Origin of the sequence: Saccharopolyspora ipomoeae, assembly GCF_029952525.1 — a bacterium.
Taxonomy (GTDB): Bacteria; Actinomycetota; Actinomycetes; order Mycobacteriales; family Pseudonocardiaceae; genus Saccharopolyspora; species Saccharopolyspora ipomoeae.
This window is the reverse complement of the sequence record NZ_JASAOF010000029.1, coordinates 1-56,833: the sequence shown is the minus strand read 5'-3', so window position 1 is coordinate 56,833 and position 56,833 is coordinate 1. Positions and strand designations below refer to the sequence as shown.

53 protein-coding genes and 1 tRNA gene (1 of these 54 cut by a window edge) are annotated in these 56,833 nt (G+C 71.1%); 27 read left to right on the top strand and 27 right to left on the bottom strand.

Annotation, left to right across the window (positions count from 1 at the left end; genetic code table 11):
- Positions 1–4, bottom strand: partial view of a Sp36 family protein gene (gene sp36, locus QFW96_RS27710; RefSeq protein WP_132623662.1) — the 5' end (the start) only. Its footprint begins 155 nt before the window's first position; only the first 4 of its 159 coding nucleotides appear in the window; the start codon lies at positions 2–4; its stop codon lies beyond the left edge, outside the window.
- Positions 5–122: 118 nt separating this feature from the next.
- Between sp36 and bagA the strand changes: the two genes are divergently transcribed.
- Together bagA and bagB are read left to right on the top strand one after the other, a co-directional pair.
- A complete protein-coding gene (gene bagA, locus QFW96_RS27705) occupies positions 123–1,124 on the top strand; it encodes an ATPase BagA (RefSeq protein WP_281458688.1) in 1,002 nt (333 codons plus the stop codon).
- Entirely contained in the window at positions 1,121–2,260 is a 1,140-nt protein-coding gene (gene bagB / locus QFW96_RS27700; protein WP_281458687.1) for an ATPase BagB, read from the top strand. The genes bagA and bagB overlap by 4 nt, the downstream gene beginning before the upstream one ends.
- Before the next feature lie 65 nt (positions 2,261–2,325).
- On the opposite strand, the gene QFW96_RS27695 is transcribed toward bagB, so the two are convergent.
- On the bottom strand, positions 2,326–2,625 hold the full coding sequence (locus QFW96_RS27695) for a WhiB family transcriptional regulator (protein ID WP_093422866.1): 300 nt from the start codon (positions 2,623–2,625) through the stop codon (positions 2,326–2,328).
- 425 nt (positions 2,626–3,050) lie between these two features.
- Between QFW96_RS27695 and QFW96_RS27690 the strand changes: the two genes are divergently transcribed.
- Both QFW96_RS27690 and QFW96_RS27685 read left to right on the top strand, forming a co-directional pair.
- Positions 3,051–5,294 carry a transglycosylase domain-containing protein gene (locus QFW96_RS27690; protein ID WP_425524806.1) on the top strand — a complete coding sequence of 748 codons (2,244 nt, stop codon included), beginning with the start codon at positions 3,051–3,053 and terminating at the stop codon, positions 5,292–5,294.
- Between the two features lie 42 nt (positions 5,295–5,336).
- Positions 5,337–6,122, top strand: a complete 786-nt coding sequence (locus QFW96_RS27685; protein ID WP_281458685.1) for a siderophore-interacting protein — start codon at positions 5,337–5,339, stop codon at positions 6,120–6,122.
- A 35-nt stretch (positions 6,123–6,157) separates the two neighbouring features.
- On the opposite strand, the gene QFW96_RS27680 is transcribed toward QFW96_RS27685, so the two are convergent.
- Positions 6,158–6,628: a GatB/YqeY domain-containing protein gene (locus QFW96_RS27680; protein ID WP_281458684.1), complete on the bottom strand. Its 471-nt coding sequence runs from the start codon at positions 6,626–6,628 to the stop codon at positions 6,158–6,160.
- Positions 6,629–6,697: 69 nt separating this feature from the next.
- On the opposite strand from QFW96_RS27680, the gene QFW96_RS27675 reads away from it, so the two are divergent.
- The 5 genes from QFW96_RS27675 (at position 6,698) to QFW96_RS27655 (ending at position 9,651) form a co-directional block, all read left to right on the top strand.
- Positions 6,698–7,660, top strand: a complete 963-nt coding sequence (locus QFW96_RS27675; protein WP_281458683.1) for a metallophosphoesterase — start codon at positions 6,698–6,700, stop codon at positions 7,658–7,660.
- 50 nt (positions 7,661–7,710) lie between these two features.
- Positions 7,711–7,784 (top strand) — tRNA-Pro (locus tag QFW96_RS27670).
- A gap of 792 nt (positions 7,785–8,576) precedes the next feature.
- Positions 8,577–8,903, top strand: coding sequence for a pentapeptide repeat-containing protein (locus QFW96_RS27665; RefSeq protein WP_281458682.1), 327 nt, complete (start codon positions 8,577–8,579; stop codon positions 8,901–8,903).
- Positions 8,904–9,001: 98 nt separating this feature from the next.
- On the top strand, positions 9,002–9,184 hold the full coding sequence (locus tag QFW96_RS27660; protein ID WP_281458681.1) for a cold-shock protein: 183 nt from the start codon (positions 9,002–9,004) through the stop codon (positions 9,182–9,184).
- A gap of 281 nt (positions 9,185–9,465) precedes the next feature.
- The gene (locus QFW96_RS27655) at positions 9,466–9,651 is read left to right on the top strand and encodes a hypothetical protein (RefSeq protein WP_281458680.1); all 186 of its coding nucleotides are present in this window, start codon (positions 9,466–9,468) and stop codon (positions 9,649–9,651) included.
- 71 nt (positions 9,652–9,722) lie between these two features.
- On the opposite strand, the gene QFW96_RS27650 is transcribed toward QFW96_RS27655, so the two are convergent.
- Together QFW96_RS27650 and QFW96_RS27645 are read right to left on the bottom strand one after the other, a co-directional pair.
- Positions 9,723–10,316 carry a GrpB family protein gene (locus QFW96_RS27650; RefSeq protein WP_281458679.1) on the bottom strand — a complete coding sequence of 198 codons (594 nt, stop codon included), beginning with the start codon at positions 10,314–10,316 and terminating at the stop codon, positions 9,723–9,725.
- Positions 10,317–10,397: 81 nt separating this feature from the next.
- Positions 10,398–10,565, bottom strand: coding sequence for a hypothetical protein (locus QFW96_RS27645; RefSeq protein ID WP_281458678.1), 168 nt, complete (start codon positions 10,563–10,565; stop codon positions 10,398–10,400).
- 654 nt (positions 10,566–11,219) lie between these two features.
- Between QFW96_RS27645 and QFW96_RS27640 the strand changes: the two genes are divergently transcribed.
- Positions 11,220–12,326 (top strand): alpha/beta hydrolase, encoded by a 1,107-nt coding sequence (locus tag QFW96_RS27640; RefSeq protein ID WP_281458677.1) that lies wholly within the window; start codon positions 11,220–11,222, stop codon positions 12,324–12,326.
- A gap of 13 nt (positions 12,327–12,339) precedes the next feature.
- Here QFW96_RS27640 and QFW96_RS27635 read toward each other — a convergent pair whose 3' ends face one another.
- Complete coding sequence (locus tag QFW96_RS27635) at positions 12,340–12,915, bottom strand: TetR/AcrR family transcriptional regulator (protein WP_281458676.1); 576 nt, start codon at positions 12,913–12,915, stop codon at positions 12,340–12,342.
- Positions 12,916–13,041: 126 nt separating this feature from the next.
- Entirely contained in the window at positions 13,042–13,290 is a 249-nt protein-coding gene (locus QFW96_RS27630; protein WP_281458675.1) for a hypothetical protein, read from the bottom strand.
- A gap of 141 nt (positions 13,291–13,431) precedes the next feature.
- On the opposite strand from QFW96_RS27630, the gene QFW96_RS27625 reads away from it, so the two are divergent.
- Positions 13,432–13,890 carry a TspO/MBR family protein gene (locus QFW96_RS27625; RefSeq protein WP_281458674.1) on the top strand — a complete coding sequence of 153 codons (459 nt, stop codon included), beginning with the start codon at positions 13,432–13,434 and terminating at the stop codon, positions 13,888–13,890.
- A 63-nt stretch (positions 13,891–13,953) separates the two neighbouring features.
- Here QFW96_RS27625 and QFW96_RS27620 read toward each other — a convergent pair whose 3' ends face one another.
- The gene (locus QFW96_RS27620) at positions 13,954–14,865 is read right to left on the bottom strand and encodes an EamA family transporter (protein ID WP_281458673.1); all 912 of its coding nucleotides are present in this window, start codon (positions 14,863–14,865) and stop codon (positions 13,954–13,956) included.
- 159 nt (positions 14,866–15,024) lie between these two features.
- Here QFW96_RS27620 and QFW96_RS27615 point away from each other — a divergent pair, with 159 nt between their 5' ends.
- On the top strand, positions 15,025–15,558 hold the full coding sequence (locus tag QFW96_RS27615) for a CGNR zinc finger domain-containing protein (protein WP_281458672.1): 534 nt from the start codon (positions 15,025–15,027) through the stop codon (positions 15,556–15,558).
- A gap of 46 nt (positions 15,559–15,604) precedes the next feature.
- On the top strand, positions 15,605–17,437 hold the full coding sequence (locus QFW96_RS27610; protein ID WP_281458671.1) for a S9 family peptidase: 1,833 nt from the start codon (positions 15,605–15,607) through the stop codon (positions 17,435–17,437).
- 98 nt (positions 17,438–17,535) lie between these two features.
- Here QFW96_RS27610 and QFW96_RS27605 read toward each other — a convergent pair whose 3' ends face one another.
- A complete protein-coding gene (locus QFW96_RS27605) occupies positions 17,536–19,359 on the bottom strand; it encodes an ABC transporter ATP-binding protein (RefSeq protein WP_281458670.1) in 1,824 nt (607 codons plus the stop codon).
- Between the two features lie 433 nt (positions 19,360–19,792).
- Between QFW96_RS27605 and QFW96_RS27600 the strand changes: the two genes are divergently transcribed.
- Positions 19,793–20,851, top strand: coding sequence for an NADH:flavin oxidoreductase/NADH oxidase (locus QFW96_RS27600; RefSeq protein WP_281458669.1), 1,059 nt, complete (start codon positions 19,793–19,795; stop codon positions 20,849–20,851).
- Positions 20,852–20,911: 60 nt separating this feature from the next.
- Here the strand turns inward: QFW96_RS27600 and QFW96_RS27595 are convergent, their stop codons facing one another.
- Both QFW96_RS27595 and QFW96_RS27590 read right to left on the bottom strand, forming a co-directional pair.
- Positions 20,912–21,454 (bottom strand): Dps family protein, encoded by a 543-nt coding sequence (locus QFW96_RS27595; protein ID WP_281458668.1) that lies wholly within the window; start codon positions 21,452–21,454, stop codon positions 20,912–20,914.
- 78 nt (positions 21,455–21,532) lie between these two features.
- On the bottom strand, positions 21,533–22,090 hold the full coding sequence (locus tag QFW96_RS27590) for an NADPH-dependent FMN reductase (RefSeq protein WP_281458667.1): 558 nt from the start codon (positions 22,088–22,090) through the stop codon (positions 21,533–21,535).
- A gap of 161 nt (positions 22,091–22,251) precedes the next feature.
- On the opposite strand from QFW96_RS27590, the gene QFW96_RS27585 reads away from it, so the two are divergent.
- Complete coding sequence (locus QFW96_RS27585) at positions 22,252–23,319, top strand: alpha/beta hydrolase (protein ID WP_281458666.1); 1,068 nt, start codon at positions 22,252–22,254, stop codon at positions 23,317–23,319.
- Between the two features lie 87 nt (positions 23,320–23,406).
- Here QFW96_RS27585 and QFW96_RS27580 read toward each other — a convergent pair whose 3' ends face one another.
- Both QFW96_RS27580 and QFW96_RS27575 read right to left on the bottom strand, forming a co-directional pair.
- Positions 23,407–25,866: a helix-turn-helix transcriptional regulator gene (locus QFW96_RS27580; protein WP_281458665.1), complete on the bottom strand. Its 2,460-nt coding sequence runs from the start codon at positions 25,864–25,866 to the stop codon at positions 23,407–23,409.
- Positions 25,867–26,014: 148 nt separating this feature from the next.
- Entirely contained in the window at positions 26,015–27,370 is a 1,356-nt protein-coding gene (locus QFW96_RS27575; RefSeq protein ID WP_281458664.1) for an Hsp70 family protein, read from the bottom strand.
- 297 nt (positions 27,371–27,667) lie between these two features.
- On the opposite strand from QFW96_RS27575, the gene QFW96_RS27570 reads away from it, so the two are divergent.
- From QFW96_RS27570 to QFW96_RS27560, 3 genes are all read left to right on the top strand, one after another.
- Positions 27,668–29,593, top strand: a complete 1,926-nt coding sequence (locus QFW96_RS27570) for an IniB N-terminal domain-containing protein (protein WP_281458663.1) — start codon at positions 27,668–27,670, stop codon at positions 29,591–29,593.
- Between the two features lie 174 nt (positions 29,594–29,767).
- Positions 29,768–31,579, top strand: coding sequence for a dynamin family protein (locus tag QFW96_RS27565; protein ID WP_281458662.1), 1,812 nt, complete (start codon positions 29,768–29,770; stop codon positions 31,577–31,579).
- On the top strand, positions 31,576–33,720 hold the full coding sequence (locus QFW96_RS27560) for a dynamin family protein (RefSeq protein WP_281458661.1): 2,145 nt from the start codon (positions 31,576–31,578) through the stop codon (positions 33,718–33,720). The genes QFW96_RS27565 and QFW96_RS27560 overlap by 4 nt, the downstream gene beginning before the upstream one ends.
- Positions 33,721–33,800: 80 nt before the next feature.
- Here the strand turns inward: QFW96_RS27560 and QFW96_RS27555 are convergent, their stop codons facing one another.
- The 5 genes from QFW96_RS27555 to QFW96_RS27535 all read right to left on the bottom strand — a co-directional run bounded on the left by QFW96_RS27555 (position 33,801) and on the right by QFW96_RS27535 (position 38,315).
- Positions 33,801–35,303: a gluconokinase gene (locus QFW96_RS27555; protein WP_281458660.1), complete on the bottom strand. Its 1,503-nt coding sequence runs from the start codon at positions 35,301–35,303 to the stop codon at positions 33,801–33,803.
- Positions 35,304–35,359: 56 nt separating this feature from the next.
- The gene (locus QFW96_RS27550) at positions 35,360–35,719 is read right to left on the bottom strand and encodes a Uma2 family endonuclease (RefSeq protein ID WP_281458659.1); all 360 of its coding nucleotides are present in this window, start codon (positions 35,717–35,719) and stop codon (positions 35,360–35,362) included.
- On the bottom strand, positions 35,716–35,916 hold the full coding sequence (locus QFW96_RS27545; protein ID WP_281458658.1) for a hypothetical protein: 201 nt from the start codon (positions 35,914–35,916) through the stop codon (positions 35,716–35,718). Before QFW96_RS27545 ends, QFW96_RS27550 begins: the two co-directional genes overlap by 4 nt.
- A 66-nt stretch (positions 35,917–35,982) precedes the next feature.
- Complete coding sequence (locus QFW96_RS27540; RefSeq protein WP_281458657.1) at positions 35,983–37,050, bottom strand: aspartate-semialdehyde dehydrogenase; 1,068 nt, start codon at positions 37,048–37,050, stop codon at positions 35,983–35,985.
- Complete coding sequence (locus tag QFW96_RS27535) at positions 37,050–38,315, bottom strand: aspartate kinase (RefSeq protein WP_281458656.1); 1,266 nt, start codon at positions 38,313–38,315, stop codon at positions 37,050–37,052. Before QFW96_RS27535 ends, QFW96_RS27540 begins: the two co-directional genes overlap by 1 nt.
- A 404-nt stretch (positions 38,316–38,719) precedes the next feature.
- Between QFW96_RS27535 and QFW96_RS27530 the strand changes: the two genes are divergently transcribed.
- From QFW96_RS27530 to QFW96_RS27510, 5 genes are all read left to right on the top strand, one after another.
- Positions 38,720–39,832: a mannosyltransferase family protein gene (locus QFW96_RS27530; RefSeq protein ID WP_281458655.1), complete on the top strand. Its 1,113-nt coding sequence runs from the start codon at positions 38,720–38,722 to the stop codon at positions 39,830–39,832.
- 28 nt (positions 39,833–39,860) lie between these two features.
- Positions 39,861–40,451, top strand: coding sequence for a nitroreductase family protein (locus tag QFW96_RS27525; RefSeq protein WP_281458702.1), 591 nt, complete (start codon positions 39,861–39,863; stop codon positions 40,449–40,451).
- Positions 40,452–40,582: 131 nt separating this feature from the next.
- Positions 40,583–40,915 (top strand): PadR family transcriptional regulator, encoded by a 333-nt coding sequence (locus tag QFW96_RS27520; RefSeq protein WP_281458654.1) that lies wholly within the window; start codon positions 40,583–40,585, stop codon positions 40,913–40,915.
- Positions 40,912–41,535 (top strand): permease prefix domain 1-containing protein, encoded by a 624-nt coding sequence (locus QFW96_RS27515; RefSeq protein WP_281458653.1) that lies wholly within the window; start codon positions 40,912–40,914, stop codon positions 41,533–41,535. The genes QFW96_RS27520 and QFW96_RS27515 overlap by 4 nt, the downstream gene beginning before the upstream one ends.
- Positions 41,536–41,749: 214 nt before the next feature.
- On the top strand, positions 41,750–42,844 hold the full coding sequence (locus tag QFW96_RS27510) for an aminotransferase class V-fold PLP-dependent enzyme (protein ID WP_281458652.1): 1,095 nt from the start codon (positions 41,750–41,752) through the stop codon (positions 42,842–42,844).
- Between the two features lie 11 nt (positions 42,845–42,855).
- Here QFW96_RS27510 and QFW96_RS27505 read toward each other — a convergent pair whose 3' ends face one another.
- Both QFW96_RS27505 and QFW96_RS27500 read right to left on the bottom strand, forming a co-directional pair.
- Positions 42,856–44,658: an FUSC family protein gene (locus QFW96_RS27505; RefSeq protein ID WP_281458651.1), complete on the bottom strand. Its 1,803-nt coding sequence runs from the start codon at positions 44,656–44,658 to the stop codon at positions 42,856–42,858.
- Positions 44,659–45,037: 379 nt separating this feature from the next.
- On the bottom strand, positions 45,038–45,388 hold the full coding sequence (locus QFW96_RS27500) for a hypothetical protein (protein ID WP_281458650.1): 351 nt from the start codon (positions 45,386–45,388) through the stop codon (positions 45,038–45,040).
- Between the two features lie 252 nt (positions 45,389–45,640).
- Between QFW96_RS27500 and leuA the strand changes: the two genes are divergently transcribed.
- The gene (gene leuA / locus QFW96_RS27495) at positions 45,641–47,434 is read left to right on the top strand and encodes a 2-isopropylmalate synthase (protein ID WP_281458649.1); all 1,794 of its coding nucleotides are present in this window, start codon (positions 45,641–45,643) and stop codon (positions 47,432–47,434) included.
- Positions 47,435–47,486: 52 nt separating this feature from the next.
- On the opposite strand, the gene QFW96_RS27490 is transcribed toward leuA, so the two are convergent.
- Positions 47,487–48,119: a DedA family protein gene (locus tag QFW96_RS27490; RefSeq protein ID WP_281458648.1), complete on the bottom strand. Its 633-nt coding sequence runs from the start codon at positions 48,117–48,119 to the stop codon at positions 47,487–47,489.
- A 544-nt stretch (positions 48,120–48,663) separates the two neighbouring features.
- Here QFW96_RS27490 and QFW96_RS27485 point away from each other — a divergent pair.
- On the top strand, positions 48,664–48,873 hold the full coding sequence (locus tag QFW96_RS27485) for a hypothetical protein (protein ID WP_281458647.1): 210 nt from the start codon (positions 48,664–48,666) through the stop codon (positions 48,871–48,873).
- Positions 48,870–50,528, top strand: a complete 1,659-nt coding sequence (locus tag QFW96_RS27480) for a hypothetical protein (protein WP_281458646.1) — start codon at positions 48,870–48,872, stop codon at positions 50,526–50,528. Before QFW96_RS27485 ends, QFW96_RS27480 begins: the two co-directional genes overlap by 4 nt.
- On the opposite strand, the gene QFW96_RS27475 is transcribed toward QFW96_RS27480, so the two are convergent.
- On the bottom strand, positions 50,518–51,462 hold the full coding sequence (locus QFW96_RS27475; protein WP_281458645.1) for a LysR family transcriptional regulator: 945 nt from the start codon (positions 51,460–51,462) through the stop codon (positions 50,518–50,520). The two genes, QFW96_RS27480 and QFW96_RS27475, sit on opposite strands and share 11 nt — an antisense overlap.
- 72 nt (positions 51,463–51,534) lie before the next feature.
- On the opposite strand from QFW96_RS27475, the gene QFW96_RS27470 reads away from it, so the two are divergent.
- On the top strand, positions 51,535–52,434 hold the full coding sequence (locus tag QFW96_RS27470; RefSeq protein WP_281458644.1) for an EamA family transporter: 900 nt from the start codon (positions 51,535–51,537) through the stop codon (positions 52,432–52,434).
- Positions 52,435–52,439: 5 nt separating this feature from the next.
- On the opposite strand, the gene QFW96_RS27465 is transcribed toward QFW96_RS27470, so the two are convergent.
- The 5 genes from QFW96_RS27465 to QFW96_RS27445 all read right to left on the bottom strand — a co-directional run bounded on the left by QFW96_RS27465 (position 52,440) and on the right by QFW96_RS27445 (position 56,778).
- Positions 52,440–52,619, bottom strand: coding sequence for a hypothetical protein (locus QFW96_RS27465; RefSeq protein ID WP_281458643.1), 180 nt, complete (start codon positions 52,617–52,619; stop codon positions 52,440–52,442).
- A gap of 78 nt (positions 52,620–52,697) precedes the next feature.
- Positions 52,698–53,747, bottom strand: a complete 1,050-nt coding sequence (locus QFW96_RS27460) for an ABC transporter ATP-binding protein (RefSeq protein ID WP_281458642.1) — start codon at positions 53,745–53,747, stop codon at positions 52,698–52,700.
- A gap of 73 nt (positions 53,748–53,820) precedes the next feature.
- Positions 53,821–54,816 (bottom strand): ABC transporter ATP-binding protein, encoded by a 996-nt coding sequence (locus QFW96_RS27455; protein ID WP_281458641.1) that lies wholly within the window; start codon positions 54,814–54,816, stop codon positions 53,821–53,823.
- 12 nt (positions 54,817–54,828) lie between these two features.
- Positions 54,829–55,761, bottom strand: coding sequence for an ABC transporter permease (locus QFW96_RS27450; RefSeq protein WP_281458640.1), 933 nt, complete (start codon positions 55,759–55,761; stop codon positions 54,829–54,831).
- Between the two features lie 6 nt (positions 55,762–55,767).
- Positions 55,768–56,778, bottom strand: coding sequence for an ABC transporter permease (locus QFW96_RS27445; protein WP_281458639.1), 1,011 nt, complete (start codon positions 56,776–56,778; stop codon positions 55,768–55,770).
- Positions 56,779–56,833 lie beyond the last annotated feature (55 nt).

Here is a 56,833-nt window from a genome sequence, read left to right as displayed (position 1 = left end):
GCATGGTGGGGAGCCTAATTGCTCCGGTGGTCGTCGTCGTGGGTGGCGGGTGCCTCCGTCGCGGGACGACCGCGATCACAAGTGCGCAGACATTTCCGGAAACGGGGACTTACGCTGATCGCGTGACCTCATGGGACGGGGAGCTCAACCAGGCGCGGTTGCACGTGGTCAGCGGCAAGGGCGGGACCGGCAAGACGACGGTCGCCGCCGCGCTCGCGCTGGCCCTGGCCACCGGGGGCAAGAAGGTGCTGCTCATCGAGGTCGAGGGGCGGCAGGGGATCGCCCAGCTCTTCGACAGCGCGCCGCTGCCCTACTCCGAGGAGTGGATCGCCGCGGCGCCGGGCGGAGGGGAGCTGCGAGCGCTGGCCATCGACGCCGAGCCCGCGCTGCTCGAATACCTGTCGATGTTCTACAACCTCGGCTTCGCCGGGCGGACCCTGCGCAAGATGGGCGCCATCGAGTTCGCCACCACGCTCGCGCCAGGGCTCCGGGACGTGCTGTTCACCGGCAAGATCAAGGAGTGCGTCGGCCGCACCGACGAGCGCGGCCGCCACGTCTACGACGCCGTCGTCGTCGACGCCCCGCCCACCGGCCGAGTCGTGAAGTTCCTCGACGTCACCCGCGCGATGGCCGACCTCGCCAAGGTCGGGCCGATCCGCGACCACAGCGACGGCGTCGTGCGCCTGGTGCACTCCAGCGACACCGTCGTCCACCTCGTCACGCTCCTCGAAGAGCTCCCGGTCCGCGAAACCCTCGAAGCCGTCGAAGAGCTCGACGCCGCCGACCTGCGCCCCGGCGCCGTCGTGCTCAACCGCGTCCGGCCCGGGCGGCTGCCCGCGCGCTCCGTCGCCTCCGCCGCCGACGGCCGCGTCGACGCCGACCGGGTGCGCACCGGCCTCGAATCCGCTGGTCTGACCGTCGACGACAGCACGCTCGACGGGCTCCTCCACGAAACCGTCGAGCACGCCATCAGGCACCGGGCCGAGGACGCCGCCCGCGACCAGCTCGCCGCCACCGACCTGCCGGCCGTGTCGCTGCCCGACCTCACCGCCGGCATCGACGTCGCCGAGCTCTACGAGCTCGCCGAGATCTTCACCGAACACGGCATCCGGAGCCCCCGATGAGCGAACCGCAGCGGCCCGCGCAGGTCGACGTCGACGCGCTGCTGGACGACCCCGACACGCACGTCGTCGTCTGCTGCGGCTCCGGCGGCGTCGGCAAGACCACGACCGCCGCCGCGCTCGCCCTGCGAGCCGCCGAACGCGGCCGCAAGACCGTCGTGCTCACCATCGATCCCGCCCGGCGGCTCGCCCAGGCCCTGGGCCTGCGGGAACTCGGCAACACGCCCAAGCAGGTGCGGCTGGAGGGCTTCGAACCCGCGGGCGACCTGAACGCGATGATGCTGGACATGCGCCGCACCTTCGACGACATGGTGCAGATGCACGCCGGCCCCGAACGGGCCGAGCAGATCCTGAACAACCCCTTCTACCAGACCATCTCGACCTCGTTCTCCGGAACGCAGGAGTACATGGCGATGGAGAAGCTGGGGCAGCTCGCGGCCTCCGGCGAGTGGGACCTCATCGTCGTCGACACCCCGCCCAGCCGTTCCGCGCTCGACTTCCTCGACGCGCCGCAGCGGCTGTCGACCGTGCTGGACGGGCGGCTGATCAAGATGCTGTCCTCTCCCGCGCGCGCGGGCGGGCGCGGGCTGCGCAAGATCGTCGGGGCCTCGTTCGGGATGTTCGCCAAGGCGGTGTCCACGATCATCGGCGGCCAGCTGCTCAACGACGCGGCGAACTTCGTGCAGGCCTTCGACTCCACCTTCGGCGGGTTCCGACAGCGCGCCGAGCAGACCTACCGGCTGCTGCGCTCGCCCGGGACGGCGTTCCTGGTGGTCGCCGCACCCGAACCGGACGCGCTCCGGGAGGCCTCCTACTTCGTGGAGCGGCTCGCCGGGGAGTCGATGCCGCTGGTCGGCCTGGTCGCCAACCGGACCCACCCGGTCGTCGCCGACCTGCCCGGCACGCGGGCAGCGGCCGTGGCGGAAGAGCTCGAAGAAGCGGGATCGTCCCCGCTGGCGGCAGCGGTGCTGCGGGTGCACGCGGACCGGGTCGCGATCGCAGAGCGGGAGAAGCGGATGCTCGCGCGGTTCACCCGAGCGCACCCGGACGTGTCACTCGTCGGGGTGGCGGCGTTGCCATCGGATGTGCACGACCTGTCCGGGTTGCGGGAGATCGGCAGGCGGCTCGCCGGCGAATGATCAGATGAATCAGGCCGGGCATAAACGTTTTCACGCTCACGCCCGGCCTGATCTTTTCTCGGGGATCAGCTCACCTGGAACTCGGTGATATCGGTGTAATCCTGACGCGCTGCCTCAAGCAATTCGCGCCAGTTACGAACATCCGGACGACGCCGAAGCAGCGCCCGCCGTTCGCGTTCGGTCATTCCACCCCAGACACCGAATTCGATCTTGTTGTCGAGCGCCTCGCTGAGGCACTCCGTCCGCACTGGGCAGCCAAAACAAACCATTCGCGCTTTGCGCTGCTCAGCCCCGCGGACGAACAATTGATCCGGGTTCTGGTCTCGACATGCGGCGTTAACCCGCCAGTCCCCCTGCTCGAACATAGAGTTCCCCCAGCTCCTCACTGGATCGTCGGCGACTGTATTTCGTCCGGAGCCCCCCGGCACCGGATGCCGCGGTTCGGGTCGTCGGGAGTCGAACCGCAACAGTGCTGTCGCTGGACGTAGACGGACTGTAGAGCCCAGCGGTTCCACAACCAACCGACGGTTGTCGTCCCGTTATCTTTCACACTCACTACATCGGGCGGACTTCAGCCGTGACACTCCGTCACGGCGCGTGTGCGTTTTACTCTGGCGGAGTGCGTGCCCGAGACGGCTTGTTGAAGCTTTTCGGTCTGTGTGTGCTGGCCGGCGTGCTGGTCGCGGGATTGCTCTTCCCGGCTGCGGGATCACTCGGAGTGGTCTCCAACCGCGCCGGAGACGCGGTCAACAGCATTTCCACGGACATGATGACCAAGGAACCGCCACTTGTGACTACGGTCACAGACAGGGATGGGAGGCCGATCGCCTACCTGTTCAACCAGGACCGGACCCCGGCCGCCCCCGACCAGATCGCCGACACCATGAAGGCGGCGATCGTGGCCATCGAGGACCGGCGGTTCTTCGACCACCAGGGCGTGGACTGGGCCGGGACCATGCGCGCCGCCGTGACGAACCAGATGTCCGGCGAGATCGCGCAGGGCGGTTCCACCCTCACCCAGCAGTACGTGAAGAACTACCTGGTGCACGTCGTCGCCGCCGACGACCCGGTCAAGCAGGCCAAGGCGATCGAGCAGACCCCGGGCCGCAAGCTGCGGGAGATCCGCATCGCGCTGCAGGTGGAGAAGCAGCTCGGCAAGGAGCAGATCCTCACCCGCTACCTCAACGTCGTGCCCTACGGCAACCAGGCCTACGGCATCAGCGCCGCCGCGCGGACCTACTTCGGCACCACGCCGGACCGGCTCACCATCGCCCAGGCCGCGCTGCTGGCGGGCATGGTCAACAGCCCCAGCGCGCTCAACCCGGAGAGCAACCCGCAGGAAGCGCTGGACCGCCGCAACCTGGTGATCAAGGCGATGGAGGACCAGCGCCGGATCACCCCGGAGGCCGCGGCCGAGGCGCGCAACGCGCCGCTCGGGCTGGTCTCGCCGTTGCAGAACATCCCCAACGGCTGCGTCGGCGCGGGCCCGGCCGACGGGTTCTTCTGCCGCTACGTCATCGACTACCTGGAGCGCGCCGGGTTCACCGAGGAGCAGCTCAAGACCGGCGGCTACACGATCCGCACCTCGATGGACAAGCGCGCCACGGACGCCGCCAAGGCCGCCGCCGAGCGCGGCGTGCCGAAGACGACCAAGGGCATCGCGAACGTCATGAGCGTCGTCGAACCCGGCAAGGACAAGCACCGGGTGCGCGCGCTGGTCGCCAACCGCGACTTCGGCATCGACGCCTCGAAGGGGCAGACGTCGTACGCGCTGCCCAGCGGGATCGTGAAGTTCGGCGCCGGGTCGATCTACAAGGTGTTCACCGCCGCGGCGGCGCTGGAGAAGGGGATGGGGATCTACAACACGATCCAGTCGCCCGGCTCCTACACCTCGCAGGTCTACAAGAACGGTTCCCGGCCCTACACGGTCGGCAACGCCGAGGGCGTCGCGGCGGGTCCGCGCTCGCTGCAGATGGCGCTGGCGACCTCGCCGAACACCGCGTTCGTGGCGTTGCAGGAGCGGGTCGGGCTGAACCCGACGGTGGACATGGCGGTCCGGCTGGGGATGCGGCAGACGCTGCTGCACAACACCTCCAGCGGCAACCCCGTCACGCCCAACGGCTCGGGCGGCCTGTCCCAGGCCGAGGACGTGAAGCAGAAGAACATCGGCGCGTTCACGCTCGGCTTCGCGCCGACGAGTCCGCTGGAGCTGAGCAACGTCGGCGCGACGATCATGAGCGGCGGCACGTGGTGCCCGCCGACGCCGATCGAGCAGATCCAGGACCGCAACGGCAACCCGGTGTCGATCACCGAGGACCCGTGCGAGCAGGCCGTGGACGAGCCGCTGGCCAACGCGATGGCCGTCGGCATGAGCAAGGACGACACCGGCGGCGGCACGGCGGCGGCCGCGGCCAGCGGCGCGGGCTGGAGCCGTCCGGTGGCGTCCAAGACCGGTACCACCGAGGCGCACCAGTCGGCCGGGTTCCTCGGTGCGACCCCGCAGTTCGCCGGTTCGGTGCTGACCTTCAGCGACGGCACGTCGCCGCAGGGCATCTGCGACACCGATCCGCCCCGGCTGTGCGGGGCCAACGGCGGCAACATCTACGGCGGCAAGGTCCCCGCGCGGACCTGGTTCGACGCGATGAACGTGATCCACCAGGGCCTGCCGGTGGCACCGCTGCCCCCGACCACCGACCGGTACGAGAACGGCGGCAACGAGTTCCAGGTGCCCAACGTCGTCGGCCTGACCAACGACAAGGCCAAGGAAACGCTGGAGAAGGCCGGTTACAAGGTCACCGAGCGATCGGTGAACAGCCAGCGCAAGCGGGGCACGGTCACCAGTCAGACGCCGCGCGGCTTCGCGCTGCCCGGCGAGACGGTGACGCTGTCGGTGAGCACCGGGTACGTGCCCACGCCGTCGACGCAGCGGCCACCGCCGACGGCACCGCCGCCCGCCGCCGGACCACCACCGGCACCACCCGCGCCACCGGGCGTCCCGCCGGGGCAGCAGCCGGGCGGTCCGCCGGGGCAGTGACCGGTTGACCGGGCCGTTCGGGTGCTTCCTAGACTCGCCTTCGTGACGAGAGCGCAGGCGAGCACCCGACGTGCCCGGTCCCGCTACCGCCTGGTGGAGGTGCGGTCGACCGAGCGGATCACGCCGCGCGTGGTGCGGATCGTCCTCGGCGGGGACGAGTTCGGCGACTTCGTCAGCAACGGCAGCGACCAGCGGATCAAGCTGTGCCTGCCGCAGCCGGGCAAGCCGATGCCGCTGGGCCGCACCCGCGAGGAGGTCTTCGCCCTCCCCCGCGACGAGCAGCCGCGGCAGCGCACCTACACGGTCCGCTGGTTCGACGCGCAGCGCCGGGAGCTGGCGATCGACTTCGTGGTCCACGACCACGACGGCCCGGGCAGCGAGTGGGCCGCAGCGGCGGCCCCCGGCGATCAGATCGTCACCGTGGGCCCGAGCATGGCCTACCAGCCGCCGATCACCGCCGACCCGCTGGTGCTGATCGGCGACGAGACGGCGCTGCCGGCGATCGCCGCGATCGTCGAGGAGCTGCCGGAGCAGGCCCGGGTGACGGTGTTCGCGGAGATCGCCGACGCCGACGAGCGGCTGGAGATCGACTCGGCCGCCCAGGTCACCTGGCACTGGCTGCAGCGCGACGGCGTCCCGGCCGGGCAGAGCGACCTGCTCCTGGAGGCGCTGCGCGGCGCCGAGCTCGGACCGGATCCGCACGTGTGGATCGGCGCCGAGGCGGACGCGGTCCACCACCTGCGCGAGCACTGCCAGCGCGAGCTCGGCCTGGACCGCCGCCACCTCTACGCCCTCGCCTACTGGCGCCGGGACGCGCCCGAGGGCTGAGCCCGCTCCGGGGCCGGGTCAGCCCTGGACCCGGGTCAGCCCTGGAGTTGGGCTTTGACCTGGCCCGCGACCTTGCCGCCTTCGGCGCGGCCGGCGACCTTGGCGTTGGCGGCCTTCATGACCTGGCCCATCTGCTTCATGCCCGGGCGCTCGCCCAGCTCGGCCTCGACCTCGGCGATGGCCTCGGTGACCAGCGCGGACAGCTCGTCGTCGGAGAGCTGCTGGGGCAGGTAGCGGCGCAGGATCTCGGCCTCGGACGCCTCGGCGTCGGCCTGCTCGGCCCGGCCGGCGGAGCGGAACGCCTCGGCTGCCTCGTCGCGCTTCTTGGCCTCCTTGCCCAGCACCTTGAGCACCTCCTCGTCGGAGAGCTCCCGCTGCTGCTTGCCGGACACCTCCTCCTTGCCGACAGCGGCCAGCGCCATGCGCAGGACTCCGGTGACGGCGGTGTCGCGTTGCTTCATCGCGGCGGACAGGTCCGCCCGCAGCTTTTCCTTGAGCTCGGCCATGCGTCGATTATCGCGCCAGGCACGCGGGCGCCGGGCCACCGACCCCGCCCGAGACGTAGGCTTGCGAGGGTGAACAAGTTCGGGCGGATTCTGCTCAGCGCGGGCGCGGTCGGCGCCGCGACGCTCACCTACTCGGCGGCCATCGAACGACGGCACTGGACGTTGCGGCAGGCGACGGTTCCGGTCCTGGCCGAGGGCACACCCCCGATTCGGGTGCTGCACATCTCCGACCTGCACATGACGCCGAACCAGCGGTCGAAGCAGCGCTGGGTCGCCGAGCTCGCCGACCTCGACCCGGATTTCGTGGTCAACACCGGCGACAACCTGGCGCACCCGCAGGCGGTGCCGGCGGCGCTGCGCGCGATGGGGTCGCTGCTGGACAAGCCGGGCGTGTTCATCTTCGGCAGCAACGACTACTACGGCCCGAAGCCGAAGAACCCGGCCCGCTACCTGCTGCCGTCGGCGAAGACCAAGCGCGTCCACGGCGAGTCGCTGCCGTGGCGGGACCTGCGCGCGGCGATGACCGAGCGCGGCTGGCTCGACGCCACCCACCGCCACCACGACATCGACGTCAAGGGCACCAAGATCCACGTCGCTGGCCTGGACGACCCGCACCTGCACCTGGACCGCTACGAGGAGATCGCGGGCCGTCCCCCGGCCGACGCGGGCCTGAAGCTGGGCGTCACGCACTCCCCCGAGCCGCGCGTGCTGGACTGCTTCGCCGAGGACGGCTACGACCTGGTGATGGCCGGGCACACGCACGGCGGCCAGCTGCGCGTCCCGGGCTACGGCGCGCTGACGACGAACTGCGACCTGGACCGCTCCCGCGCCCGCGGCGCCTCCACGTGGGGCGAGCGGATGCACCTGCACGTCTCGGCGGGCCTCGGCACCTCGCCCTACGCCCCGGTCCGCTTCGCGTGCCCGCCGGAGGCCACGCTGCTGACCTTGCTGCCGAGGACCGAAAACCCGGCCTCCACCAGCGAAAACGCGGAAACCAGGACCCCTTGGGGAGCCGGAGAAGGCATCCGCTAAGCTATATCCAGCGCTGAGGCGAGCACCCGAGATGCCTCAGAGCTGGAGATCGGGGTGTGGCGCAGCTTGGGAGCGCGCTTCGTTCGGGTCGAAGAGGTCGTGGGTTCAAATCCCGCCACCCCGACAAGGCAAAGGGCCTGGTCAGGACTCCGCGAGGAGTTCAGACCAGGCCCTTTTCCCATGCTCGGATGCGCCGCTGGGAAAATAGGGAGACGGTCTTGGTCGTCGCTCTCCCACAACCTTCGTCGCCTCGGCCAGCGGGGAGACCGCGCATACAACGCGGTACACCTCCCGTTCCGCCGCGCCGGGCTCAGCACCATTCCCGTCGTCCGGCACCCACGGCCTTATGCGCGACTAATTCGCGCCCCGAATCAACCACGAACCACCCCCAGGCCGGGCGGGCTGCTGGCACGGTGTTGACCGTGAAAACGCCACGCCGCCCCAAGGCCGGACCGGGCGACCGACAACGCCGGAATCCGGCCCGCCCGACCGGCCCGGGTCTGCGCCGCCCCAGCGGCACTCGCCCGGTTGGCCGACGCCTCGCGCAAGCCGGCCGGAAGGATCTGACCCAGCTGCTGACCCTGGGCGCGGTCCTGGTCAGCCTCGTGTTCGCCATTCCTCAGGCCATCAACGCGCAAGCCGAACTGGAGGCCACCCGAGCCCAGAACGAGACCGACCGGCAGGGCCAGCTCACCGACCGGTTCAGCAAAGCCTCGAGCAGCTCGGCTCAGACAAAGTCCACATCCGGCTGGGCGGCATCTATGCCCTGCACCGCATCGCCGGAGACTCCGAACGGGACTACCCAACCGTCCGGAACGTGCTAGCCACCTTCGTCCGCGAGGAGACGAAGGCCCGAGCCTCCTCGCAAGGTGGCTCCTGTCCCGCCGCGCCCCCCACCGCGGACGTAGAGGCTGCGATGACCGCGCTCGGCAAACCAGACCCCCGGTGGTCGAGCGGCGGTCCAACAGACCTCTCCCACGCATGCCTCGGCGGCGCCAACCTCATTGGCGCCGACCTCAGCTTCACCAACCCCAACGGCGCCCACCTCGCCGATGCTCACCTCAAAGGCGCCGACCTCACCCATTCCCTCCTCAATGGCGCCAACCTCAGCGGCGCCGACCTAACCGATTCCCACCTCAAAGGCGCTTACCTCACCGATGCCCACCTTGAAGGGGTGGATCCCGTGATGCTCCGACGAGCTCTGCTCCGACAAGGCCCCTGCCGCACCGCACCTTGCTCTTAAGGACTTGTCGCTGTTTAGCGAAGTAGCGCTGTGGCCCGAGGGGTGTGCCCTCGTGTGGGACTCTCGTTCGTCATACTCCAGCTCTTGGAGGAGAAGACATGAGCAACTCGGAGAAGGGCTTCGGCTTCATCGCGCCCGACGACGGTGGTCCGGACGTGTTCGTCCACTACTCGGCCATCGACGCGGCCGGTTTCCGCACCCTCGACGAGGACCAGAAGGTCACCTACGAGGTCAGCCAGGGTCCCAAGGGTCCGCAAGCCGACTCCGTGCGCGTGGCCTGACGATCCGCTGAGCACCGTCCCGGCCCGCGCTCGCGTGCGGGCCGGGGACCGCGGTTTCGCCGGCACAGCTCCCGCTTCGACGCGGTCGAGACCTCGAAACCGATGCACCACTCCCGCCGCCGTGGCGACGCCCTCCCGGGGCGCGCGGCGATTCCCTACCGGTCGAGCCGAACGCGTTCCCACGCGCAGGGTTCCCGGAACCCCGATCCCGCCGCCTCGCAGCCGCATTTTCCCGATCACCAGGGCGCCACCGCTTTCGCAGCGCGCCGAGAGGACTTCACATGAACGTCTCCACACCCGTACGCCCCGAGAACCGCTCCGAGCGCAACGCTCCGCCGGTCGCCCCGGTGGCGTTCCGCGAGCCGGTTTCGGACCGCACCGCCCCGGAACCCCGCCGCCCGCGAGTGCACCAGGACGAGGAAACCCTGCGTCCGCTGCGCACCCCGTTCACCCCCGATGCGGCCTGACCCGAACCGCTGACGATCCCATTCTGGTCCGCTTCGGCGAGCCGGAGACGGTCTTCCGCGCTGCAGGCCGATCAGGACGACCGGTTCCGGGCCCAGCCACGCAGTCGCGGCTGGATCTCGTCCAAGAAGGCTGATTTGGCCCGGGTGTAGTCGTCGTAGTCCGATGCGGCTGCGTGCTGCTCGGCGAGGGCGCGCTTGATCTGCTCGTACCGACGCGCCTGGTCCGGGTGGTGCCGCAGCCAGTCCCGGAAGTCCACGACGAACTGGGCGAACGGGGAATCGGACCTCCGGATGTGGAGGACGGCCTCCTCGGCGGGAGCGTGGAAGAGCCGCTTCTCATAGAGCACGGCGTCCTCGGGATCCCCCGGCCGCGGGACGTCCGCGTACACGCCCGGGGAATCCGGCCGTGCGCCGGGAGCGGGCACGAAGGGCGTCGGCGCGAGCAGCTCGGCGAGTTCGGCCAGGCTCCGCAAGGACGGCATCCGGACCTGCAAATCCACGATCGGCTTCGCACCGAGGCCAGGCACTGCGGTCGAGCCGATGTGCTCGTAGGTGAACTCGTCAGCCCCGTTGAGAGGGGCGAACGCGGAGCGCAGCTCGCGGAGTAACTGCTGGGCTCGGGCTGGCCAGACTGGGTCGGGCGCAACGATGACAGCAGGTGGCATGCGGCGACGCTAGCAACGGCACGCGGATTGCGGCGGTACTCCGTCCAGCCGACGGAACCGCGCCTAGACCGGGACGGCGCTTCAGGTGGTGAGGTTGGTCAGGAAGACGATCCCGTTCTGGGCCAGGTCTTCGAGGCGGCAGAGGAGGTCTCGGGTGAACTGGGCTGCTTGGGCGGGAGCGGTCACGATGAAGTAGCCGAAGACCGCCAGGGATAACCATCCGCTGATCCGTCGTGCTTGTGCGGGCACGCTGCTCTCCTCTCCGCGCCGCGTGAGACCAGCGGCGGCCGGTGCGCAACGGGCTGAGCCGGACTCGGTCAGCGAGATCCTCGCGGGAGATGATGCGACATCCGCCCGATGCCGGAACGACCCGGTCGGCGAGACTCGCGAGCGGCTGCCGCTCGGCGGGGCGACAATCGGAGGTCGTGGGTTCAAATCCCGCCACCCCGACAAGGCAAAGGGCCTGGTCAGGACTCCGCAAGGAGTTCCGGCCAGGCCCTTTGCCCATACCTGGATGCGCGGCTGGAAAACAGGGAGACGATCTTGGTCTTTCTCCCTCCCCGATGTCCACGAAGGTCGACCGGTTGGCGATACGCCGGGCAGAGGGGCATCCGCTGCCGCAGATCGCGCGGAGAGGCCCCGGGTCAGCGGTGCTGCTGCGCCGAGCGATGGTGCTCGGGCAACACCTCACTGCAGCAGCCTGACCAACCCCGCGAACTACCTGGACAGCCACTATCGCCGCGCTGGACGTCGAGCAGGGAGCTCCGCCGCGGTGCCGATGAGCAACGGCGGTGCAGCAGCACGCCCTCATTTCTTGACTTCCAATCAAGAGAGATCTAGCGTCCGCGTCAATTGCTCTTGATTGCAATTCAAGAGCGGCGGGCGAGCTGAATGAGGTAGGCGATGGAAACTTCGGCGGAGAAGGACCACTCCACTGCCTCCGTGCGGCGCGACGTGTGGTTCGAGTCCGGGGGCGTGCGGTGCGCGGCGTGGCTGTACGTGCCGACAGCAGAAGGCGGGCCTCGGCCGTTGGTGGTCATGGCGCACGGGTTGGGCGCGGTGCGGGAGTGGCGGTTGGACGCGTTCGCGGAGCGGTTCGCCGCGCAGGGGTGGATGGTGCTGGTGTTCGACTACCGGTATCTGGGCGCCAGCGAGGGATCTCCTCGTCAGTTGCTCGACATCGGCGACCAGCTCGACGACTGGCGGGCGGCACTGGACTACGGCCGGTCCCTGCCGGAGGTCGACCCGGACCGGATCGCGGTGTGGGGGACCTCGTTCGGCGGCGGGCACGTGCTGCGGGTCGCAGGCGAGGACCACGGCGTGGCCGCCGTGGTGGCCCAGTGCCCGTTCACCGACGGTCCGGCGTCGTTGATCTCCCGGCTCCGGTCCAGCCCGTTGAGCACGGTCGGGCTCATCATCGCCGCAGTGCTCGATGTCTTCGGGTCGGTGTTCGGCGCGAAGCCAGTGCTGGCTCCGGTGGTCGGGGTGTGGTGGATGCCCGCATTCCTGGTGTCGCCGACCGCGATCGCCGAGGCGTCCAAGCTGATACCGGCGGGGACTCGGCTCTCGTCTCGCACCGCCCGGGCCCTTGCCCGGTTCCCGGCCTTGGGCAAGGGTCTGTCACCGACCGTCGTGACGGGCGGGCAGCCGTTCCGCCCTGGCGACACCGCTGTCGGCCGCGACACGATCTGGGGTGTCATGACGGGCTCGGACGGTGGCGGCGACAGCGCCAACGCGATCGCGGCCCGGCTCGCGTTGCGGTTGCCGCTGTACCGGCCGGGCAAGGACATCCGCAAGATCACCGCGGCGACCCTGTTGTGCCTGTGCGACGACGACCGCGCTGCCCCTGCGCGCACCACGGCCCGTCTTGCGGTCGGGCAGGACCACGTCCAGGTCAACGAGTACGACGGTGACCACTTCGACATCTACGTCGGTGACCTGTTCGAACGTGCCGTCGCAGACCAGATTCAGTTCCTCGCAGCCCAGTTCACGGCCGCAGCGGGCCGGTAGCCGACCCGCCCCATCACCTGGAGTCGGGCGAGCTCGGCACGGCGGCGATGCCGCGGGCACTGCGCACCAACGTCTCGACGACGGCGCGATCGCCCGCGGCGCCGCCTGCGTGCGTCAGCATCCCTTCGACGACGAACACCCCGATCCGGGTCATCGCGTCCTGGTCGGTCTCCGGCACGCCCAGCGCGGCCAGATGCGACCGCAGGATCTCCTCCACCTGCACGTGGAAACCGTCGTGCCACACCCGCAGTGACTCCGATGCCGCGACCCTGGCGTGCACCGTCGTGATCAGCCGGTTGACCCGCCGCAGCTCGGTGACCGCCCACAACAACTGCTCGACCGGCGGTTCGGCCGAGCGTTCCGCCACGCCGGCCAGGAACTGCGCGAACAGCGCGTCCAGAACAGCGACCAGTACCTCGTCCTTGTCCTTGAAGTACCAGTAGACGGTGTTGGAGGTCACCCCCGCTTCCCGCCCGATCCGCGCGACCGTCGTGGGGTCGTAGCCTTCTTCCACGAACAACCGCGTGGCCGCGGCGACGATCTCGCCGCGCTTCTCTTCCCGGTCCTGCGGGCGTCGGTTACGCGGCATCCCCCACCTGGCCAGATCGGTCACGCTGGAGCCCCACTGTAAAGGGGACACGGCGCCACGGGCGATCTCGACCCCCGACGAGAAGGGCCCGAACGCGCGCCACCGGGAGAAGATCGTCGAATCCGCTCATGTCGTGATGTTGGTGAGGAAGACGATGCCGCTGTGGCCTGCTGCGGCGAGTCGGCTGAGCAGGTCGCGGGTGAACTGGGCGGCCTGGATCGGCGCGTTCACGACGAAGTGGACGACCAGCGCGAGGGATAACCACCCACCGATCTGCTGTGCTCGTGCGGGCACGACGCCCTCCTCCTCTTCCGCGCCGCGCGATGCGGGCGCCTGGTCGCGGACTCGGTCGAGATCTCCCAGCGAGATCCTCACCCGGTGATGATCCGACACGCTGTTTCGCCGGAACAACGCGGTCTCACCGGGCTTCAAAGCGGCGTGGGTTCTGACCAGGGCGGTTCCTGCGCCCGCTGGTCGTGCGGAGCGTTCTTGGTCTGGGTGGGTGAGGATCGGGGCATGTCGTGGAGGACGTTGGCCGGGACCGGGGTCGCTGTCGCGACGACCGCTGTCGTGGGGTCGTTGGCCGTGGAGGCCGAGGGGACGTGGTTCCGGGAGTTGCGGAAGCCCCGGTGGCAGCCGCCTCCGCAGGTGTTCGGGCCGGTGTGGAGCGCTCTGTACGCCGACATCGCGGTCGCGTCGGCGGTCGCGCTGTCGCGGTCGCCCAGGCCCGCCGGGTACGTTCCCGCCCTCGCCGGGAACCTGGCGCTCAACGCGGGGTGGACCTGGGTGTTCTGGGGTGCTCGACGGCCGTCGTGGGCTGCGGTCGAAGCCGCGGTGCTGACCGCGAGCTCGGCCGATCTCCTGAAGCGGACGCGGCGAGCGGACCCGCGGGCCGGAGCGGCCCTGGCCCCGTACGTCGCGTGGTGCGCCTTCGCCACCGCCCTGTCCTCGGCGATCGCGCGCCGCAATCAATGATGTCCGTGGTGGGGGAAGTTTTCATGAAAACTTCCCCCACCCCACGAGGTCCGCCGCCGGAGATCAGGGGCGGTCGCCGAGGCGGACGAGGACCACCCCGGTGATGATGAGGAGGCCGCCGAGGACGACCGCTGGGCCCGGTCGCTGGTCGAGCAGGGCCCAGGCGAAGAGGGCGCTGGCGAGGACTTCGGTGAGGGCGACGAAGGACGCGAGGCGGGAACCGAGGCGGCGGGTGGCGGCCGTGCCCGTCACGTAGGCGACGGCGGCGGAGAGGACGCCGAGGGCGATCAGCGGTGCCCACCAAGGGGTTTCGCCGATCGCGTAGGTCGCCGTCGTGAAAGTGGCGTGCATGGGCAGGATTCCGACCACGCCCAGGACCGCGAGGATGGCCGCCGACAGGACCAGGCCGGCGCCCGCCAGGGTGATCGGGGGCAGCGCGCCCTCCGTCTCTCCCGAGACCAGGAAGTACGCGGCGTTGCCGATCATCGCCGCGAACGCCCACGCCGCTCCGGTCCACGCCACGTCCGCGCCCGAGGCCAGGTCCAGGGCGAACACCAGGCCCGCGATCGCCGACGCCGCGCCCACCAGCGTCAGACGACGGGGACGTTGTCCCTTCCGCAGCCACAGCCAGCCGACGATCGCCACCGGGGCGGTGAACTCGATGAGCAGGGCCGGAGCCACGTCCATCGTGCTCACGGCCGAGAAGTAGCAGAACTGCGTGCCGGCCATGCCGAGCGCGCCGTAGATCAGCACCGGACGGGCCTGGGTGCGCAGCAGCGACCAGCGGCCGCGGAGCGCGATCAGCGCGAACGGGGCCAGGGTCAGGGCGCCGACGCTGAGCCGGACCAGCACCACCGCGCCCGGGCTCCACCCGGCTTCGAGCAGACCGCGCGCCAGCGCACCCGCCATGCCGAACGAGGCCGCCGAGAGCAGCGCGAGCAGCAGCCCGCTGCCGATCCCCGGCGGAACGCGCACACCAGGCGGAGCGACTTCACCAGTCCCGGGAGGAACGCCTTCACCAGCCCCGGGCGGAGCGACTTCACCAGCCCCGGGCGGAACGCCTTCACCAGCACTGTCATTTGCTAATCGCGTCATGACAAATGACGCTATGGAGTGGCGGTGTAATATGTCAACATGATTTTTGGCCATGACACGGAGGAGGCGCTGCAGGCGGGCGTCGCTCTCGTCAACAGCGCCGGAGATCCCGACGCGCTGACCACCGTCCAGGCCGTCGACGCCTGGTACGCCGAGCACCGCTACACCGGCCGCCGCGACCGCGACGAGGCCGAGCTGGCGGAGCTCCGCGCACTGCGGCCAGTCCTGCGCGACCTGCTGACCACCGACCGCGACCGCGCGGCGGGCCTGGTCAACGACATGCTCACCGAGGCGGGCGCGCTCCCCCAGCTGGTGCGGCACGGCGACGAGGACTGGCACCTGCACGCCATCGACACCGACGCGCCGCTGGCCCGGCGGGTCATCGTCGAGGTCGCGATGGCGATGGTCGACGTGGTCCGGCTGGACGAGATGTCTCGGCTGTCGCTGTGCGCCGACGAGAACTGCGAGGGCGTCGTCCTCGACCTCACCCGCAACCGCTCCCGCCGCTTCTGCACCACGGCCTGCGCCAACCGCAACGCCGTCGCCGCCTACCGGGCCCGCAAGTCGCGGTGAGGGCGGGTGCGGGCGTCCGGTGAGGCGATCGGGCAGTATCGGGGGCGTGAGCACCTACCCCGAGGCGAAGATCCCCACTGCCCTGTTCGAGGACCCGGAGCGCGAGAGCCGGTGGCGAGCGCGGTTCACCGCGCCGCGCGTGTCGTTGCCCGACTGGGCTCGGGACGCGCCGCAGCGCAGCCTGTACGTGTCGAACTTCAGCGGCACCTGGGAGATCTACGCCTGGGACCGCGACAGCGACAAGCACCGCCAGGTCACCGACCGTCCACAGGGGACGTTCCACGGGACGTTGTCGGTCGACGGCGAGCAGATCTGGTGGTTCGACGACACCGACGGCGACGAGTTCGGCAGCTGGGTGGTCCAGCCGTTCGAGACCGGCGAGACCGCACCCGCCGTTCCCGGCACCCACCCCGGCTACCCGGCGGGGCTGGAGCTGGGCAGCTCGGTGACCGGCCTCGGCATGTCCACCGACGACGGCGTGACCGTGTGGGTGGTGCGCGACGGCGAGCCCGAGGTGCTCTACCAGCACGAGCAGGACGGCGGGCTGGCCGCGATGTCCTGGGACGAGACGATGCTGGTCCTCTCCCACTCCGAGCACGGCGACTCCCGCCACCCGGCGCTGCGGGTGCTGCGGGTGGACGGCTCCGAGGTCGCCGAGAAGTGGGACGGCCCGGGCAAGTCCCTGGACGCGCTGGCGTTCGCGCCCGTCACCGGCGACCCGCGGCTGCTGGTGCTGCACGAGCGGCGCGGCAAGGAGGAGCTGCTGGTCTGGGACGTCCTCGCCGACACCGAGACCGAGATCTCGCTGGACCTGCCCGGTGAGGTCTCCGCCGACTGGTACCCGGACGGCAAGGCGCTGCTGATCGCCCACACCCAGCACGCGCGCACCACCATGCACCGCTACGACCTGGACTCCGGCGAGCTCACCGAGCTCGCCACTCCCCCTGGCACCGTGGCCGGAGCGGCCGTGCGCCCGGACCACGCGGTCGAGTACGTGTGGTCCTCGGCGGCGACGCCGTCGCTGGTGCGGACCGTGTCGGCCACCGGCGACGACCAGGTGCTGCTGACCCCGCCCGGCGAGCGCCCGCCGGAATCGCAGCCGGTCAGCGACGTGTTCGTGGAGATCCCCCACGGCCCGAACGACACCGTGCACGCGCTGGTCGCGCGGCCCGACGGCGCCGGGGACGGGCCGGTGCCGACGGTGTTCAACCTGCACGGCGGTCCGCACGCGGCCGACGAGGACCGGTTCTCCGCCTACCGGGCGGCCTGGCTGGACGCCGGGTTCGCCGTGGTGGAGATCAACTACCGGGGCTCGACCGGTTACGGCTCGGCGTGGCGGGACGCCATCGAGGGCAGGCCCGGCACCACCGAGCTGGAGGACGTCGCGCGGGTCCACGACTGGGCCATCGAGACCGGGCTGACCACGCCCGCGCTGAGCGTCGTCGCGGGTGCTTCCTGGGGCGGCTACCTGACGCTTCTCGCGCTGGGGACCCAGCCGGAGCGCTGGGCCGGCGGTGTCGCCGGGGTGCCGGTCGCCGACTACGTCTCGGCGTTCGCCGACGAGATGGAGCCGCTGCGCGCCTACGACCGCGCGTTGTTCGGCGGCTCCCCGGAGGAGATCCCGGCGGTCTACGAGAAGGCCTCGCCGATCACCTACATCGACCAGGTCCGCGCCCCGGTGCTGGTGCTGGCCGGTGACAACGACCCGCGCTGCCCGATCCAGCAGATCCTCAACTACCTGGACCGGTTGGGCGAGCGGGAGATCCCGTTCGAGTTCTACCGCTACGACGCGGGCCACGGCTCGCTGGTCGTCGCCGAGACGCTGCGCCAGGTCGCGACCGAGATCCACTTCGCCCGGCGGGCCGTCGGGCTGGGATGAGCGGCCGGGGACGGTTTTAGCCCGAATCGCCCGGGGGTGATGCCCGAAATGTCGGGACAGTTATGGCTAAAACCGTCACCTGGTGACCTCTGCGCGCCCTAGCGGCGGAAGCTCAGGGGGAGCGCTGGGAGGCGGACCGTGGGGGTGTCGTCGGGGGCGAACAGCTGCCCGGAGAAGTGGCGGGTCGGCGGGCTCGCGACGCTCCTCCCCTGGGGGTCGGCGTCAGCGCCGCCTCCGGGCGGTAGGTGCGCGGGCGGGCCTTGGTCGACGACGCGGCCGCCGTCGACGACCACCACGCGGTCGGCTTCGGCGGCCAGGTCGAGGTCGTGGCTGATCAGCAAGGTCGTGCGGGTCCGGGCCAGGCGGCGCAGCGGTTCCAGGACGCGCTGGGCCGAGGCCGCGTCCAGGCCGTTGGTGGGTTCGTCGAGGACCAGCACCGACGCGCCGCGCAGGATGGCGCGGGCGAGGGTGATCCGGCGCCGCTGACCGCCGGAGAGCAGCGCGCCGCGCTCCCCCAGCTCGGTGTCGTAGCCGTCGGGCAGGGCGTGGACGAACTCGTCCGCGTCGGCCTCGCGGGCGGCCGCGACGACCTCCGCGCGGGTGGCCGAGGGCGCGCCGAAGGCGATGTTGTCGGCAACAGTGCCGTGGAAGACGGCCGCTTCCTGCGGCACCAGGGCGATCTCGTCGCGCAGCGCCCGCACGCTCAGATCGGACAGGTCCGCGCCGTCGAGCGTGATGCGCCCGGACGTCGGGTCGTAGAACCGCAGCAGCAGCTTGGCCAGCGTGGACTTGCCCGCCCCGCTGGGCCCGGTGACCATCGCGAACTCGCCCGGCCGGACCTCCAGATCGAGGCCGGTCAGCGCGGGCCGGTCGGCACCGGGGTAGGTGAAACCGACGCGCTCGAACCGGATTCCCCGGCGGCGACCGGGCACCAACCGGCCCCGGCCCGCGTCGGCGACGGACGGGCGCTCGTCGAGCAGCTCCACCAGCCGCTCTCCCGCGGCGCGGGCGGCGGTGACCGTCATGGTGATCTGACCGAGGTTCTGCAGCGGCGGGTAGAGGTATCCGATGTAGGCGGCGAAGGCCATCAGGCCGCCGATGCTGATGCGCTGCGCGGCGATCTCCCAGATGCCGACGCCGATCACCAGCAGGACGCACACCGTCTCGACGACGGTGACCAGCGGCGGGTACAGCGCGGTCAGCCGCGCCTGGGCGAGCTTCGCGCGGAACCAGCGGTAGGACTGCTCGTGGAGCTTCTGCGACTGCCGTTCCTGCTGGTTGCACGCCTGCACGAGCTCGACGTTGGTGAGCCCTTCGGCGACCGCGGTGCTGATCGCGCCGTTGGCCGCGCGCTCCTCGGTCGACACCGTCCGGATCCGGGCCGAGAACTTGCGCGCGACCAGGCAGAACGCGGGCGCCAGGGCGAACGACAGCAGCGCCAGGTCCCAGCGCAGGTACAGCGCCGCGCCCGCGTAGAGGACGACCCCGACCACGGCGGTCGCGGTTTCCAGAACGCCGGACGCGACGAGCCTTTCCACGGCTTCCACATCGCCGGAAAAGCGCGCGACGAGATCTCCTCCCGCTCTTCTCGCGAAGAAGTGCGGCGGCAATTCCTGCACGTGCCCGTACAGCGCTCCGCGCAATCGGAGGAGGAATCTCTCCGCAATTCCGGCGGCGAGATATCCGCCGCAGAACGTCGCCACCGCGCCGAGGGCCGCGATGCCCAACCAGGACGCGGCGGGCGCCCAGAACGCGTTGATGTCGCCGGTCGCCAGGGCCTCGTCGGTGAGGACCATGAACATCCAGATCGCCGCGGTGTCGGCGACCGCTGCGAGCACCAGCAACGCCGCGGCACCGGCCAGACCTGCGCGTTCCTGCCGCAGGTAGGGCCAGAACCGGCGGAAGAGCTCACCCGTCGTCATCTCGTCCTCCCGGGAGCGGGCCCGGCGGCGGAGGGGTCCACCGCCGGGCCCGCGGCGTCGGAGTCCCGCGTCGTCAGCGGCGCGGGGCCGGAGCGGGCTGCGGCTGCTGCGGGCGCTCCGGGAAGTGCGGACGCGGGTGGCCGTTACCGGGGAAGGGAATCGGGAAACCCATTTTCTTTTCCTCCATCGATCGGTTCTGAATCGCTCCGCCGATTTCCGGCGGACACCACTCAACTTAATGAGCGCGCCCGGGGGAATTCGACGTGAAGAGCCGCAGAATCGGCTGGACGTTCGCTGAACGCGCGGGCGGACTTTTCGGGCGAAGAGCGCGCTTTCACCCCACCCCGGCTCCCAGCTCTTCGAGAACGGCGCTGTGAGCAACGCCCCTCCGGAGCGGCGGAATATCTCGTTCCGCGCGGTCGTCGTGGTGGGTGTGAGCCATCTGTTTGAACCGATCAAGCTGCGTGATCTGACCGTCCGCAACCGCGTGTGGGTCTCGCCCATGTGCCAGTACTCGGCCACCGACGGCGTGCCCAACGACTGGCACCTGGTCCACCTGGGCCAGTTCGCCATCGGCGGCGCCGGTCTGGTCATCGCCGAGGCCTCGGGCGTGGTGCCGGAAGGCCGCATCACCCCGCAGGACACCGGCCTCTACAACGACGAGCAGGTCGCCGCCTGGCGCCGGATCAACGACTTCGTGCACGCCCAGGGCGCCGCGACCGGCATCCAGCTCGCGCACGCCGGCCGCAAGGCCTCCACCAGCCAGCCCTGGAACGGCGGCACCACCGTCGACGCCTCCGAGGGCGGCTGGCAGACCGTCAGCTCCACCGACAACGCCTTCGGCGACCTGGCGGCACCGCGCGCGCTGACCGCCGAGGAGATCGCCGCGCTGCCGGAGCAGTTCGCCGCCGCCGCGCGCCGCGCCGACGAGGCCGACTTCGACGTCGTCGAGCTGCACTTCGCGCACGGCTACCTGGCGCACCAGTTCTACTCGCCGCTGGTCAACGACCGGACCGATGCCTACGGCGGCGACTTCGAGAGCCGGGTCCGGGTGCTGCTGGAGATCACCGACGCGGTGCGCGCGGCGTGGCCGGAGGGCAAGCCGCTGTTCGCCCGCCTGTCGGCGACCGACTGGGCCGAGGGCGGCTGGACCGGCGACGACTCGGTGCGCCTGTCCCGCCTGCTCGCCGCGCGCGGCGTCGACCTCATCGACGCCTCCACCGGCGGCGCGATCCCGGACGCCCAGATCCCGGTGCGCTCCGGCTACCAGGTCCCGTTCGCGCGGCAGATCAAGCTCGACGCCGAGGTCCCCACCGCCTCGGTCGGTCTGATCACCGCCCCGGAGCAGGCCGAGGAGATCGTGGCCTCGGGTTCGGCGGACGCGGTCCTGCTCGGCCGCGAACTGCTGCGCGACCCGCACTGGCCGCTGCACGCCGCCGACCGCCTCCGCGCCGACGCGCTCTGGCCCGTCCAGTACGAACGCGCCCGCTGATCACGTCGAAAACCCCGGTTCTCACGCGATGAGAACCGGGGTTTTCGACGGCGGGGTGGGTCAGGCGAGTTGGGCCTGCCACATCCAGTGGGACTTCTCCAGGTCGCTGGCGATGGCGATCAGGAGATCCTGGCTGACCAGGTCGGTCTTGTCGGTCTCGTCGATGCGCTTGCGGAGGCGGGTGATGACCTCGGCGAGGGCGTCGACGATCGACTCGATGACCTGCTTGTCGGTGCGCCAGTCCGCGGGGAAGTCCGGGATTCCCGAGCCCTTCGCGACCGTGGCGGCGCGGCCGTCCGGGGAGACTCCGATCGCCACGGAGCGCTCGGCGACGTCATCGGCGTAGCCCCGGGCCGCCGTGACCAGCTCGTCGAGCTGCAGGTGCACGTCGCGGAAGAACCTGCCCACGACGTTCCAGTGCGCCTGCTTGGCGACCAGGTGCAGGTCGATCAGGTCGAGCAGGGTGTCCTGCAGGACCTCACCGGTGATCTCGCGGTCGGCGTCGCCGAGCGGGCCGGTGATCGGGCCCGTGTTCTTCGACGCCGCGCTCTTCTTCGTCGCTGCGGTCTTCTTCGTGGTCTTGGGGGCACTCTTCTGGGCCATGAGCTCGCACAACCTCCTCGAGAACGTGCAGACCCGGTTCAGGGTGCTGCCCAGGAGGTACCCGCGCACGTCGGGCGGTCACACCCGCCGTTCGGCGAACTCCACGACCTGTCGCCCGATGGTGCGCAGCGTGGCGGCGACCTTCTCGTCCTCGCAGCCGCCGTCGGCGTCGAAGCGCGTCTCGGCGGAGTTCACCGCGCCGCCCAGCGGGGTGGGCCAGCCGCGCAGCGCGTGCACGACCGAGCGCAGGGCCTGCAGCGTGGTGACGGTGGCCTGCCAGCCGTAGGCGGTGCCGATGCAGCCGACGGCGCGCCCGTCGAGGTACGGCCGGGCGTCGCCGCGCAGGTCCTCGACGTAGTCGAGGGCGTTCTTGACCAGGCCGGACACCGTGCCGTGGTAGCCGGGCGAGGCGATCAGCACGCCGTCGGCGGTGCGCAGCGCCTCGACGAGCTCGGCGGCGTTGGCGGAGCGCTCGGTCACGTGCGGGTCGTAGAACGGCAGGTCCAGGTCGGCCCCGGTGATCGCCCGGACCTTCGCCCCCGCCTCGCGGGCTCCCTCCAGCGCGGCGTGCAGCACGCGCTCGGACTGCGAGTCGGGGCGGACCGAGCCACCGATCCCCACCACGGTCACCGTCATGTGCCGATCCTTTCACCCGAACCTGGGATCTGTCGCCCCCGTTGTGCTGTGCGGGGTCACGCTAGGACCTCGAGTCCGCTGGAGGTCAAGGTCGACGGGACACTTGGCTACCTGCGGGTAACATAAGACACCACCACCACCTTCCCGGGAAGGCCAGGCTCATGCCCAACGTCGTCGAAGCGCTGCAGCCCGCACTGGAAGGCGCGGCGATGCGCGCCGTGTACGCACTTCCCCAGCCCCTGCGCAGGCTCATCGCGGGCCCACCGGTCCGGCTGGACGACCAGGAACTCGCACTCGACGCGCAGCTGCTCCTCAAGCTGCAGAAGATCACCGGCCAGACCGGCCTGTCCGCGGCGACCGCCGCGAAGGCCCGCGCCGGCATGACGCACGCGACGAAGATCACCTCGCGCGCTCCGCTGCCCGGCGTAGTGGTCGCCGAGCGGACCATCCCGAGCCCGCACGGCGATCTGCCCGCGCGGCTCTACCGCCCCAAGGAGCTCACCGAGACCGGCCCGCTGCTGGTCTTCTACCACGGTGGCGGCTGGGTGATCGGCGACCTGGACAGCCACGACGACCTGTGCCGGTTCCTCGCCAAGAACGCCGGGATCCGGGTGCTGTCGGTGGACTACCGGCTGGCCCCCGAGCACCCCTTCCCCGCCGCGCTCGACGACGCGATGGCCGCCTACACCTACGCCGTGGACAACGCCGCCGAGCTGGGCTCCTCCGGCGACGCGATCGCCGTCGGCGGCGACTCGGCCGGCGGCAACCTCGCCGCCGCCGTCGCGCTGCAGACGACCCGATCGGGTGCGCAGAAGCCGCTGCTGCAGCTGCTGCTGTACCCGGCGGTGGACGCGACCCGGCGGCGCCGCTCGCGGGAGCTGTTCGGCAACGGCTTCCTGCTCACCGACCACGACATGACCTGGTTCATGGAGCAGTACTCTCCCGACGAGGCCACGCTGCCCGACCCGAGGCTGTCGGTGCTGCTCGCCGACGACCACGCCGACCTGCCCACGGCGGTCGTCGTGACCTGCGGTTTCGACCCGCTGCGCGACGAGGGCGAGGCCTACGCCCAGACCTTGGCGGACGCGGGCGTCCCGGTGGTGGCGCGGCGGTTCCCGGACCTGATCCACGGGTTCGCCAGCATCCGCCCGGTCGGCCACCGCTTCGAGGAGGCGCTGTACGAGGTCGTCGGCAACGTCCGCGCGGTGCTCGACCTGCGCAAGGCGTGAGGCGATCGGCACGATTTCAATGGAAGTCGGGTTCCCGATCTCCATTGAAATCGTGCCCACCTCGCCGGGTCCGGCGCGGGCGGTGGGTCACTCCGGGGTCGCGAGCAGTTCGCGGAGGCGGGTGAGGAGCTCCTCGCGGTTCGTCGTGCCGAGGCGCTGCTTGATCCGGCTGATGTGGTGCTCGACGGTCTTGGCGGAGATGAACAGCCGCTTGCCGACCTGCTTGTAGGTCAGCCCGGAGACCACCAGCTCCGCGACCTCCTTCTCCCGCTCGGAGAGGAGCTCGGAGTCCGCGCCGCTGGTCTTGACCGCGCGCGGGCGCGGCGGTTTGCCCTGCAGCGCGCGGGCGCACTCCAGCAGCGCGAGCATCGCGCGGCGGTCGTGGGTGCGGAGGGCGGCCTGCCCGGCGAGGCGGGCGCCGTCCCAGGCCAGGCCCGCGCCGTGCAGGCCGCGGGCGATGCGCTCGACCTCGTCCTGGTCGACCTCGCCGCCCAGGACCCGCAGCCACATCCGGGCGGCCTCGGCCATCGCGCCCGCCAGCGCGTTGTGGTGCGCCAGCGCGTCGAGCCGGTCGGCGAAGTCCCCGGCGGAGGCGGTCTCCTCCAGCACGATGGCTGCCTGCAGCCGCTTCCACAGCAGCATCGCCGTCCACAGCGGCGGGTTGCCGAGCCGGTCCAGCAGCGCACCGGCCTCGTCCAGGTACGGGGTGATCCACTCCTGGTCGCGCAGCCGGGCCGCGGCCACCACCAGCTCGCCCAGCGGCAGCAGCGAGAACAGGTCCACCGAGTGCTCGGCGGCGACCTGGCGGGCCTGCGCGCGGGCGTTGGCCAGCGCCGTCATGTCGTTGTCGCGGCTGGCGATGCCCGCCTCGATCGCGGTGGCCATCAGCCGGTCGCGGGCGGCCATCTCGGAGGCGTCGGGCAGCTTCGCGCGGGCGGTGACGGTGTCGCCCTTGACCAGCGGCAGCCAGGCCGCCAGCAGCCGGTGCCGGTTGTGCAGCAGCGCGCCGCCGGTCCCGGTCTCCACCGCTCTGTCCAAGGTGGACTGGGCGACGTCGAGCTCCCCGCAGTGCAGCGCCACCAGCGCGGCCACCGCCGCCGGAGTGTCGGGCACCAGCACGCCGCGCCCCAGCGGTTCCGCCAGCGAGGCCGCGCGCACCAGCGTGGACAGCGCGGTCGACGCCGATCCGACGACGGACTCGTGCACGCCCACCGCGAGCTGCGCGGCGGCGCCGGTCATCGACGTCGGCGGGCCCGCGTCGTCCCCGGAGCGGAGCAGCTCCTCGGCCTCGCCCAACCGGCCAGCGCCGATGAGACCGACCGCCGCGAACGCCTTGTCCCCGGGCCAGCGCAGCGCGGTCGACGACCAGCGGCACAGCTCCGCGGAGCGCTCCAGCAGACCCCGGTGCGCCAGCACGCCCGCCGCGACCTGCACGCCCAGTTCCCGGTCCGGCGCGGTCTCGTCGACGATCACCCGGTCGGCGAGCCGCAGCGCCTCGTCGAGGTCGCCGGCGACGGCGGCCGCGCGAGCCTGCCGCGCCACCACCGACGCGGCGTCGACACCGGCGGACACCGCGGCGGCCAGCAGCTTCCCGGCCATGTGCGGGGCGACCTGCACGGCCTCGTCCCCGGCGCGCTCGAACGCCTTCGCCAGCGTCGCTTCCGGCAGCAGCGCCATCGGCGCCTCCAGCAGCGGCGCGACCAGCGGCAGCACCGGGCCGCCCCGGGACATCTGGAGTTCCACCAGTCTTCGCGTGATGCGCAGCCGCCGTTCCCACGACGTCAACCGCAGGACCGCGGCGCGCACGATCGGCAGCAGCGCGTCCTCGGCGCCGAGCATCGCGCCGGAGCGCATCGCCGCGAGCACGGCGGCGGTCACCGCGCTGTCGGTGCCGACGACGGCCGCGAGCAGGTCCGGGTGCGGGGTGGCGCCGATGGCCATCGCCGTCGCGCACTCCCAGCCGGTCTCGCCGAGCTGGTCCAGGTCGTGCTGGAAGTGGTCCAGGGTTCGGGCGGGGAACGCGGCGCGTCCGGGTTCGGCCTCGGCGAGCAGCCGGGCGACGTAGCGCGGGACGCCGCCGGTCTGGGTCTGCACCCAGCCGACCCAGTCCAGCGCGCCACCCTCGGCCCGCTCGGCGATCTCCTCCACGCCCAGGGCCGCGAGCAGCACCGGGGCGCCGAGCTCGTCGATGAGCTCGCCGAGCGCGGCGCTGCGCGGGCCCGGCCGGTAGGCGACCAGCAGCCGCGTCCCGGGACGGCGGGCGAGTTCGGCGAGCCGCAGCAGCAGGTCGTCGTCGAGCCGGTGCGCGTCGTCGACCAGCACCGCGCCCTCGTCGGCGCGGTCGAGCTCCCGGACGCCCAGCACCGGCACGCCGGCCTCGCGGTAGGTCGCGGCGATCGCTTCGAGCAGGGCGGTCTTGCCGAATCCGCCCGCGCCCTGGATGCCGACGGCGATCGGCGAGCCCGGGGAGGATTCGATGGCCGACCGCAGTCCGCTCGCGTGCCCGTCCGGGACCAGGGCGGCGCGGGAGGTCGTCGAGTGGTTCACGCCTGCCTTCCTCGTCTTCCGGTTGCTGGGTCTGGCGGTGCTGCTGGGTCGTCCGGTCGGGTGATCAGTTGGCTGACGGTGCCGGGGTGGAATCGCGTTGCGCGGTATGCCGTTCCGTTAGCGAAAAAGCCCCTCCGGAGGTCCGGAGCTACTTGAGCAGGTCCATCACGCCGGTGATCGAGTGGTCCTTGGTCATGAAGGTGATCACGATGCCGATGGCGATGAGCACCGCCGCCACCACGAGCTTGATGATCTTCATGCGCTTGGCCCGCGCCTCGTCGGGCGGCTCGATCGGCATCGGCTCGACCTCGATCGGCGGGCGTTCGACGGGTTCGGGTTCGTCATCGATGTCATCGAGGGAATCGAAGCCCTCGACCGCCATGAGCACGCTGGTCTCGGCCACCGAACCCCGGTCGGTGTGGGTCGACAGCACCTGCTGCGCGGCCAGCGCGGCACCGCTCGCGGCGGTCAGCTCGGGCGCCACGTCGACCAGCGGCGGGGTTCCCAGCCGCTCGGCGACCAGCTGCTTGAGCAGCGGCGTGCGCGCGACACCGCCCGCGAGCAGCACCGTCTCGACGTCGTCCGGGCGCAGCGAAGCCGACTGCACGGCCTGCGAGATCAGCTCCGGCACGCGCTCCAGGTGCGGCCGGGCCAGCTGCTCGTAGCGGGCCCGCGAGAGCCCGAACTCGGTGCGCACGCCCGGCAGGTCCACCCACATCGACACCCCGGGCTGGTGCGACAGGGCCTCCTTGGCGCGCACGCACTCGGCGCGCAGCTTGGCCAGCGCCGCGCGGTGGTTGACGTCGGAGGCGTCCAGGGCGGCGAGCTGGGCGGAGAACTGCTCGCGGATCAGCTCGAACAGCGCGTCGTCGAGGTCCTGGCCGGAGGGGTGGTCGGTGTCCAGCGGCGAGCCGACGACGTCGAAGGTGGGGTGGCGGCGGCGCAGCGCGGTCGCGTCGAAGCCGCTGCCGCCGACGTTGGCGACCACGAGCGGATGCTGGTCGTCCACTCGCTGCTTGCTCGCGTAGTCGAGGGCGACGGCGGTCGGTTCGGGGATCATCGTCACGTCGGTGATCCCGAGCTGGGACAGCGCCTGCTGCACGAGGTGGATCCGGTGCGGCCCCCAGGCGGCGCTGTGGGCGATGGCGATGTGCTCGGGCGGGTGCCCCTGCCGCTGGGTCGCGGCGTCGGAGACCCACTCGATCATGGCGGCGACCAGGCGCTGGGCCGGGACGAACTCGCTGCCGACCACCAGCGGCAGGTCGTCGCCGAGCCTGCTGGTGAAGCCGCGCGCGACCCACTCGTGGTGGCTGATCTCCTGGCGGGCGGCGGCCTCCCCGGCGACGAACGACCCGTCCTGGACCCGGCACAGCACGGTCGGCACCACCGGGCCGTTGCCCGCGAGGGGCACGGGAACCGTGGCCGCCCAGCGGCCACCGTTGCGCCTGGCCGTGGCGGCGGTCGTCACCGTCGCGCCCAGGTGAACGCCCAGGACGTAAGGCATGCAATCCCTTCGTGTCACCGACTTGAACGAGTGCCAGGGTCCCCGATCGTGGGACAGCACTCCGGCTGGGGTGCACACAATTTAGCGGCACCCAGTTACGGAGCGGCTTCGGACTCCCCTAGGTAGCCCCCAATGGAGTACCCAACCGATCCCCTAATAGAGATCTCGATGACTAGGAGTCGTACCCGATGGCTAGGGGGCGGGTCATCCCTACGGTGATCAACACAGGAGTGAGGGACGGCACGACCTCACTCGGTCCACCTAGCCGAGTACCGCTGAGCATCGGGAGGTCCGACGATGGCGAACCCTCAGCACCCCTCCGGTCAGGCCGAGTCCCCCATCTCCGACCCCGGGACGCACGCCAACTCCGGCCTGCCCGCGGAACCGACGCTGCACGAGTTCCTCACGCGCCTCGTCAGCGATCCGGCCGCGCGGTCGGCCTTCGACGCTGATCCGCAAGCCACGCTGGATCAGGTCGGACTCGGGGAAATGAGCGCGACGGACGTTTTGCAAGCAACGTCGCTGGTCCTCGACTACGCGCCGGTCGAGGTGGTCAACGCGTACGACCGCTCGCTCTCGAGCAGCGTCGAGCAATTCGCCGCGAGCAACCAGCATGTCGCGATCAGTGAACTGCATCCCGCACATCCACACGAGCAGGAAGAACTCAGCATGCTGCAGAACACCCCCTCTGACGACTTCGGCAAGGGCGGCGACGTCGACGCCCAGCTGCCGACCCCGGCCCCCGCTCCGAGCCACGGCGACGTCGACATCGAGCACAACGACATCGACTCGCACAACGTGTTCAACGTGCACGACAACAACGTGCTCTCGGGCAACACCGTGAACATCGGTGGCGACAGCCTCGACCTGTCCTCGACCGTCGGCTCGGTCACCAGCACGGCCACCCACGTGTTCGACGGCTCGCTGGACGTCGTTTCCGGCACCGGTTCGCTGATCCACGGCGACGTCACCAACGTGGTCGGCGACGTGGCCTCGGGCAACGTGACCGACGTGGTCTCCAACGCCCCGGTCGTCGGCGACGTCGTCTCCAACGTCACCTCGGGCGACGTCACCGGCGTCGCCGGTGACCTCACCAACACCGTCTCGAACGCCCCGGTCGTGGGCGACGTGGCCGCCAACGTGACCCAGGCCGTGGGCGACGCCCCGGTCGTCGGCGACGTCGTCGGCAACGTCACCTCGGGCGACGTCACCGGTGTCGCGGGCGACCTGACCAGCACCGTCTCCGAGGCCCCGGTCGTCGGCGACGTCGTCGGCTCGGTCACCTCGGGCGACGTGACCGGCATCGCCGGCAACCTGACCGACACCGCCGCCGGCCTGCCGGTCGTGGGCGACGTGGCCGAGACCGCCACCGGCGCGCTGGGCGACGTCCCGGTCGTGGGCGACGTGGCCGGCTCGGTCGCGGGCGGCGACGCCTCGGGCATCGCGGGCGACCTCACCGGTGCCGTCTCCGACGTCCCGGTCGTGGGCGACCTGGCCGGTGCCGTGGGCGGCGCCGCCACCAGCGGTGACCCGCTGGGCATCGTGGCCGGCGTCCCGGTCGTGGGCGACGTGGTCTCCACCGCCACCAACACCGTCGGCTCCGTCCCGGTCGTGGGCGACGTCGTCGGCGACGTGACCTCGGGCGACGTGACCGGCGTGGCCGGCACCCTGACCGACGCCGGCGCCAACGTGCCGGTCGTGGGCGACGCCCTGGGCGACCTGGCGGGCGGCGACCCGGCCGGTGCGGTCTCCAACGTCCCGGTCGTCGGCGAGGTCGCCGACACCGCCACCGGCGCGCTGGGCAACGTCCCGGTCGTGGGCGACGTGGCCGCGGGTGCCGCGGGCGGCGACCTGGTCAACAACGTCCCGGTCGGCTCCGAGGCCTTCGGCGACGTCGCGGGCACGGTCACCGACGCGGTGGCCAACGTCCCGGTCGCCGGCGACCTGGCCAGCACCGTGACCGACACCGTTGCCGGTGGCGACGTCACCGCGCTGCCGGTCGACGACCTGAGCTCGGCGCTGCCGACCGACGCGCTGCCGGTCGAGGACGTCACCTCCGCCCTGCCGCTGGGCGACGCCGCTCCGCTGGCCCCGGTCGGCGACGTGGTCTCGCACCTGCCGGCCCCGAGCGACCTGCCGGTCGCGGGCCCGGTCGTCGGCGAGCCGGTCGAGGACGTGGTGCACACCGCCACCGACGCGCTGCCGCTGGACGGCCTGCTCTGATCGCTCTCCGCGACTGAGCCTTGAGAATGCCGGGCTTCGCTCACTGAGCGGAGTCCGGCATTCTTCACTTTCCGGAAAATTCGCGCACTCTTGCAACACGCCGAGTGCTCGATAACGATGCGAGTTCAACCGATTGGGTTTCTCTCTCAGCTGCGGCACGACACAATGGCCGCCGTGATCGAGACGGCGTTGGTGGAACTGATCGACCGCGCTACTGCCGAATGTGCCGAGCAGCAGCGCGCCGATCTGCATGGACGCCTGCGCCAGATCAGAACCAGGGTGCTCGACCCGACCCAGCTCGTGCTGGTCGTCGGTGAGTCCAAGCAGGGCAAATCAGCACTGGTCAACGCCATCGTGAACGCCCCCGTGTGCCCCTCGGGCGACGACGTGACGACGACCGTGCCGACGCTCGTGCGCTACGCGGACGAGCCGACCGCGCTGCTCATCGAGCAGGAACCCGCGCAGGGCCCGATCGCCCTGGACCGCACTCCGGTGCCGATCGACCAGGTCCGCGAGCACATGGAGCGCGCCGCCGCGAACGGCCGCCCGGTGACGCGAGGCGAGATCGGCATCCCCCGAGCGGTGCTCCAGAACGGCCTCGCGCTCATGGACACCCCGGGTGTGGGGAGCGTCTCATCTTTCCTCACCTCGACGACACTCTCCGTAGTCGCCGAGGCGGACGCCCTCCTGATGGTGTCCGATTCGACGCAGGAGCTGACGACCAACGAGCTCGCGTTCCTCAAGCAGGCGACCGCGCTGTGCCCGAACATCGCGCTCGTCATGCCCAAGATCGACCGGACCCCGCACTGGCGGAAGGTCCTGGAGGTCAACCGCAAGCACCTCAGCAACGCGGGCATCTCCGCGAAGCTGTTCCCGGTCTCGGCCGACATCCGGATGCGCGCCATGCAGGCCCGCAACACCAACCTCAACGCCGAGTCCGGGTTCCCGCAGCTGCTGGAGTTCCTGCAGACCGAGCTCGCCGGCCAGCACGAGCAGTTCACCCGAAGGCTGGTGGCGCACAACGTCTCCGAGGCGCTGACCCAGATCAACGACTCGCTGCGCGCCGAGCTCGCCGCGCAGAACCCGCGCACCGCCGCCGAGACGCTGGTCGAGCTGGAGACCGCGCAGCGCCGGGCCGAGGACCTGCGGCGGATCTCCGGGCACTGGCAGAAGACCCTCAACGACGGCATCTCCGAGCTGTTCACCGACATCGAGTACGACTTCCGCGAGCGCACCTGGGCGGTGCTGCACGAGGTCAACGAGATCTTCGAGGTCGCCGACCCGCTGCCGATCTGGGAGGACTTCACCCGCTGGCTGCAGGCGCGGCTCACCGACGCCATCACCGAGACCTTCGGCTGGCTGGAGCAGCGGCAGCAGCGGCTCGCCGAGATGGTGGCCGAGCAGATGCCGCCGCAGCAGATGAGCCGCCCGCCCGAGCTCAACCCGGTGCTGATGCCGGAGCCGTTCGACGACGTGCCCCAGCCGAAGCTGCCGACCGGCGCCGACTACAAGAACTTCGACCAGGTCCTGACGGGTCTGCGCGGTTCCTACGGCGGCGTGCTCATGTTCGGCCTGATCACCACGATGGCCGGGCTGCCGCTGATGAACGTCGTGTCGATCTCGGCGGGCGTGCTGCTGGGCACCAAGAGCCTCAAGGAAGAGAAGGACATGCGGCTGCGCCGCCGCCAGACCGAGGCCAAGAGCAACGTGCAGCGGCACATCGAGCAGGTGATCTTCCAGGTCAACAAGGACTCGAAGGACACCATCCGCGCGATCCACAAGGCGCTGCACAAGCACTTCACCCGGATCACCGAGGACGCCCAGATGGAGATCAGCCAGTCCATCCAGGCGATCAAGCGCTCCGCCGAGCGCAGCGCGGTCGACCGCGACCAGCGCGCCCGGGAGATCAAGCAGAAGCTGGAGGAGATCACGGTGCTGCGCCGCCGGGTCACCCAGCTCACGCAGAACCGGATCACCGCCGCATGAGCACCGAGGTACTCCTGGAGCGGGCCAAGGGCCTGCTGCTGCGCACCATGACGTTCTACCGCGACGACCCGCGCACCTCGACGTGGTTGCGGGACCGGCTGGAGCGGCTCGACCAGCCGCTGCGGATCGCGGTGAGCGGGCGGGTGAAGTCGGGCAAGTCGACGCTGATCAACGCGCTGATCGGCACCGACCTGGCGCCGACCGACGCCGAGGAGCGCACCCAGGTCACGACGTTCTACCAGTACGGGCCGGAACCGAAGATCCTGGTGCACACGCCGCACGGCGCGGTGCAGAACGTCCCCGTGTCCACGTTGGACTCGGCGACGATCCGGGACCTGCAGCACTGGCGGCCGGACGAGGTATCGCGGCTGGTCATCGAGTCCCCCACCCCGGGGCTGCAGGCGATCACGCTGATCGAGACGCCCGGCGTGGCCTCGGCGGCGGTGCAGGAGACCGGGCGGTCCGCGCTCGCGCAGATCCTCTCCGAGTCCGACGCCGTGCTCTACCTGACCCGCTACCCGCGGCAGACGGACCTGCAGTTCCTCCAGTCGGTGAACGAGCTGCAGACCGCGCGCAGCGTGCCGATCAACACCATCGTCGCGTTCTCCCGAGCCGACGAGACCGGCGACGGCGGCTCGGACGCGCTGGTCGCGGCCGAGCGGATCGCCGAGCGCTACCGCACCGACCCGACGCTGAGCTCCTTCGCGCAGCACTTCATCCCGGTCGTGGGCCTGCTCGGGCAGGCCGCGTCGACGATGACCGAGGACGACTTCAAGATCCTCGCCTACCTGGCGCGGCTGTCCGACACGGACCGGGACACGCTGCTGCTGTCGGCGGAGCGGTTCATCAAGGCCGGGCTGGAGGCGGTGCCGTCGGAGATCCGGCAGCGGCTGCTGGAGCGCTTCGGCCACTACGGCATCGCCCGATCGCTGGACCTGCTGCGCGGCGGCGCGTCCACGGCCCAGCAGCTGCAGCAGGAGCTGCTGGAGACCAGCGGGCTCAACACCTTGCAGGAGACGCTGCACTCGCAGTTCGTGGAGCGCCAGGACGCGCTGCGCGCCCGGTCCGCGCTGCTGGCGGTGGACATGGTGCTGCGCGCCAACCCGCGTCCCGGCGTGCAGCAGCTGCTCGGCGAGTTCGAGCGGGTGCTCAGCAACGCCCACGAGTGGAACGAGCTGCGCACGCTGTCCGCGCTGGACTCCGGTCAGATCCGGTTCTCCCGCCCGCTGCAGGCCGAGGCCAAGCGCCTGCTGGGCGCCTCGGGGCACTCGCCGCACGCCCGGCTCGGCCTGGACGAGAACGCCCTGACCAACGACCTCGCCGACGAGGCGACCGCGACCCTGTCCCGCTGGCGCGAGCAGTCCGTCAACCCGCTGCTGGACCGCGCCCACCGCGACGCCGTCCGCACGGTGCTCCGCAGCGCGGAGCGCGTGATCCTGCACCAGATCCAGAACCAGGGCCAACAACCGAACCGGGCCCAGCAGCAGGCCGCGCAGGCCCAGCAGCAGGCCGCGCAAGCCCAGGCCCAGCAAGCCGCGCAGGCGCAAGCCCAGGCCGAGGCGGAACGAGCCCGCCAGGCCGCCGAGGTCGAGCAGGCACGGCGGGCAGCGGAGGCGGAGCAGGCCCGGCAGGCCGCGGAGGCGGAGCAAGCCCGCCAAGCCGCGGAAGCGGAGCAGGCCCGGCAGGCCGCGGAAGCCGAGCAGGCCCGGCAGGCCGCGGAGGCCGAGCGCGCTCGCCAAGCGGCCGAGGCCGAGCAGGCCAGGCAAGCCGAACAGGCCCGCCAAGCCGCGGAAGCGGAACGAGCCCGGCAAGCGGCCGAGGCCGAGCAGGCCAGGCGGGCCGCCGAAGCCGAACGAGCCCGCCAGGACGAGTCGTCCACACCGTCCCGCAGCGCCGACGACCCCAACCGCACCCCGGCCACCCAGTTCCTGCAGCAGCACGACCACCCGACGGGCCGCCGGGCCCTGCGCGAGGTCGGCACCAGCACCGGCGGCCGACGTCGCGCCCCGGAGCCGGGCGAGACCCCGAACCGCTCCCGCTCCAGCGTCAACCAACCCACCGGCAGCCACGCCAAACCGGACCCCGACGAGTCCCGCCACTACGTCGACCCCACCCCCTCGGGCCGCCACTCCCGAGGCTGACCTCACGGCGGGGTTCCCGATTTCAATGGAAGTCGGGTCCCCGATTTCCATTGAGATCGGGGGCCCCGCCGGGCCGAGGGCTACAGGTGGAGGTCTCGGAGGGTTTGGTGGAGTTGGTCGACGAGGGGGCGACGTCGGGCGAGGACGTCGGCCGCCGCCGGGTCCGGGGTGGCCCGGGAGTCGATGGTGACGAGTTCGGCCGCGTGGGCGAGGGAGTCGATCTCGCCGAGGGCACGCCACGCCAGGAGGACCGCGCCGAGACCTGAACCGCCGCTTCCTTCGGCGAGGTCGAGGTCCATGTTCAGGGCGGAGGCGATGGTCTCGGCCCAGACCCGGCTGCGGAAACCGCCGCCGGTGGCGCGGACGGCGCGGACCTCGGCGCCGGTGTCGATGACCGCGTCGCGGACGAGGGCGAGCTGCTGGGCGACTCCCTCGATCACCGCGCGGGTCATCTCGGCGCGGCCGTGCGAGCGGCGCAGACCGAGGAGAGCGCCGGTCAGGCCCGGTTCCCACCAGGGAGCGCGCTCGCCGAGCAGGTACGGCAGGGCCATCAGCCCGTCCGCACCGGCCGGGACCGCGGCGGCCTCGTCGAGCAGGTCGGCGACGTCCACGCCGAACGCCTCCGCGGCCCACTGGCCGACGACACCGCCGTTGCTGACCGCGCCGCCGATCACCCACAGACCGTCGGCCAGCGCGTAGCTGAAGGTGCGGCAGCGGGCGTCCACGCCCGGCTCGTCGCGGGTCACTCGCAGCGCGCCGCTGGTGCCCAGCGACAGCGCGGCCACGCCCGGCGCCACCGCGCCCACGCCCAGGTTCGCGAGCGGCCCGTCGCCCCCGCCGAGCACGACGGGGAGTCCGGCCGGGAGCCCGACGGTCTCGGCGACCCGCGTCCCGAGCGGGACGATCGCCGTCGGCTCGCGGAGCTCGGGCAGCTGCTCGGCGCGGATGCCGGCGACCTCCAGCGCGGGTTCGTGCCAGCGCAGCGTGCGCATGTCCTGCATCCCGCTGCCGGAGCTCAGCGAGTGCTCGGTGACGAACTCGCCGGTGAAGGCCGTGACGACGTAGTCCTTGAGCGCGCACCAGCGCTCGACCCGGCCGCTGTCGACACCGCCGCTCTCGACACCGCCGATCTCGGCTCCGCCCGAGGTCAGCCAGGCCAGCTTCACCATGACCGACTGGGTGTGCACCGGAGTTCCGGTCGCGCGGTGCAGTGCGGAGGCCGTCCCGGGCTCGGCCCGCAACCGGGCGGCGACCTCGGCGGCGCGGGTGTCGGCCCAGTTGAAGGCGGGTGTCGCCGGTTCGCCCCGGGAGTCCAGGCCGACCAGGGTGTGCATCGCGCTGCTGAACGACAGCCCGGCGACCTCGTGCCCCTGCTCCCGGGCCCACGCCGCGCACTCGGCCAGCGCCCCGATCGCGGCTTCGAGCACCTCCGCGGCGTCCTGGGTCGCCTCGCCCGGCTCATCGGTGCGCAGCGGGTACCCGCGCTCGCTGGTGTGCAGGACCCGAGCATCGGTGCCTGCGGCGACGACCTTGGTAGCAGTGGTGCCGAGATCGACACCCAGCACGACCGGGACAGAACTCATGCGACGAACCTATCCGCCCCCGAACCACCGGATCAGCCCAGGCATGGTGCCCAGGATCACTCCGTTTCAGACCACCTGCTCCGCTTGCGGAGCGAATCGAGATCGATCCGCAGGTCGAAGGGCTCGTCGGACACGAACACACCCGTACCGTTGAAGATCTCCTGATACACACCGTCGACGAGTCGATGCGCGGTGAGCCTCGGCTGCGCGCTGATGTCGAGAACCCAGTAGTGGGGAATCCCCGCCTCGGCGTACTCGGTGCGCTTGGCGGCGACGCCGTCAAGCGGCGGCACCACCTCGACGGCGAGCAGAACGTCCTCGGCGTAGATGTGCACCGGGTCGTCAATGATCCGTTCCAAGGGCACCGCGATCACATCGGGAACCCGCACCGTGGGCGGAAACGTCCCGTCGATCACGACTTCTGTCGCGAGAATCGTGGTCCACTCATGGGGAGGGCCGAGTCCAGCTCAGAAGAGACCCGCACGAGCATGAGCTGATGGAGCGGTGCCGCCTTCGGAAAGACCTGGAACACGCCTTCGCGCAGTTCGTAGAGCTGGGAGTTGTCCTCGGGGAGTGCGTCGAACTCCGCCAGGCTCATTCGCCAATCGATCACCCGGCGAAAATAAGGGCGCCCGCTCCCTCCGGGGAAGGAGCGGACGCCCTTGAGTGCCTGATCAGATCACTTGGCGAGGGTTTCGGCGATCTCGTAGGTGTTGAGGGCCGCGCCCTTGCGGAGGTTGTCGCCGCAGACGAAGAAGTCCAGCGTGTTCGGGAAGTCCAGCGCCTGGCGGACGCGACCGACGTAGGTCGGGTCGCCGCCGACGACGGCCGCCGGGGTCGGGAACACGCCGTTGTCGTGGTCGTCCTGCAGCACGATGGTCGGCTGGTCGTCGAAGACCTTGTGCGCCTGCTCCACCGACACCTCGCGCTCGAAGGTGGCGTGCACCGCCAGCGAGTGCGTGGTCAGCACCGGCACGCGGACGCAGGTCGCCGAGACGCGCAGCTCCGGGATGCCCAGGATCTTGCGGGACTCGTTGCGGACCTTGAGCTCCTCGGAGGTCCAGCCGTCGTCCTTCCGGGAACCCGCCCACGGCACCACGTTGAGCGCCAGCGGCGCCTTGAACGGGGTCTCGGCGGACAGCCCGGCCGCGGCCAGGGCCTCGGCGACGTCGCCGCCGCGGACGCCGAGTTCCTTGCCCGCCACCGCCTCCAGCTCCGCGTAGAGCCGGTCGATGCCTTCCTGACCAGCACCGGAAGCGGCCTGGTAGGAGGAGACGACCAGTTCGCGCAGGCCGAACTCGCGGTGCAGCGCGCCCAGCGCCGCCATCATCGACAGCGTGGTGCAGTTCGGGTTGGCGATGATGCCCTTGGGGCGCTCGTGCACCTTCTCCGGGTTGACCTCGGGCACCACCAGCGGCACCTCGGGGTCCATCCGGAAGGCACCGGAGTTGTCGACCGCGACGGCACCGCGCGAAGCGGCCACCGGGGCCCACTCGGCGGAGATCTCGTCCGGCACGTCGAACAGCGCGATGTCCACGCCGTCGAACGCCTCCGGGGCCAGCTCGACCACGGTGCGGTCCTCGCCGCGCACGGTGATCTTCTTGCCCGCCGAGCGCGCAGAGGCGATCAGCCGGATCTCACCCCACGGCACCGAGTCGCGGTTGTTGATGATGTCGATCATGACCGTGCCGACGGCACCGGTGGCACCGACGATGGCCAAGGTGGGAGCCACCTGCGCTGAACTCATCAACGACCACTCCCCGCGTACACGACCGCTTCCTCGTCGCCACCGAGCTCGAAGGCCTCGTGCAGCGCGCGCACGGCGGTGTCGAGCTGGGTGTCCTGGATCAGCACCGAGATGCGGATCTCCGAGGTGTTGATGATGTCGATGTTGACCCCGGCGTTGAACAGCGCCTCGCAGAAGGTCGCCGTCACGCCCGGGTGCGAGCGCATGCCTGCGCCGACCAGCGAGACCTTGCCGACCTGGTCGTCGTAGACGACCTCCTCGAAGCCGACCTCAGCGGAGATCTTCTCCAGCTCGGCCACGGCCACCGCGCCGTTGCTGCGGGCCACCGTGAAGGTGATGTCGGTCTTGCCGGACGCGGTGCCGGAGACGTTCTGCAGCACCATGTCGATGTCGATCTCGGCGTCGGCGACCACGCGGAAGATGCGGCCCGCGACGCCCGGGTTGTCCGGCACACCGCGCACGGTGACCTTGGCCTCCGACCGGTCGTGCGAGACGCCGGTGATCATCGCCTGTTCCACGGAAAGGTCCTCCACTGAACCGGACACTGTCGTGCCGGGCTTGGGCGAGTAAGACGAGCGGACGTGCAGCGGCACGCCGTAGCGGCGGGCGTACTCCACCGCGCGCAGGTGCAGCACCTTCGCGCCGGTGGCGGCCATCTCGAGCATCTCCTCGTAGGTGATGTGCTCCAGGTGCTTCGCGTCGGGCACGATGCGCGGATCCGCCGTGTAGACGCCGTCGACGTCGGTGTAGATCTCGCACACGTCGGCGTTCATCGCGGCGGCCACCGCGACCGCGGTCGTGTCCGAACCACCGCGGCCGAGCGTGGTGATGTCCTTGGTGTCCTGCGAGACGCCCTGGAAACCGGCGACGAGCGCCACCTGGCCCTCGGCCAGGGCTTCCTGGATGCGCCCCGGGGTCACGTCGACGATCCGCGCGTTCTGGTGCGCCGATGTGGTGATCATGCCGGCCTGCGAGCCGGTGAACGACTGGGCTTCCACGCCGAGCGACTCGACCGCCATCGCGACCAGCGCGTTGGAGATTCGCTCTCCCGCGGTCAGCAGCATGTCGAGTTCCCGCTCCGGCGGTGCCGGGTTGACCTGTTTGGCGAGGTCGAGCAGCTCGTCAGTGGTGTCACCCATCGCGGAGCAGACGACCACGACGTCGTTGCCCGCTTTGCGGGTCTCGACGATGCGTTCGGCGACCCGTTTGATGCGATCAGCACTCTCGAGTGAGGAACCGCCGTACTTCTGGACGACGAGCGCCACGTGAAACAAACCTCCTCGACCGCTGCGGCCGTCCCGGGCACGGGGTTTCCCCGCACTGACACCGGGTGGACGGAGAGCAGTGGCGCACCCGGTTTCGCAGGTGCGCTCCGCCCCGCGACCGGGCGGAGGCAGCGTCGGCCGATCCCGGCCGAAACGGCCTTCTACCAGGTCGCTCCGCTGCCGGACTAGCCTACCGACCACTGGGGGTGAACCCCAATCACGAACGTCACGTCTAGTCTGTGGGACGCGATTGTCGACAAGAGCGGAGCGTAGGGTTGTCCACCACGCAGGGCGCGCTGGAACCACCCCTGGGGGATACCGGAAACACTGCGGCTACCCAGCGGAAACAGCGGACATTCCGCCCGAGCGGCGGAGCGCGGCTGGGCACACCGCAGCAACGCCGGATGATCATCGCGCTGACCCCGGCTGTGGTCTACCTCGCAATCCGACTGGTGGGACTGCTGGTCCTGGCCTGGTTGTCGGCGGTCCACGACGAGTCGCTGCTGGACAACCTGAACTCGTGGGACGGGCAGTGGTACACCGAGATCGCCGCCCACGGTTACGGCGGCGTGAACCCGAGCATGGTCGACGGGTTCGGACACCGGTACCCGGAGACGCCGCTCGCGTTCTTCCCCGGATATCCGCTGCTCATCATGGCCATCGCGGTGATCCCCGGCGTGTCGACCATCGGCGCGGCGATCACCGCGAGCCTGGTCTGCGGCGTCGTCGCCGCCTACGGGCTGGCGCGGCTGGGTGAGCGGCTCGGCAGCTCCCGGCGGGTGGGGCTGCTGCTGGTCGTGCTGTTCGCGGCGGCACCCATGTCGGTGGTGCTGTCGATGGCCTACTCCGAAGCGCTGTTCTGCGCGCTGTCGATCTGGGCGCTGATCGGCGTCGTCGAGCGCAACTGGCCGCTGGCCGGGCTGTGCTGCGCGGCGGCCGGGCTGATCCGGCCCACCGCAGCGGCGCTGGTCGGGGTGATCGGGCTGGCCGCGGTGATCTCGATCGTGCAGCGCCGGGACTCCTGGCGGCCGTGGCTGGCGATGCTGCTCGCGCCGCTCGGCATGATCGTCTACATCGGCTGGGTCGGCGCGCAGACCGGCAAGCTCAACGGCTACTTCGAGCTCCAGGCGCGCGGCTGGTCCTCGGCCTTCGACGGCGGCGCGACGACCGCGAAGTTCGTCGTCGAGGCGCTCACCGAGGACAAGTCGGTGTTCGAGACGTTCACCGTCTGGGTGGTCCTGACCGCCCTGGTCCTGCTCGCGCTGTGCGTGTGGCACCGGCTGCCGTGGCCGCTGGTGCTGTTCGCCGCGGCCGTGCTGGTGCTGGACCTGGGCTCGGACGGCCTGATGTACTCCAAGGTGCGGTTGATGTTGCCGGCGTTCCCGCTGCTCATCCCGGTCGCGATCGGGTTGAGCAAGCGGCGTCCGGCCACCGCCGTGACGACGGCGCTGCTGCTGGTCTTCTTCGGCTCCTGGCTGGGGGCCTACTCGCTGACCGCCTGGCAGTACGCCATCTGAGCACCTTCGGGAGGTTTCGGTGACCGAACTGGACAAGACGGCGGACTCGTCCGTCCCGCTGCACCCGCTGCTGGCGGAGCGCTGGAGCCCGCGCGCGCTGAACCCGTCGGCGACCATCGGCGACGAGCAGTTCACCGCGCTGTTCGAGGCGGCCCGCTGGGCCCCGTCGTGGGGCAACACGCAGCCGGCGCGGTTCATCGCCGCGCGCCGCGGCGAGCCGACCTTCGACCGCATCCACGGCACGCTGTCCCGGGGCAACAAGAGCTGGGCCGGCGACGCGGCCGCGCTGGCCATCGGCGTGGCGCAGTCGGTCAACGACGAGGGCGAGCCGATGCCCTACGGCGAGTACGGACTCGGCCTGGCCACCGAGAACCTGGTCCTGCAGGCGGTCGCGGAGGGTCTGCACGCCCACCAGATGGCGGGCTTCGACCGCGAGGCGGCCCGCGTGGAGTTCGCGATCCCGGACGACTTCGAGCCGCTGGTCGCGATCGCCATCGGCGACCTCGGCGACCTCGACGGCATGCCGGACCGGCTCGTCGAGAAGGAGCTCCGGCCCCGCCTCCGGCACCCCCTGGCCGATCTCGTGTTCACCGACTCCTGGGGCACGTCCCTGTTCTGACGACGTCGGTGGGGTGGGGAGGTTTTCATGAAGACTTTCCCGCCCCTCGGACAGCGCGTTCGGGATCGTTCGAGGTCAGACGCACCACAAGGCCTCCTGACACGACCTGGTCACCCGATATGGTGAGTCGCATGAAGGCGGACGCGGTGCGAGGGCACCTGGACGGACTGCTGCTCGCCGTGCTCGAACCCGGCCCGCTGCACGGCTACGCGATCATCACCTCGGTGATGAACCGCAGCGGCGGCGCGCTCGAACTGCGCACCGGGACGATCTACCCCGCGCTCAAGCGCCTCGAACGCCTCGGCCTGCTCGCCAGCAACTGGGAAGCGGTCGGACAGCGGCGGCGTCGGCGTTGCTACCGGCTCACCGACGCCGGGCGGCGCAGTCTGGCCGGAGAGCGGGCCGACTGGCGGGCGTTCACCGCCGCGATCGGCGCCGTGCTCAACCCAGGGAGCCCAGCGTGAACGCCATCGAGACCTACGTCGACGAGCTCGCCGCGGAGCTGCGCGGACCCGCGCGGGTCAAGGCCCGCATGGTCCAGGAGATCCGCGACGGGCTCACGGACACCGTCACCGCGCGCACCGACGCGGGCCTGCCGCCGGAGCAGGCCGTGCAGGACGCGGTGCGCGAGTTCGGCACGCCCGCCGAGGTCGCGCCCAGCTGCCAGCGGGAGCTCACCGTCGCCCAGACCCGGCACACCGCGTTCGCGCTGCTGGTGACCGTGCCGGTGCTGCTCGGCGGCTGGCGGCTCGCCTCCACGATCGGCCGCGACCAGAGCGTCCCGACGTCGCAGACCGCGCAGCTGCTCGCCGCCGTCGCCGGGACCGCCGCGGTCGTGGGCTGCGCGGTGCTGCTCATCACCCGCCGTCTCGCGGTGCCCGGCAGGTTGCCGCTGGTGCTGGGCTGGACCGGCACCGCCGCCAGCATCGCGATGCCGCTGGCGTCGATCGCCCTGGCCACGACGCTGCCGCCGGCCGAGAACTGGCCGCTGCTGCTGCTCCTCGCCGCGGGCACCGTCGCGGCGCACTTCGCGCTGGCGTACTCGGCCAAGGTGTGCCGGGAGTGCGCGGCGCAAGTCGACTGAACGACTGGTGAATTCCCAGAATTGGCGCGCGGTTCGGCGTCGACGTCCGCTGCGGTGGTGATCGGACCAGATCAATCCCCCAGTCGCATTACGACCCCGTGCAATTTACCGCAATTGATCGCCGCTTCGGTTACATGCGGTTCGTTGATGCGGTATGACTTCACTCGTGTGGACGAGTATCAGAACGACCGCGGAAGCGCTTGATGACGCCGACGTGCTCGCTGGACTGCGCCTGCGCTACGACCTCGTCCCCGGAGTCATCCGCGTGGACGGCCACAGCGGCGGCCCGATGCCCCGCACCTCACCCGCGCGACTGCGCCGGTTCGTCCAGCACCGCTGGGAACCGCGCAGCGGTCGCCCCTCCGGCGAATCGGACTGGCGGCGCGAGGCGCGGCTGGCGGCCGCCGCGCTGGCCCCGCTGGTCGGCGCGGCCGCCGGCGAGCTCACCGTCGCCGAGTCGACCTCGATCAACCTGTTCAAGGCCCTGGTCGCGGCCGCGAAGCTGCGCCCCGGGCGGCCGGTCCTGGCCGTGGGCCGCGACTGCTTCGCCACCGACCGCTGCCTCGCCCAGTCCGCCGCCGACCACATCGGCGGACGGTTGCAGCTGATCGACGGCGTCGACGGCCTGGACGCGCTGGACCTCGACCAGGTCGCGATGGTCGCCCTCTCGCACGCGGACCTGCGCTCCGGCGCTGCCCGCGACGCTGAACCGATCACCGCCGAGATCCACCGCGGTGGCGCGCTGACGCTGTGGGACCTCAGCCACTCGGCCGGAGCGCTGGACGTCGACCTGCACCGCTGGGACGCGGACTTCGCGATCGGCTGCGGGCACAAGTACCTGGGTGGGAGCACGACCGCACCGTCGTTCGGCTTCGTCGCCGAGCGGCACCACGAACCCTCGCCGACCGGGGGCCTGCGGCACCCGCTGGCGGAGGGCTTCGCCGGACCGGCCGCGACGCTCGCGGCGACCGAGCTGCGCGACGTGCTGGCCATCCTCGACGGCGTCCCGGCGAGCGCGCTCGCGGCGAAGACCACCGGCCTGGTGGAGCTGTTCCTGGAGCGGGTCGGCGAGTTCTGCGCCGACGCCGCGGTCGAGGTGCGCACGCCCGACGCCCGGCGCCGGGCGCAGGTGTGCCTCCGGCACGAGCAGGCGCAGCGCATCGCCGACCTGCTGTCGGACCGCAGCGTGCTGGTCGAGTACGCCGAACCGGACCTGCTGCGGTTCAACTTCGCCCCCGCCTGGCTGTCCTACGTCGACGTCTGGCAAGCGGCGGAGCGCCTCCACGCCACCCTCCACGAGATCCGCTGAGCAGCTCCTCGTCACTCGGTGGCGAGGTGCCGGTGGATCGCGTCGAGGTCGGCGCGCAACGCGTCCGGGGCGACCTCGGGGTCCGCGCGCAGCCTGCGGTTGAGCGTGCGCATCTCGGAGACCAGCAGCTGCGCCTGCTGCAGATCGGCCTCGCCCGCCCGGACCGCTCGCTCGGTGGCGGCGTCGACGACCCGCTCCAGGACGGCGATCGTCGGCCACCACGCCTCGGCCTCCCCGTGGTGGGTGGGGTTCATCAGCAGCTGCTGCAGGCGGGACCGCAGGTCGGCGAGCTGCCGGTAGGTGCGGCGGCGCAGCGCGGACCGGCCGTGCTCGGCGCCCGCCAGCGACCGCGACACGTAGTCGGCGACCGACTCGACCGCGTCGGCGACACCGTCCCGCAGCGACGGGCCGGTGCGCATCCCGCGCAGTGCGAACCCCACGACCAGCACGATCGCGCAGCCGACGAAGGTGTCCAGCAGCCTCGCCGCCGGGTAGAACTGCTGCTGCTGGCTCATCTGCAGCAGCACCAGCGCCGTCACCACCGCGCTGAACAACCCGTAGTGCCTGCTCAGCGCCACCGGGAGCTTGCCGGCGAGGGCGATGATGAACGGCACCAGCAGCCAGCCCGCGGGCAGCAGCGCCAGCAGCGCCCACGCCACCAGCACGCCGAGGATCGTGCCGAGCGCGCGCAGCACGGTCCGGGCGAACACCGAACCCGAGTTCGGGCGCAGCACCAGCGCGACCGTCAGCGCGATCCAGTACGTCTGGTCCAGGCCCGCGACCAGCCCGAACCCCTCCGCCAGCGCCAGGCACAGCAGCATCCGCAGCGCCAGCAACCAGGTGGTGGCGCCGATGCTCGGCCGCCGCCTCGGCGCGCCGGGCGCCTGCTGGCGCTTGGCCTCGCGGAGGGCGTCGACGAGCTCGGCGATGCCCTCGTCCAGCGCCGCGAGCAGCGCGGAATCGTGCTCACCGGGCTGGAACCGGGGTGGGGTGTCGCCGGTGCGGACGCAGCGGGCGAGCTCGGCCAGGGCCTCGCGGGTGCGCGGCGGCGGGGTCAGCCCGGCGTGCGCGACCGACACCGCCGCCTCCACCACCGGGGTCGCGCGCAGGTGGACCAGGTGGAGGCGGTCGCGGACGCGGCTGCGCGACATCGAGGCACCGCCGATGAGCACGTCGTGCGAGGTGTTGAGAGCCCGGGTCAGGTGCCGGCGGGCGGCGACCGCGTCACCCGGCCCGAGCATCCGCAGGATCGCGGTGAAGACGTCGGCGACCGCGCCCCGGGCGGGAGCCGTGCCGCGCAGCGGCCACGTCGCCGCCGCCAGGGCCACGACCAGCAGTTCCCCGGCGAGGAACCAGCCGACCTGCTCGGGCACCGGCAGCACCGCCGAGCGCTGGCCGGTGGCCACCACGCAGAAGGTCAGCATGTGCGCGCCGCCGGAGGCCCACAGCTCCCCCAGCCTGCTGCTCAGCACCGACGGGACCGACACGGCCAGCACGGCGACCATCGCCCACAGCGGGCCTGGCGCGGCGGCTCCGGCGGCGAAGCCGATCGCCCCGAGCACCGCGGCGATCACCAGTCGCCGCAGCCGGAACCGGTAGGAGCCGGTGACGTCGGAGAAGCTCGCGCACAGCGCCCCGACGGAGGCCACCACGGCCGCGTCGACGCGCCCGGTGAGCAGGCCGAGCACCTGCGGTACCCCGACCCCGCCCGCGGCGACGGCCACGCGGGTCCAGTCGGTGGGGATGGCGATCGGGCGCAGCATGTGCCGCAGCCACGGTGGTGCTTCGAGTCTCGGGAGCGCGCCGGTGCTCAACCGTCATCCCTTCGGGTCGCCGGGGCCTGCGCTCCACGCCGAGCGACCGGGGGGTACACGCCCGATCCTCCCAGCTCCGGCGATCACGACCCTGATTCCACCACCGGGATCACACGACGGTGTCGGTCACACCCACCCCCGACGTCCATGGGCGAGGGAAGTTTTCATGAAAACCTCCCCTTCGAACGACACCTCGTCGACGTGCGCAGTTTTCATGAAAACTTCCTTTTCGAGAGGTGACCCACGAGGTCAGGAGCCTCCCCAAGAACGTCCACTTCGGACTTCTCCCCGTTGGGAGGGGACAGTTTTCATGAGAACTTCGTCTTGGTGGTGGCCCCGTGGGGAGGGAAGTTTTCATGAAAACTTCCCTCTGCCGACCTCAGCGCAGCGCGGCGAGGATCTTGGTGGCGAGGGAGGTGACGACGAGCCAGAAGACCGCGGCGATGCCGTAGTTGAGCAGGACCGCCAGCTGCGGGTCGGCCGGGGTGAACAGGTCCTGGAACCCGAGCGCGAGGGGATCGGCCGCGGAGGCCACGAAACGGGTGATCCCGTTGTCCGGATTCGCGCTGCCGATGGTGAGGATCACATGGATCGCCAGCAGCGCCGCGCACACCAGGCCCGCCCAGCGGACCACCTGGATCAGCACGTCGACGAAGCGCCCCCACCCGCGTCGCAGGTCAGCGCGCCGCACACCGCCCTCGCGGGCACCCGCACGAACGTCCTCGGTCACGAGATCAGTGTGGCACGAGACCGGGCCGTTCCGGGAGGGTCCTTCACGCGGGGCGCGCCCCGGACCTCCCAGCATCTGGAACGGGCGCTTGCACTGCGGGCCCCTGATGCGGTTAGCCTGGGTCCGTGGCTCGCGTTCTCCTGCTTCGCCGCCGCGACGGGGTCTCCTAGACCGGCCCCTCGTCGCGGGGTACGAACGCGCCGGTCTCACCTCGAGTCCGTGAACCGGTAAGCGACCAGGAGAACCCCTCTGATGAGCAGCAACACCCCCGACGCGCAGGCCCCCTTCGCCGGACGAGTGCGCAAACCCGCCAAGCCCGCGCCCGCCGGACAGCCGTCGTGGAACCCGCAGCAGGGCAGTTCGATGCCCTTCCACCGCTACAAGCCGTTCCACGAGCTGGTCGAGGACGTATCCCTGCCCGACCGCACCTGGCCGGACAAGCGGATCACCCAGGCCCCGCTGTGGTGCGCCGTCGACCTGCGCGACGGCAACCAGGCGCTGATCGACCCGATGTCGCCCGCGCGCAAGCGCCGCATGTTCGAGCTGCTGGTGCAGATGGGCTTCAAGGAGATCGAGGTCGGCTTCCCGGCCGCCAGCCAGACCGACTTCGACTTCGTCCGCGAGATCATCGAGGACGGCGCCATCCCCTCCGACGTGCGGATCCAGGTGCTGACCCAGTGCCGCCCGGAGCTGATCGAGCGCACCTTCCAGGCCCTCGAAGGCGCCCAGAAGGCCATCGTGCACATCTACAACTCGACGTCGATCCTGCAGCGCCGCGTGGTGTTCCGCGAGGAGCAGGAGGGCATCAAGAAGATCGCGAAGATGGGCGCCGAACTGGCCCTGGAGCTGGCCGGCAAGTACCCGGACACCGACTTCCGCTTCCAGTACTCGCCGGAGTCCTACACCGGCACCGAGCTGTCCTACGCCGTCGAGGTCTGCGACGCGGTCACCGAGATCTGGCAGCCCACCCCGGAGAAGCCGGTCATCCTGAACCTGCCCGCGACCGTGGAGATGGCCACCCCGAATGTCTACGCCGACTCCATCGAGTGGATGCACCGCAACCTGGCCCGACGCGACTCGGTGATCCTGTCGCTGCACCCGCACAACGACCGCGGCACCGGCATCGCCGCCGCTGAGCTGGGCTACCAGGCCGGCGCCGACCGCATCGAGGGCTGCCTGTTCGGCAACGGCGAGCGCACCGGCAACGTCGACCTGGTCGCGCTGGGCATGAACCTGTTCAGCCAGGGCATCGATCCGCAGATCGACTTCTCCGACATCGACTACGTCAAGCGCACCGTCGAGCACTGCAACCAGCTGCCGGTCGCCGAGCGGCACCCGTGGGGCGGCGAGCTCGTCTACACCGCGTTCTCCGGCAGCCACCAGGACGCCATCAACAAGGGCCTGAACGCGCTGCGCGCCGAGGCCGACAAGGCCGGGGTCAACGTCGACGAGCACCCGTGGGAGGTCCCGTACCTGCCGATCGACCCCAAGGACGTGGGCCGCAGCTACGAAGCTGTCATCCGGGTCAACTCGCAGTCCGGCAAGGGCGGCGTGGCGTACGTGATGAAGACCGAGCACCAGCTGGAGCTGCCGCGCAAGCTGCAGATCGAGTTCTCCAAGGCGGTGCAGAGCCACACCGACGACGAGGGCGGCGAGGTCAGCCCGGCCGCGATGTGGACGGCGTTCTCCGCCGAGTACCTGGAGGCCACCGCGCCGCTGAAGCTGGTCCGGCAGAGCTCCTCCGGTGAGGCCGGGAACGAGACGATCACGGCCACGGTCGTGGTGGACGGCGACGAGCGGCAGATCACCGGGCGCGGCAACGGTCCCGTCTCGGCGTTCGTCGACGCGCTGACCACCGTCGGCTACGACATCCGGGTCCTGGACTACCACCAGCACGCGCTGACCGCGGGCGACGACGCGCGCGCGGCGGCCTACCTGGAGTGCGCGGTGGGCGACGACGTCTTCTGGGGCGTCGGCGTGGACACCTCCACCATCGCGGCGATGCTGCAGGCGGTCGTCTCGGCCGCCAACCGCGCCTCCCGCTGACCCCTCTGACGGAAACACCCCCGGCGCTCGCGGCGCCGGGGGTGTTCTGCTGTCAGCTCTGGGCCGGTTCCGGTTCCTCCTGGCGCTCCGCGCGCTCGACCCGCTTCTGGATGATGCGGGTGCTCCACCAGGCGAAGGCGACCGCGATGACCAGGCCGATCCACGAGAAGCGGTGGAACCACTGGCCCGCGACCAGGCCGAACGCGTACGACAGGGCGGTCACCAGACCCGCCCACGCGATGCCGCCGGTGGCGTTGGCCAGCAGGAACTTGCGGTAGGGCATGCCGAGGCTGCCCGCCAGCGGTCCGGCCAGGATGCGCAGCAGCGCCACGAACCGGCCGCCGAAGACCGTCCACGCACCCCAGCGCTCGAAGAGGCCCTCCGCCTGGGCCAGCGGCTTGGGGCCGAAGTGCTTGGGCAGCTTGGTGCCCAGCCAGGTCAGCAGACGGCGGCCGAAGCGCTTGCCGATGGCGTAGCCGATCGAGTCGCCCACGATCGCCCCGAGCGCGGCGAAGCTGCCCAGCAGCACCGGGTTGATCACCCCGTGCGACGCAGCCACACCCGCGCTGACCAGCAGGATCTCGCCGGGAAGCGGGATGCCGACGCTCTCCAGCCCGATGACCCCGGCAACGATCAGGTAGATCACCCCGGCGGGGATCGTGTTCAGCCACTCGATCATGGACATCCGTTCTGGTCGGGACAGGAGCAGTTCGGCTTCCGCCAAGGGTACGGACCCGAACCCGACCGCCGCCGGGCACGGGGTGGCGGAAAATCGCCGGTCACGGGCATAACAGCGGCAACAGGACACAGCGGACCAGGACCTGCCCGAACGGGCTAAGGGGCGGTTGCGCCGCACGGACCACCCGGAACACGCGATCACCACCCGCTAAATCGGGGTATTCACTCGACCAAAGTCGGTATTGCCGAGCGGGAAGAACCGGCACGATGGAAGCACGTCGAGGGGATGTCAGGGGATCAGGCGTCACCCCTGGGGTAACTGGATCAGGAGAAGCGGCCTCCGGGAGAAGGACGGGGGACACGTCGGGGCACCCGAAGCCGCTTCTCCTTTTCTTCTTTCGTCTCTCCGTGGTCTGAACCCGCGGCGGTGCCGGTTGCTCAGGTGGGGTACTGCGAAAGCACCTGCGGTGCTTGCCTGACGGTCCCGGGGCTCACTCGAACGGTCTACGAAACTTGATGTTCGTCGGTCTGCACGGTTCAGTGATGTGGCTATGTGGCCGACCGAAGATCCGACGGAGCAGCTGCGGTGGCGCTTGGAGTGCGCCACGACGAGCGGCGACGGGAACGTGACCGTGCTGGTCATGGGTGACCGCGTCGGCATCGTGCTCCCGCCCGGCGACACCCTGATCTTCACGGCCGACGAGGCCGAGGGCCTGGCCGACCTGGTGGACAAGGCGCTCGGCTACGCGGTGCCGGGATGAGCCTGATCGACACCGATCTCTCCTTCGATCCCCGCGATCCGCTCTTCCCCTCTCCCGCTCCCGGGTCCGCGCCCGCTGGGCCGCGCTGGTCGGTGCAGGTGTTCACCACCACCAACGGCTACGGCCTCCGCCCCGCCGAACCGCTCGTCGAGGTCGATCGCGTGCGCGTGCGCACCGGCTACGCCTCGCTGGGCCAGCAGCGGACCGTCGACGCCGGTGCGGTCGACGTCGAGGTCCGAGCCGAGGGCGGCGCCCTGACCTGGGCGATCACGGCGCGGCACGACGAGCCGATCAAGGCCGTCAAGCTGCTGCTGCGCGGTCTGCCCGCCGACCGGCTCGCCGAGGGCTGGTGGGCGCCGAACACCGGCCGCTCGCAGCTCCACCACGAGCGGTTCCAGCTGGAGCACCCGAGCCCGGACTGGGCGACGCCGTGGGTCGCGGTCGGCGAGGAGCCGCGCTGCTCGACGCTCAGCGTCCGCGACCCGCAGGTGCGCAGGCACGTCCTGCACGTCAACCGCCCCGCCCACTCGCCCGAACCGATCGTGGAGCTGGTGCACGTGCCCGCCGCCTCGGCGCGGGAGACGACCTGCCGCGTCCCGGAGATCCGGTTCCGGCCGGACGCCGACGTCGACGCCGACCTGGACGAGCACCTGAGCTTCACCGAGCGGGCGCACGGGCTGGTGCCGTGGGAGTCGCGGACCGACGTGCCGGACTGGCTGCGCGACGTCGCGCTGGTCGTCACGCTGCACGGCCAGCACTGGACCGGCCACGTGTTCAACACGTTCGCGCAGATGAGCGAGGCCCTCCGGTTCGTGGCCCGGCACATCGACCCGCATCGCGCGCTCGCCTACCTGCCCGGCTGGGAGGGTCGCTACTACTACGCCTACCCGAATTACCGGCCCGGACCCGATCTCGGCGGCGACGAGGGGTTCGCCGAGCTGGCCCGCACGGCCCGCGAGCTGGGGTTCCGGCTGATGCCGATGTTCGGCGGGCACGGCGCCAACGCCGTCCAGTACCCGGACTGGGAGCGGGCGGTGATGCGCAACGACACCGACCGCTACGCGGAGCTGCTCAACCGCCCCGACTGGGACTCGGACCGCTCGGGCGAGGGCGACCAGGTGTTCCTCAACCCGGGCGAGCCGGGGTTCCGCGCGCACCTGGTGGAGTCGATCTCGGCGATCGTGGACGAGTTCGGCGTGGACGCGGCGTTCCTGGACACCGTCGGCTACTACTTCGACGACCCCCGCCACGACGTGTTCGACGGGTACCGGCTGCTGGTCGCCGAGCTGCGCCGGCGTCATCCGGGCCTGGTGCTGGCCGCCGAGGGCTGGTGGGACGCGCTCAGCGGGCTGTTCCCGCTCAGCCAGCAGTGGTTCGGCACCGACCGCGACCTGCGCAAACCCCGCGTCCTCTCGCGCTACGCCCGCACCACCGGCCACCTCGCCGAAGGCGCCCCTGGCCCGGGCAGCACGGGCGTCCACGAGAAGGGCTTCATCCCCAGGCCACCCGACGTCGCGCGCGAGGGCCACCTCCCCGTCGTCAGCATCGTCGACGACACCCTCGCCGAGCACTCGGCGGAGCTGGGCGCGATCTGCCGCTGGGCCGCGGAGAACGCACCGCCGCAGGGGACGGTTTTTCCTCGAATCACCCCGTGATCATGTCCGTTTTGCCCGGACAGTTCTCACTAGAACTGTCCCCTGTCCGGGAGCGCGCTTCCGCGATGAGGGCGTCGAGAACGAGTTGGACCGCGGGGCGCTCGGTTGCTCCCTTGCGGGAGACGACCTCGATGTTGCGGCCCGCGCGCACCCCGGCCAGCGGGCGCATCACCAGCTGAGCGCTGTCGATCGTGTAGCGCGGCAGCAGCGCGATGCCATGACCTGCGGCGACGAGCGCCTCGGTGACCCGGAAGTCGTTGATCCGCTGCACCACCGTCGGCCGCACCCCGGTGCGCACCGCCAACGAGCGCAGCACGTCGTCGACCGGGAACCCGATGTCCACGCTCAGCCACGGCTCCCCGACCAGCTCGGTGAGCTCGACGCGCTCGCGACCCGCCAGCGGATGTCCCGGCGGCATCGCCACGTCCAGCGGCTCGCGCAGCAGCGGCGTGACCGCCACCCGCTCGCCGTCGTGCGGCTCCGCCTGGTCGTCCCGGTGCGTGACCACGAGGTCGAAATCCGCCGTCAGGCGGGTCACCTCGGACGGCGTCATGTCGATGTCGCGCGCCTCCAGCCGCACCTTCGGGTGCTCGGCGAGCCGCCGCAGCAGGCCCGGGAGCAGCAGGAACGCTCCCGACGGGAACATCGCCACGCGCACGACGCCGCGCGGCGTGGAGCGGTAGGTGTCCAGCTCGGCCTCCGCCCGGTCCAGGGCGGCCAGCACCTCGTCGGCGCGCGTGGCCAGCGCCCGGCCCGCGTCGGTGAGGCGCAGGCCGCGGCCGGCCGGTTCGGTCAACCGCACCCCGACCTCGGCCTGCAGCGCCCGGATCTGCTGCGACACCGACGACGGCGTGTAGGACAGGGCTTGGGCGACGGCGGTGACCGTGCCGCGATCGGCCAGCTCCCGCAGGAGTCTCAGCCTGCGAACGTCCATAGAGGAATCCTACAGAGTACTTGCGGATAGTGTTGCTTGTGCTTCACAGACGCCGACCGCAGGCTGATCGGTATGACCGCACGAGATCGCCTGCTGGCGGTGGTCGTCGCAGTCCTCTGGGGTGGCAACTTCATCGCGCTGGACCAGGGGCTGGGGCACTTCCCGCCGTTCTTCTTCGCCGGACTGCGCTTCGCGGTGCTGCTGCCGATCCTGTTCTTCATCCCGTTCCCGCGGGTCGAGTGGCGCTGGCTGATCGGCTACGGCCTGTTCTTCGGGACCCTGCAGTTCGCGTTCCTGTTCGTCGCGATGAAGATCGGCATGCCCACCGGCCTGGCCTCGCTGGTGCAGCAGAGCTCGGCGCCGTTCACCGTGCTGCTCGGCGCGCTGCTGCTGCGGGAGAAGCTCACACCGGTCCAGGTGCTGGGCATCACGACCGCCGTGCTGGGCATGATCGCCATCGGCTTCCACCGCGCGCAGACCGCGACGCTGCTGCCGATGCTGATCACCCTGTGCGGCGCGTTCTCGTGGGCGCTGGGCAACCTGTGCAGCCGCAAGGCCGAAGCGCCGAACCCGCTGCACCTGTCGCTGTGGATCTCGATCGTCCCGCCGGTCCCGATGTTCGCCGCCTCCGCGCTGTTCGAGGGGCCGACGACCGGCTGGAGCGCGCTCGCCGGCGTGCTCGACTCCCCCACCGGGCTCGCCGCGCTCAGCGGCCTCGCCTACACGTCGCTGCTGTCCACGATCATCGGGTCGGGGCTGTGGACGACGCTGCTCGGCCGCTACCCGGCCAGCACGGTCGCGCCGTTCTCGCTGCTGGTGCCGGTGGTCGGGTTCAGCACGGCGTGGCTGCTCCTCGGCGAGCGGCCGCACCCGTTCGAGCTCGCCGCGGGCGCGGTGGTCGTCGCCGGGGTGCTGCTGGGCAGCATGCGGATCGCCCGGCGACGACCGGAACCGGAACCCGTGCCGGTGTGAGGCCCTCAGGCCGTGGGGCTCTTCTCGAACCCCGGATTCCTGACGTGGACGCCGTTGCCGACCGGGCAGTCGTAGAGCACCAGCGCCTGGTGGGACTCGGCGACCAGCTTGGCCGCCACGGCTCGCTCCAGGATCGCCCGCTGCTCGCAGGCCGAACAGCGGAGCGCGCTGCTGTACCGCACCACGGGACCTCCCTTCCCCAGCGGAGCATCCTAAGTGGACGTCGGCCGCGGGGGAAACGGTTCGCGGGAAACCCCTGGTTCTCAGGCCGTGGCTACGGCCTCTTCAGGTGACACCGCGTGCGGCTGGATCTCGCCGTCGCGGATCTGCTCGGCGAAGTGGCAGGCGACCCGGTGCCCCGGTTCGAGCTCGCGCAGCGCCGGGCGCTCGGTGTCGCAGCGCTCCGCCTGCCGCCACGGGCAGCGGGTGTGGAAGCGGCAGCCCGACGGCGGGTTCGCGGGCGAGGGCAGGTCGCCGGTGAGCAGGATCTGCTCGCGGCCGTCCTCGACCCGCGGGTCCGGCACCGGCACCGCCGACAGCAGCGCCTTGGAGTACGGGTGCAGCGGCTGCGCGTAGAGCGAGTCCGATGTGGACTCCTCGACGATGCCGCCCAGGTACATCACGCCGACCCGGTCGGCGATGTGCCGCACCACGGCGAGGTCGTGCGCGATGACCAGGTAGGTCAGCCCGAACTCCTCCTGCAGGTCCTCCAGCAGGTTGAGCACCTGCGCCTGCACCGACACGTCCAGCGCCGACACCGGCTCGTCGGCGACCACCAGGTCCGGGCCGACGGACAGCGCCCGGGCGATCCCGATGCGCTGGCGCTGACCGCCGGAGAACTCGTGCGGGTACTTGCGCAGCGCGGTCGGCGGCAGGCCGACCGCGTCGAGCAGTTCCCGCAGCCGCTCGTCGGTCGCCGCCTTGTCACCGGCCATGCCGTGCGCCCGCATGCCTTCCACCAGCAGCGATTCGACGGACTGGCGCGGGTCGAGCGAGGACAGCGGGTCCTGGAACACCATCTGCATCCGCCGTCGCATGGTGCGCAGCTTCTCGCCCTTCATGCCGGACAGGTCGGTGCCGTCGAAGACGACCTTCCCGCCCGTCGGCTTCTCCAGCCGCAGCACCGCGCGCCCCAACGTCGACTTCCCGCAACCGGATTCGCCGACGAGACCGTAGGTCTCACCGCGGTGGATCGTCAGCGAGACGCCGTCGACGGCGTACACGTGCCCCACGGTCCGGTCGAGCACGACCCCCTTCTTGATGGGGAAGTGCACCTGCACGTCGTCGAGATCGACGAGCACGTCCTCGCTCATGACGCCTCCGTGTTCTGCGGGACACCCGCACCCGGTCGGCTTGCACGAGCGCCGGGGGAGAGATTGTCGCTCATCAGGCCTCCACGCTGTTCGAGATCGGCTCGCGGACCGGGTTGTGGCAGCGCAGGAGCCTCGCCCCCGCGTCGATGCTCACCTCCGGCGTCTCCTGCTCGCACACCTGGATCGCGTTCGGGCAGCGCGGGCAGAACGCGCACCCGGTGTCCCACGGGATGTTGTCGGACACCGACCCGGCGATCGGCGAAAGCCGTTGCCCGCGAGGCGAATCCAGCCGAGGGATGGAGGCCAGCAGGCCCGAGGTGTAGGGGTGCTTGGGACGGGCGAACAGCTCGTGCCGCGCCGCCCGCTCCACCACGCGACCGGCGTAGAGCACGTTCACCTCGTCGCACAACCCCGCCACCACGCCGAGATCGTGCGTGATCATGATCAGCGCGGTGTCGGTCTCGGCCACCAGGTCCGAGAGCAGCTGCAGGATCTGCGCCTGGATCGTCACGTCCAGCGCCGTCGTCGGCTCGTCGGCGATGAGCAGCCGCGGCTTGCAGGCCAGCGCCATCGCGATCAGCGCCCGCTGCCGCATCCCGCCCGAGAGCTGGTGCGGGTACTCCTTCAACCGCCGCCCCGGGTCCGGGATGCCGACCTTGCGCAGCAGCTCCTCGGCCTCCGGCATCGCCTCCTTGCGGGGCAGGCCCCGGTGCCGCTCGATGACCTCGGAGACCTGCAACCCGATGGGCACCACCGGGTTCAGCGAGGTCAGCGGGTCCTGGAACACCATGCTCAGGTCCTTGCCGCGCCGGGCGTCGAGCTCCTTCTTCGGCAGCGTCAGCAGATCCGTGCCGTCGAAGGTCACCGACCCCGACACCTCCGCGCCGCGCGCCGGCAGCAGACCCATGATCGCCAGCGAGGTCACCGACTTGCCGCAGCCGGACTCGCCGACCAGGCCCACGGTCCTGCCCGGCTCGACGTCGAAGGAGATCCCGTCCACGGCGGTCACCGGCGGCTCGCCCTTGCGGGCGAAGACCACGGAGAGGTCGCGAACTTCCAGCAGTGCCATTGCCTTCTCCCCTCACCGGCGCCGCTTCGGGTCGAGCGCGTCGCGCAGCGACTCGCCGACCAGCGTGAAGCCGAAGGCGACCAGGATGATGCACCCCGCGGGCCAGAACGCCAGCTGCGGATGCGAGTCGATGATGTCCTGCGCGCCGCCGAGCATCTGGCCCCACTCCGGCACCGAGTCGTCGGCCGCGCCCAGACCCAGGAACGACAGCGCCGCCGCGTCGATGATCGCCACCGCCAGCACCAGCGTGGCCTGCACGATCACCGGCCCCAGCGCGTTGGGCAGCATGTGCCGGAACACGATCGCGCTCTCCTTCACCCCGAGCGCCCGCGCCGCCAGCACGTGGTCGCTGGCCCGCTGCGCCAGCATCGTGCCGCGCAGCAGGCGCCCGAAGATGGGGATCTGCACGATCGCCACCGCCAGGATCACGGTGAACTGGGTCTGCTCGGCGAACAGCGCGCCGATCGACACCGCCAGCAGCAGCGACGGCACCGACAGCATCACGTCGGCGATGCGCATCACCACCGCGTCCACCCAGCCGCCGAACGCACCCGCGAGCAGGCCGAGCACCAGCCCGCCGCCGAGCCCGATGACCGTGGCCAGCACCGCCACCAGCAGCGTCTGCTGCGAACCGAGCAGCAACCGGGACAGCAGGTCGCGACCGTACTGGTCACCGCCGAGCGGAAAACCGGGCTGCGCCGGGGGAATCGCGTTCTCCGCGCGCGAGACCTGGGATTCCAGCAGGCGTTGCGCCGGGTCGTGCGGGGCGAGCAGCGGAGCCAGCAGGGCCAGCAGCACGAACCCCACGATGACGAGCGCGCCGACGATGAAGACCGGGTTGCGGCGCAGTCGTCGCCACGCGGACGCGGCGAGGCTGACCCCGGCGTCGGAGGCCGTGTCCGCCAGCGCGTCGAGCTTGTCCTTGCGCTGCGTGTTGAGCACCATCGTCCCTCACCGTGTCCGCAGTCGGGGGTCGATCAACGCGTACGAGAGGTCGACGACCAGGTTGACCAGCACGTAGACCATCGCCGACGCCAGGATCACCACCTGCAGCACCGGGAAGTCCTTGCGCTCGAAGCCGATCGCCACGGCTTGGCCGATGCCGGCGATGTTGAACACCCGCTCGGTCAGCACCGCCCCCGCCAGCAGCGCTCCCGTCTGCAGGCCGATCGTGGTGACCACCGGCAGCATCGCGTTGTGCAGGATGTGGCGCCGCCGGATCACCATCTGGCCCAAGCCCTTCGCGCGCGCGGTGCGCACGTAGTCCTCGTCCATCACGTCGAGCACCGCGGCCCGGGTGATCCGGAAGATCACCGCGAACGGGATCGTCGACAGCGCGATCGCGGGCAGGATCAGGTGCACGAACGCGTTCCAGGAGGCGTCCCACTCGCGGGTCAGCAGCCCGTCGAGGATGTAGAAGCCGGTGACCCGGGTGGCGTTGATCGCCGAGTCCTGCCGCCCGGACGCGGGCAGCGCGCCGAGCTCGATGGCGAAGACGAACTTCAGCAGGAACGCCAGGAAGAACACCGGCACCGCGACGCCCACCAGCGACCAGGTGATGCTCAGGTTGTCCAGCCAGCCGCCGCGCTTGCGGGCCGCCAGGTATCCCATCGGGATGCCGATGGCGACCGCGAGCACCAGCGCCAGGACGGACAGCTCCAGCGTCGCCGGGAAGCGGGTCAGGAACACCTCCAGCGCGGAGTCACCGCGCTGCACCCCGGTCGACGTGCCGAAATCGCCGGTGACGGCGCGGCCCAGGAACTTGAAGTACTGCACGAAGATCGGCTGGTCCAGCCCGAGGTCCTTCTCGAGCTGCGCCCGCGCGGCCGGTGTGGCGCGGTCGCCCAGCAGGGCCGACACCGGCCCGCCCGGCAGCATCCGCAGCCAGGCGAACAGCAGCATCGACAGGACGAAGACGACCAGCACCAGCTGCGCCAGCCGTCGGACAGTGAAGCGGAGCACGCGAAAACCCCCGTGTTCAAGTCAGCGATCCGCAGCGTCGGGGGGGGGGGGCGGC

Excerpts from the sequence above, each read along its gene's own strand:
- bagB (WP_281458687.1), top strand. The coding sequence starts at position 1,121 with ATGAGCGAACCGCAGCGGCCCGCGCAGGTCGACGTCGACGCGCTGCTG.
- QFW96_RS27695 (WP_093422866.1), bottom strand. The coding sequence starts at position 2,625 with ATGTTCGAGCAGGGGGACTGGCGGGTTAACGCCGCATGTCGAGACCAG.
- QFW96_RS27680 (WP_281458684.1), bottom strand. The coding sequence starts at position 6,628 with ATGGCCGAGCTCAAGGAAAAGCTGCGGGCGGACCTGTCCGCCGCGATG.
- QFW96_RS27665 (WP_281458682.1), top strand. The coding sequence starts at position 8,577 with ATGACCGCGCTCGGCAAACCAGACCCCCGGTGGTCGAGCGGCGGTCCA.
- QFW96_RS27660 (WP_281458681.1), top strand. The coding sequence starts at position 9,002 with ATGAGCAACTCGGAGAAGGGCTTCGGCTTCATCGCGCCCGACGACGGT.
- QFW96_RS27655 (WP_281458680.1), top strand. The coding sequence starts at position 9,466 with ATGAACGTCTCCACACCCGTACGCCCCGAGAACCGCTCCGAGCGCAAC.
- QFW96_RS27650 (WP_281458679.1), bottom strand. The coding sequence starts at position 10,316 with ATGCCACCTGCTGTCATCGTTGCGCCCGACCCAGTCTGGCCAGCCCGA.
- QFW96_RS27640 (WP_281458677.1), top strand. The coding sequence starts at position 11,220 with ATGGAAACTTCGGCGGAGAAGGACCACTCCACTGCCTCCGTGCGGCGC.
- QFW96_RS27635 (WP_281458676.1), bottom strand. The coding sequence starts at position 12,915 with ATGCCGCGTAACCGACGCCCGCAGGACCGGGAAGAGAAGCGCGGCGAG.
- QFW96_RS27625 (WP_281458674.1), top strand. The coding sequence starts at position 13,432 with ATGTCGTGGAGGACGTTGGCCGGGACCGGGGTCGCTGTCGCGACGACC.
- QFW96_RS27615 (WP_281458672.1), top strand. The coding sequence starts at position 15,025 with ATGATTTTTGGCCATGACACGGAGGAGGCGCTGCAGGCGGGCGTCGCT.
- QFW96_RS27605 (WP_281458670.1), bottom strand. The coding sequence starts at position 19,359 with ATGACGACGGGTGAGCTCTTCCGCCGGTTCTGGCCCTACCTGCGGCAG.
- QFW96_RS27595 (WP_281458668.1), bottom strand. The coding sequence starts at position 21,454 with ATGGCCCAGAAGAGTGCCCCCAAGACCACGAAGAAGACCGCAGCGACG.
- QFW96_RS27590 (WP_281458667.1), bottom strand. The coding sequence starts at position 22,090 with ATGACGGTGACCGTGGTGGGGATCGGTGGCTCGGTCCGCCCCGACTCG.
- QFW96_RS27585 (WP_281458666.1), top strand. The coding sequence starts at position 22,252 with ATGCCCAACGTCGTCGAAGCGCTGCAGCCCGCACTGGAAGGCGCGGCG.
- QFW96_RS27575 (WP_281458664.1), bottom strand. The coding sequence starts at position 27,370 with ATGCCTTACGTCCTGGGCGTTCACCTGGGCGCGACGGTGACGACCGCC.
- QFW96_RS27570 (WP_281458663.1), top strand. The coding sequence starts at position 27,668 with ATGGCGAACCCTCAGCACCCCTCCGGTCAGGCCGAGTCCCCCATCTCC.
- QFW96_RS27560 (WP_281458661.1), top strand. The coding sequence starts at position 31,576 with ATGAGCACCGAGGTACTCCTGGAGCGGGCCAAGGGCCTGCTGCTGCGC.
- QFW96_RS27555 (WP_281458660.1), bottom strand. The coding sequence starts at position 35,303 with ATGAGTTCTGTCCCGGTCGTGCTGGGTGTCGATCTCGGCACCACTGCT.
- QFW96_RS27540 (WP_281458657.1), bottom strand. The coding sequence starts at position 37,050 with ATGAGTTCAGCGCAGGTGGCTCCCACCTTGGCCATCGTCGGTGCCACC.
- QFW96_RS27530 (WP_281458655.1), top strand. The coding sequence starts at position 38,720 with ATGATCATCGCGCTGACCCCGGCTGTGGTCTACCTCGCAATCCGACTG.
- QFW96_RS27520 (WP_281458654.1), top strand. The coding sequence starts at position 40,583 with ATGAAGGCGGACGCGGTGCGAGGGCACCTGGACGGACTGCTGCTCGCC.
- leuA (WP_281458649.1), top strand. The coding sequence starts at position 45,641 with ATGAGCAGCAACACCCCCGACGCGCAGGCCCCCTTCGCCGGACGAGTG.
- QFW96_RS27490 (WP_281458648.1), bottom strand. The coding sequence starts at position 48,119 with ATGTCCATGATCGAGTGGCTGAACACGATCCCCGCCGGGGTGATCTAC.
- QFW96_RS27485 (WP_281458647.1), top strand. The coding sequence starts at position 48,664 with ATGTGGCCGACCGAAGATCCGACGGAGCAGCTGCGGTGGCGCTTGGAG.
- QFW96_RS27480 (WP_281458646.1), top strand. The coding sequence starts at position 48,870 with ATGAGCCTGATCGACACCGATCTCTCCTTCGATCCCCGCGATCCGCTC.
- QFW96_RS27475 (WP_281458645.1), bottom strand. The coding sequence starts at position 51,462 with ATGGACGTTCGCAGGCTGAGACTCCTGCGGGAGCTGGCCGATCGCGGC.
- QFW96_RS27470 (WP_281458644.1), top strand. The coding sequence starts at position 51,535 with ATGACCGCACGAGATCGCCTGCTGGCGGTGGTCGTCGCAGTCCTCTGG.
- QFW96_RS27460 (WP_281458642.1), bottom strand. The coding sequence starts at position 53,747 with ATGAGCGAGGACGTGCTCGTCGATCTCGACGACGTGCAGGTGCACTTC.
- QFW96_RS27455 (WP_281458641.1), bottom strand. The coding sequence starts at position 54,816 with ATGGCACTGCTGGAAGTTCGCGACCTCTCCGTGGTCTTCGCCCGCAAG.
- QFW96_RS27450 (WP_281458640.1), bottom strand. The coding sequence starts at position 55,761 with ATGGTGCTCAACACGCAGCGCAAGGACAAGCTCGACGCGCTGGCGGAC.